Origin of the sequence: Variovorax sp. dw_308, assembly GCF_019207085.1 — a bacterium.
In the GTDB taxonomy this organism is placed as follows: Bacteria; Pseudomonadota; Gammaproteobacteria; order Burkholderiales; family Burkholderiaceae_C; genus Variovorax.
Genome location: NZ_JAATOM010000028.1, coordinates 1 through 57,671 on the forward strand (window position 1 = coordinate 1; position 57,671 = coordinate 57,671).

At 67.1% G+C, this 57,671-nt stretch carries 48 protein-coding genes (1 of these 48 running past the window's edge); 2 read left to right on the forward strand and 46 right to left on the reverse strand.

Annotated elements, in window-relative coordinates:
* The 26 genes from HCU76_RS31605 to tssK form a co-directional block, all read right to left on the reverse strand.
* Positions 1–1,025: FHA domain-containing protein (locus tag HCU76_RS31605; RefSeq protein ID WP_218511475.1), on the reverse strand; the 1,025-nt coding region annotated here is incomplete at its 3' end.
* Positions 1,026–1,227: 202 nt separating this feature from the next.
* The gene (locus tag HCU76_RS31610; protein ID WP_256354618.1) at positions 1,228–2,505 is read right to left on the reverse strand and encodes a TIGR02270 family protein; all 1,278 of its coding nucleotides are present in this window, start codon (positions 2,503–2,505) and stop codon (positions 1,228–1,230) included.
* Positions 2,502–3,398 carry a HEAT repeat domain-containing protein gene (locus tag HCU76_RS31615; protein ID WP_218511476.1) on the reverse strand — a complete coding sequence of 299 codons (897 nt, stop codon included), beginning with the start codon at positions 3,396–3,398 and terminating at the stop codon, positions 2,502–2,504. Before HCU76_RS31615 ends, HCU76_RS31610 begins: the two co-directional genes overlap by 4 nt.
* Positions 3,395–4,384, reverse strand: coding sequence for a DUF4150 domain-containing protein (locus tag HCU76_RS31620; RefSeq protein ID WP_218511477.1), 990 nt, complete (start codon positions 4,382–4,384; stop codon positions 3,395–3,397). The genes HCU76_RS31615 and HCU76_RS31620 overlap by 4 nt, the downstream gene beginning before the upstream one ends.
* A 28-nt stretch (positions 4,385–4,412) precedes the next feature.
* Positions 4,413–5,435 carry a hypothetical protein gene (locus tag HCU76_RS31625; RefSeq protein ID WP_218511478.1) on the reverse strand — a complete coding sequence of 341 codons (1,023 nt, stop codon included), beginning with the start codon at positions 5,433–5,435 and terminating at the stop codon, positions 4,413–4,415.
* Between the two features lie 11 nt (positions 5,436–5,446).
* Positions 5,447–6,613 carry a DUF2169 domain-containing protein gene (locus HCU76_RS31630; RefSeq protein ID WP_218511479.1) on the reverse strand — a complete coding sequence of 389 codons (1,167 nt, stop codon included), beginning with the start codon at positions 6,611–6,613 and terminating at the stop codon, positions 5,447–5,449.
* Positions 6,613–7,164: a DUF6484 domain-containing protein gene (locus HCU76_RS31635; RefSeq protein WP_256354620.1), complete on the reverse strand. Its 552-nt coding sequence runs from the start codon at positions 7,162–7,164 to the stop codon at positions 6,613–6,615. Before HCU76_RS31635 ends, HCU76_RS31630 begins: the two co-directional genes overlap by 1 nt.
* Before the next feature lie 35 nt (positions 7,165–7,199).
* The gene (locus tag HCU76_RS31640; RefSeq protein ID WP_256354621.1) at positions 7,200–9,608 is read right to left on the reverse strand and encodes a type VI secretion system Vgr family protein; all 2,409 of its coding nucleotides are present in this window, start codon (positions 9,606–9,608) and stop codon (positions 7,200–7,202) included.
* A 72-nt stretch (positions 9,609–9,680) separates the two neighbouring features.
* The gene (locus HCU76_RS31645) at positions 9,681–11,060 is read right to left on the reverse strand and encodes a tetratricopeptide repeat protein (protein ID WP_218511480.1); all 1,380 of its coding nucleotides are present in this window, start codon (positions 11,058–11,060) and stop codon (positions 9,681–9,683) included.
* Positions 11,061–11,074: 14 nt separating this feature from the next.
* Positions 11,075–12,004 carry a M35 family metallopeptidase gene (locus HCU76_RS31650; RefSeq protein ID WP_218511481.1) on the reverse strand — a complete coding sequence of 310 codons (930 nt, stop codon included), beginning with the start codon at positions 12,002–12,004 and terminating at the stop codon, positions 11,075–11,077.
* A 26-nt stretch (positions 12,005–12,030) separates the two neighbouring features.
* A complete protein-coding gene (locus HCU76_RS31655) occupies positions 12,031–12,981 on the reverse strand; it encodes a hypothetical protein (RefSeq protein WP_218511482.1) in 951 nt (316 codons plus the stop codon).
* A gap of 44 nt (positions 12,982–13,025) precedes the next feature.
* Entirely contained in the window at positions 13,026–15,812 is a 2,787-nt protein-coding gene (gene tssH, locus HCU76_RS31660; protein ID WP_218511483.1) for a type VI secretion system ATPase TssH, read from the reverse strand.
* A 40-nt stretch (positions 15,813–15,852) separates the two neighbouring features.
* Positions 15,853–16,908, reverse strand: coding sequence for a type VI secretion system baseplate subunit TssG (gene tssG / locus HCU76_RS31665; protein WP_256354622.1), 1,056 nt, complete (start codon positions 16,906–16,908; stop codon positions 15,853–15,855).
* A gap of 11 nt (positions 16,909–16,919) precedes the next feature.
* The gene (gene tssF, locus HCU76_RS31670; RefSeq protein ID WP_218511485.1) at positions 16,920–18,821 is read right to left on the reverse strand and encodes a type VI secretion system baseplate subunit TssF; all 1,902 of its coding nucleotides are present in this window, start codon (positions 18,819–18,821) and stop codon (positions 16,920–16,922) included.
* 17 nt (positions 18,822–18,838) lie between these two features.
* A complete protein-coding gene (gene tssE, locus HCU76_RS31675) occupies positions 18,839–19,354 on the reverse strand; it encodes a type VI secretion system baseplate subunit TssE (RefSeq protein WP_218511486.1) in 516 nt (171 codons plus the stop codon).
* Positions 19,344–20,198, reverse strand: a complete 855-nt coding sequence (locus HCU76_RS31680) for a type VI secretion system accessory protein TagJ (RefSeq protein ID WP_218511487.1) — start codon at positions 20,196–20,198, stop codon at positions 19,344–19,346. Before HCU76_RS31680 ends, tssE begins: the two co-directional genes overlap by 11 nt.
* Before the next feature lie 20 nt (positions 20,199–20,218).
* Positions 20,219–20,776 carry a type VI secretion system tube protein Hcp gene (locus tag HCU76_RS31685; RefSeq protein ID WP_213958124.1) on the reverse strand — a complete coding sequence of 186 codons (558 nt, stop codon included), beginning with the start codon at positions 20,774–20,776 and terminating at the stop codon, positions 20,219–20,221.
* A 27-nt stretch (positions 20,777–20,803) separates the two neighbouring features.
* Entirely contained in the window at positions 20,804–22,798 is a 1,995-nt protein-coding gene (locus HCU76_RS31690) for a caspase family protein (RefSeq protein ID WP_218511488.1), read from the reverse strand.
* Positions 22,798–23,940 carry a hypothetical protein gene (locus HCU76_RS31695; RefSeq protein WP_371319938.1) on the reverse strand — a complete coding sequence of 381 codons (1,143 nt, stop codon included), beginning with the start codon at positions 23,938–23,940 and terminating at the stop codon, positions 22,798–22,800. Before HCU76_RS31695 ends, HCU76_RS31690 begins: the two co-directional genes overlap by 1 nt.
* A gap of 28 nt (positions 23,941–23,968) precedes the next feature.
* Positions 23,969–24,754 (reverse strand): hypothetical protein, encoded by a 786-nt coding sequence (locus tag HCU76_RS31700; protein ID WP_218511490.1) that lies wholly within the window; start codon positions 24,752–24,754, stop codon positions 23,969–23,971.
* A gap of 26 nt (positions 24,755–24,780) precedes the next feature.
* The gene (locus HCU76_RS31705; RefSeq protein WP_256354623.1) at positions 24,781–26,454 is read right to left on the reverse strand and encodes a murein transglycosylase A; all 1,674 of its coding nucleotides are present in this window, start codon (positions 26,452–26,454) and stop codon (positions 24,781–24,783) included.
* A 72-nt stretch (positions 26,455–26,526) separates the two neighbouring features.
* Positions 26,527–28,452, reverse strand: coding sequence for a serine/threonine-protein kinase (locus tag HCU76_RS31710; RefSeq protein WP_218511491.1), 1,926 nt, complete (start codon positions 28,450–28,452; stop codon positions 26,527–26,529).
* 375 nt (positions 28,453–28,827) lie between these two features.
* Positions 28,828–29,445, reverse strand: coding sequence for a type VI secretion system-associated protein TagF (gene tagF, locus HCU76_RS31715; RefSeq protein WP_371319939.1), 618 nt, complete (start codon positions 29,443–29,445; stop codon positions 28,828–28,830).
* Positions 29,442–33,041 (reverse strand): type VI secretion system membrane subunit TssM, encoded by a 3,600-nt coding sequence (tssM, locus tag HCU76_RS31720; protein ID WP_218511493.1) that lies wholly within the window; start codon positions 33,039–33,041, stop codon positions 29,442–29,444. The genes tagF and tssM overlap by 4 nt, the downstream gene beginning before the upstream one ends.
* Positions 33,038–34,351 carry a DotU family type VI secretion system protein gene (locus HCU76_RS31725; RefSeq protein ID WP_218511494.1) on the reverse strand — a complete coding sequence of 438 codons (1,314 nt, stop codon included), beginning with the start codon at positions 34,349–34,351 and terminating at the stop codon, positions 33,038–33,040. The genes tssM and HCU76_RS31725 overlap by 4 nt, the downstream gene beginning before the upstream one ends.
* 14 nt (positions 34,352–34,365) lie before the next feature.
* Positions 34,366–35,697 (reverse strand): type VI secretion system baseplate subunit TssK, encoded by a 1,332-nt coding sequence (tssK, locus tag HCU76_RS31730; RefSeq protein WP_218511495.1) that lies wholly within the window; start codon positions 35,695–35,697, stop codon positions 34,366–34,368.
* 308 nt (positions 35,698–36,005) lie between these two features.
* Between tssK and HCU76_RS31735 the strand changes: the two genes are divergently transcribed.
* Complete coding sequence (locus HCU76_RS31735; RefSeq protein ID WP_218511496.1) at positions 36,006–36,641, forward strand: protocatechuate 3,4-dioxygenase; 636 nt, start codon at positions 36,006–36,008, stop codon at positions 36,639–36,641.
* Positions 36,642–36,877: 236 nt separating this feature from the next.
* Entirely contained in the window at positions 36,878–38,224 is a 1,347-nt protein-coding gene (locus HCU76_RS31740) for an adenylate/guanylate cyclase domain-containing protein (RefSeq protein WP_218511497.1), read from the forward strand.
* A gap of 21 nt (positions 38,225–38,245) precedes the next feature.
* Here HCU76_RS31740 and HCU76_RS31745 read toward each other — a convergent pair whose 3' ends face one another.
* The 20 genes from HCU76_RS31745 to HCU76_RS31840 all read right to left on the reverse strand — a co-directional run.
* Complete coding sequence (locus HCU76_RS31745; protein ID WP_218511498.1) at positions 38,246–38,413, reverse strand: hypothetical protein; 168 nt, start codon at positions 38,411–38,413, stop codon at positions 38,246–38,248.
* Positions 38,414–38,503: 90 nt separating this feature from the next.
* Positions 38,504–38,896, reverse strand: coding sequence for a hypothetical protein (locus HCU76_RS31750; RefSeq protein WP_218511499.1), 393 nt, complete (start codon positions 38,894–38,896; stop codon positions 38,504–38,506).
* The gene (locus HCU76_RS31755; RefSeq protein WP_218511500.1) at positions 38,893–39,186 is read right to left on the reverse strand and encodes a type II toxin-antitoxin system Phd/YefM family antitoxin; all 294 of its coding nucleotides are present in this window, start codon (positions 39,184–39,186) and stop codon (positions 38,893–38,895) included. The genes HCU76_RS31750 and HCU76_RS31755 overlap by 4 nt, the downstream gene beginning before the upstream one ends.
* 102 nt (positions 39,187–39,288) lie before the next feature.
* Positions 39,289–39,693 (reverse strand): hypothetical protein, encoded by a 405-nt coding sequence (locus HCU76_RS31760; RefSeq protein ID WP_218511501.1) that lies wholly within the window; start codon positions 39,691–39,693, stop codon positions 39,289–39,291.
* Between the two features lie 98 nt (positions 39,694–39,791).
* A complete protein-coding gene (locus HCU76_RS31765; RefSeq protein WP_218511502.1) occupies positions 39,792–40,058 on the reverse strand; it encodes a hypothetical protein in 267 nt (88 codons plus the stop codon).
* 189 nt (positions 40,059–40,247) lie between these two features.
* The gene (locus HCU76_RS31770) at positions 40,248–40,997 is read right to left on the reverse strand and encodes an AAA family ATPase (protein ID WP_218511503.1); all 750 of its coding nucleotides are present in this window, start codon (positions 40,995–40,997) and stop codon (positions 40,248–40,250) included.
* 128 nt (positions 40,998–41,125) lie between these two features.
* A complete protein-coding gene (locus HCU76_RS31775) occupies positions 41,126–44,320 on the reverse strand; it encodes a bifunctional cytochrome P450/NADPH--P450 reductase (protein WP_218511504.1) in 3,195 nt (1,064 codons plus the stop codon).
* 62 nt (positions 44,321–44,382) lie between these two features.
* Positions 44,383–45,675, reverse strand: coding sequence for an MFS transporter (locus HCU76_RS31780; protein WP_218511505.1), 1,293 nt, complete (start codon positions 45,673–45,675; stop codon positions 44,383–44,385).
* A gap of 23 nt (positions 45,676–45,698) precedes the next feature.
* Positions 45,699–46,820: a porin gene (locus HCU76_RS31785; RefSeq protein ID WP_218511506.1), complete on the reverse strand. Its 1,122-nt coding sequence runs from the start codon at positions 46,818–46,820 to the stop codon at positions 45,699–45,701.
* A gap of 34 nt (positions 46,821–46,854) precedes the next feature.
* Entirely contained in the window at positions 46,855–47,823 is a 969-nt protein-coding gene (locus HCU76_RS31790) for a PDR/VanB family oxidoreductase (protein WP_218511507.1), read from the reverse strand.
* Between the two features lie 35 nt (positions 47,824–47,858).
* Positions 47,859–48,896: an aromatic ring-hydroxylating dioxygenase subunit alpha gene (locus HCU76_RS31795; RefSeq protein ID WP_218511508.1), complete on the reverse strand. Its 1,038-nt coding sequence runs from the start codon at positions 48,894–48,896 to the stop codon at positions 47,859–47,861.
* A gap of 13 nt (positions 48,897–48,909) precedes the next feature.
* Entirely contained in the window at positions 48,910–49,128 is a 219-nt protein-coding gene (locus HCU76_RS31800; RefSeq protein ID WP_213958146.1) for a recombinase-like helix-turn-helix domain-containing protein, read from the reverse strand.
* 60 nt (positions 49,129–49,188) lie between these two features.
* Entirely contained in the window at positions 49,189–50,178 is a 990-nt protein-coding gene (locus tag HCU76_RS31805; RefSeq protein WP_218511509.1) for a tripartite tricarboxylate transporter substrate binding protein, read from the reverse strand.
* 11 nt (positions 50,179–50,189) lie between these two features.
* Positions 50,190–51,161, reverse strand: a complete 972-nt coding sequence (locus tag HCU76_RS31810) for a VOC family protein (RefSeq protein ID WP_218511510.1) — start codon at positions 51,159–51,161, stop codon at positions 50,190–50,192.
* A gap of 1 nt (position 51,162) precedes the next feature.
* Positions 51,163–52,662: an aldehyde dehydrogenase gene (locus HCU76_RS31815; RefSeq protein WP_218511511.1), complete on the reverse strand. Its 1,500-nt coding sequence runs from the start codon at positions 52,660–52,662 to the stop codon at positions 51,163–51,165.
* 16 nt (positions 52,663–52,678) lie between these two features.
* On the reverse strand, positions 52,679–53,479 hold the full coding sequence (locus HCU76_RS31820) for an aspartate dehydrogenase (RefSeq protein ID WP_218511512.1): 801 nt from the start codon (positions 53,477–53,479) through the stop codon (positions 52,679–52,681).
* Positions 53,480–53,489: 10 nt separating this feature from the next.
* Positions 53,490–55,199: a thiamine pyrophosphate-binding protein gene (locus HCU76_RS31825; RefSeq protein WP_218511513.1), complete on the reverse strand. Its 1,710-nt coding sequence runs from the start codon at positions 55,197–55,199 to the stop codon at positions 53,490–53,492.
* A complete protein-coding gene (locus HCU76_RS31830) occupies positions 55,192–56,031 on the reverse strand; it encodes an SDR family oxidoreductase (RefSeq protein ID WP_218511514.1) in 840 nt (279 codons plus the stop codon). Before HCU76_RS31830 ends, HCU76_RS31825 begins: the two co-directional genes overlap by 8 nt.
* A gap of 22 nt (positions 56,032–56,053) precedes the next feature.
* Positions 56,054–56,893, reverse strand: a complete 840-nt coding sequence (locus tag HCU76_RS31835) for an IclR family transcriptional regulator (protein WP_218511515.1) — start codon at positions 56,891–56,893, stop codon at positions 56,054–56,056.
* Positions 56,894–56,918: 25 nt separating this feature from the next.
* Positions 56,919–57,671, reverse strand: the 3' portion of a protein-coding gene (locus tag HCU76_RS31840) for an alpha/beta fold hydrolase (RefSeq protein ID WP_218511516.1). 120 nt of this gene lie beyond the right edge of the window; 753 of the gene's 873 nt are visible here — the last part of the coding sequence; its start codon lies off the right edge, out of view — the gene reads right to left on this strand; the stop codon is at positions 56,919–56,921.

The following is a 57,671-nucleotide window of genomic DNA, read 5'->3' on the forward strand; positions in this document are numbered from 1 at the left end:
AGGTTGGCGAAGGGATCGTCGTCGGTGTCAGCCTGGAGCTTGCGGCCCGATGGGCTCGTGGCGGGTTCATCTATCAAGTCGCCGAACAAGGGTGTGGGCACGGTGGGATTTGCGCCCAGATCGTCCATCAGGGAGCCGCCGCCGCTGGCCCCGCCGGGAGGCACGACACCCTTGGGCGGCGCGTAGCCGAACTGGCCGATGGGCACATGGTCGCTGCGCGGCGCGGCGACTGGCTTGGGCATGGCTTGCAAGGCGGCGAGCGGGTCGGCATTCGAAGACGTGCCTGGCTGCAGCAACGGCGCGCCGAGCGGGCTCTCGCCGAACGGGTCGCTGCCGGGGCCGTTGCCGCCAAGGCCGCCGAACAGGTCATCGATGTTGCTGGCGGGGCCGGGCATAAGGCCCAGGCCGGAGAGGTCCTGGTTCGCGCTGCCGGCGGGGGGTGGCGGAGCGCCTGAACCGAGCAGGTCGGCAAAGGGATCGTCGATCGATGAGGATGCGGCGGCCTTGCCGGCAGGGTGCGCCATCGGGTCCGGGAACTGGAACGGGTCGGCCGGTGCGCGTGGGGACGCACCCGCGGCCCTGGGAGCGGGCGCGGCAACCGGCGGCGGCGTGGGGGAGCCGAGGCCGGCGAGCAGGTCCGCGAAAGGGTCGTCGTCGGAGAACTGTGGGCTGCCGGCGGCTGCGGGGACGGGCGTGGGCGCTGCCGCACCACTCCCCACGCCTTGCACCGAGAGTTCGAAGCCGCCCACGACCAGCCGGTCGCCTGCCGCCAGCGCCGCCTCGCGCCCGGCGCCGAGCGGTTGCCCGTTGTGCTGCAGCGGGTTGCTGCCGCGGTCCAGGATGAAGAACTGGCCGCCGCGGCACTCCACCTGCGCATGCACGCGCGACACCGTGCGGTCGGGGTCGTCGAGCACCAGCGTGTTGGTGGGCGCGCGCCCGATGGTGCCGCCGGCAGGCCCGAACTGCGCCGACATGGGCTGCCCCGCCGGCGCACCGCGATGACTGACGACCACCACATTGATCACGGCTCAATCCTCCAGTTCATGCACCCGCCGCCCCGTTCATCCAGAGCCAACTCGACACCATACCGAAAATGACCGCGACAACGAGCCAAGTGCGGCTCCCCGGAGTTAGTTTGAAGCCCTCGCGCGCCAAGCGCGAGAGGGCTGCGAGCATGAACACGCCAGCTAGAACCGTGAGGATGTGTTTGGCTACCATGGGGGTGGCTCAGGCACTCATGGCGTTCAGCCAGCGCTCCTGGCGCCACGCAGGAGCTGCGGTATTGAAGAGCGGGGTGCCGGGGTTCAACAGGCAGAGGTAAACGGCGGCCGAGTTGCGCTGGCGTTGGAAGCCTGTTTTCAGTACATCCACGCAATGGGCAAACGACGGTGGCTCGCCCATAAAGTACCGCTTGCTGGGCGTGAAGCGATGGCCGTTGGCTTGCCACCAAGCGTCAATTATTACTGGGTCGGGCCAAGGCAGGCCGTCGTCTTCGTCCATTGCGACGTCTTCGTCATTGGGGTCATAGGTGGGCACAAGGTCGGCGTCCTCGGGGAGGTTACGATCGAGATTCAAATCCGCCAGATCGAGACCGGTAATAAAGCTGAACGACTCACCAGCAAGACGCGCGAATTGCAAGTCTTGCATCTGGCGGATGAGCCATGGCACATAGCGCGGGTCGCCGGCAAATCCGATGCCCTTTATGACCAACCGCATGTTCGATGGGTACTTCAGAAGCGACTTGAGCACTTCGTGAGTCGCTAGCGGGGTATGCACCTTTAGCGTCAGGCCCAAGGCCTCCTCCTGCCAAGGACCGGGCGCTGCCGCAATGGAGTCGAGCGCTTCGATGGATTGGTGACGATCACCGAGCAACACACACGCCCGGACTGCTGCCCCCACACAGGAGAAGTCCCCGTCGGCGAGCGCATTGAGACACTTGGGCAAGTGAACGACCTGACCGCGATCGGCAACAACGCGTAACGCACGGGCTCGCAGCGCCGGTTCAGCGTCTTCCAGCGCGATTTCTATAGCAGCACCGGGATCGACCTGGTGCATCGCACAAGCTGCGAGGCCTATCACGCGTCGTAATCTATTCGGTGATTGAAGTAGCACCGTCGTGATACCACGCAGGCTGCCCGCAGATACCCAGCCGAAGGCCGAGATCACACCCGCGCGACAGGCTGGCAAGGCCTCGGAAAGCGCGAGCAGCTTGTCAAGTTCGACGGCATCACGGCTCTCTATCGCCCGAACTACCGCTGTGAACGCTTCTCCCCGACCAGGTCGATCAAGCGCGGCCGCGGCAAGCTCGGCGCCGTACGTAGCAGCTACTCCGAGGCCGTCAAGATGCGCGTCGAGTCGCTCGTCCAGCATGCGGAGATGCCGCAGCTTGACGTGCGCCGCTTGCACAACGCGCGAACGGATATTCCGAAGTACGGTCGCTTCTTCAACGTGTTGTTCGACGACTGCAGCGACGGGCATGAAATCCATCATTTGTAGTTGATTCAAGCGGAAATAGGGTGACCGAAGAAATAGCGAACCCCGACCTCTTCGTCGTGAGCGTCTCGTTCCAGAAATTTCTCAAGCGTTGCGGCAGCGCTGAGCGGTTGGAGAACACCCTTACGGAAACAAGCAGCACCATCAAACCCCGAGGCGGCTTCGAGCTTATGCCGCATCCAAATGAATAGTCCATGGAATGGACCCGCGTTGGGGTCACGTAGCAATGACTGCATCTCTTGAGCCAGACCCGTCGCGTGAAAGGCGTGCCCCTGCCATATAACCTTGCCATCACCGTGCTGAGCTTTGACCTCATCCAGACGTGCCACAACCAGCGCTTCGAACTCTGTTCTCGACGCATTCCTGTCGGGGTTAGTCGAGGCACCGCCTGTGCGGTACGAGCCCGCGTTGGCGGTGATTGCACCACCGGGCGACTCAAGCAGCGTCGAGATGGCATCGCCGACCATGTCGTGATGATCGCGGCTCATGACACGTGTCCACGCATCAAGCATTGACGGAACCAGCGATATCCGCCCCGCCATCGACGCCGCCTGCGCGGCATAGACCCGGAATTCGTCAGGGCCATTCGCCATCAGTTCCTGCAGCAATGCCAAGTCGCTATCTCGACCCGCATCACCGATCAATTGAATCGCGGCCGGCGGAACACCGGACTCATCGGCGGGGTGCAGACAATCCATCAAGCGTGGAATGTGGCGATGGTCGCCGCGCTTTGCGTGCTCAAGTATTGCGGCTACCCTGAGCCACGGATCCCGAGAAGACAAGGTCTCCGGTGCGAGTAGATTGGACGGGGGAGGCTCGGCAAAGGCATACCCTTGAACGGACCACGCGAAAGTTCCCCTGAGAAAATTTGGCTGAGGATTCGCGGTCATCTTTGTTGCATTCAAAGCTTGTCTCGAGCGATTGTCACCATCTCGTTCTGTAGCGTCCCCAGTTTTCCGTCAAGGTCAGCGCAAGGTTGATTTCTAACGCCGTGGGTGTTGCCCTCCCCGACGGGGCAGCCACCGCCAGAACGCGGGACCTTGTGGGCGACCATAATCGCGCCCTTCCAGTCATCCGGCTTAAAGGGATTGTTCTTATCGCTGGCCGCCGCAAAAAGTTTGTCGGCATCCTGTTTCTCCTTGGCGGTCACGCGGTAGTACAGGTCACAAGGGCCTTGAGGCGGGTTATTCGGGACCTGTTCCGGACACTGCTTTCGCATTTTCGCCAGTTGTGTCTGAGCCTCTGCTGCCATGTCCAGCTGCTTGGGCGTCAGCGGTTGGTGATCATAAATCGGGACGTTTCCACGCCCCGATCTTTTGCGCAGGCCCGTTTGCGGGGGCTTGTGAAACTCTTCTTCAGAGATAGATTCCCCTCGTGCCTGCGCTGCCGAATGGGGCGGGTGTTTTTTGCAACACTGACATAACTCCTCATCTGACTTTTCTTCGGCCGATGCAGAGTCACCGATATTGGTCGCCACTACTTCATCATTGGCGGTTGGGCTCGCATGATTGGACGTAGTCATGTCCGTGTGCCTATCGACGTTCTGCCCTTCGAATTTCACATCCATTGACCACGCTACAAAATAGGTCTTGCCCGTGATTCCATGGGTCACAACACCGGCGCCCTGCCCGTTCGTTGCGGCTTCGTCGCCGAGCGGCGATGTCTTGTAGAACGACGAGTCTTTGAGCATCACCTCCCCACCCTTGATCTGTACAGTCTTGCTTCCTTCCTTCATGTCCTTAGAAAATGACGTGTTGGGATATGGCACTGGAAGAGGACCGGCCGGAGGGGGGGGCGGGGTCAGACAAACATCCGGGAAAGCCGCGATCACTTTGCCGTCACCCGATTTGCAGGCTATCTCGTCCCCGTTGGCATAAACCTTACAGCTCATCTCCGTAAATTCCTTTCCTCGAATTGCATCAGGCTCGAATATCGTGAACGATGGTTGCGGCCCGTCCTCCCATTACTGAACTCGTTAAGCAGAGAGCTCGTTCGCCGTCCAGGTAACCCTTGCGGAACGCTTGGTCAGCGAGCACCAGTTGCGCGATTCCCGCAGCGGCACCCGTATCGCCAATCGCCTCTGCCCAATGCCAAACAGGCTGTGCTTTCTTTCGGACTGTGCGCATGAGCCGACCTTCCATGAGTGGAAGTTCCTTGAATCCGTAAAGCTCCCCAGTGACATCCGACAACCGGAGATCGATTTCGTGCAGCCCTACCCTTGCTTCGGCGAGGGCGGCACGAACCGCAGCAGTGAGTCCTTTCCCGAGCAGTGGCCCGTCAGAAAGGACAGGCGCATCTTCTTGCCCGAAACCAAGTCCCGTCACCTTCATCACTGTGTCTGGAGCCGGCGCAGCGCCGATCAATAACGCAGCCGCAGCCTCTCCCGGAACAACACCATCCCTATTGCCCGGAGTCTTTAACCGATACGTCTGATCTAGCCAGAGAAGCGTGGTTGCGTTGATCAATGAGTCCACCCCGCACACCACGCAGGCGGGAGCTTGACCTCGCTCGATTAGATGGCGGGCTTGGAGCAGTGCTTGCATTCCTCCAACATGTCCTGCAACGAACACGCGGGAGTTTTCCGAATGAAATCGAATCCCCAAAACGGTCTCTATCTTGTCGACAATCCGAGAAGCCAAGTCCGAGCCGCCTCCGGGCGTTTGCGGCTCCGCGAGACAAACGAGCAAAGGCACGAGTGACCAATTCAAGTTGGTCTGCCCGCGAAGTAGATCAGCCATCCCTTTCGCGAGCATCCGTACCAACCGCTCTGCGCGTGGAAGCGACAGGGCCAAGCCCGGCACGCTGGCGCCGACGACCGGCTCGCCAGCGTCGTCGGAAAAGGGCAGATTCGCAAAGGCCGAAATCCCTGCGCGCTTGGCGGCACACGCACTTACGGCATTGAGCCCCACGGGACAAACCATCGCGGTTGCTGTAATGAACATGTTCCCCCTCACTAGTCAACTTCATCGTGAGCTTCATGCATCCGCCGCTGCGCTTGAGACCACGCCACCAGTTCAGTCAGAGAATTGAAACGACGCTTGCCATGCATCCGCTCGGCTCTCGTCCGTTCGTGCTCCAACTGATACGCAGTCTTCCCAACGATCACTTCTCTGACCTCCCGAATATTGCGGCGTAGCGGCATCGAAACGCGCCACGCCAGTGCGAAGCGCGCCTTGTCTGGCTCAATACAAATCGTGTCGACCACTCCGGATACTTCTGCCACGCTACCAGTGCGAGAAACGAACAGAAACGGAAGGCCCAAGGTGGGCGGTAGCCTGAAACTGGTCCTGCCTGACGCGGTCAAGTGCATTAGCACCACGTCTTCCCCGCCGCTTGGAAAGTCGATCTGCTGATCCTCCGGCGCACACTGGAAATATTGCGTGTCGAAATCCTGTGGGAGAAAAGGGAACTGCTCGTCCAACCACTTGTCATCAAACGTTCCCGCCCATTTCAGTCGAGGTTGCCAACTGCGCCCCAGCGGACCGAACGCCATCGGCCTGTAATCGCCATCAGGCCTTGTGACCGGTTTGTCGAACTCTTCGGTGTTTGGCAGCGAGCGACCGTCTACCTCGCTAGCTGAAGCACCGGGGTGATAGCCTTTCCCTGCAGGATTCTGCAGATACCATTGATGCTTCGACTGATTAGCATTTGTCGTGTCGACACCGCCAAAGGCATTGTCATAGCCAATAGGCAAGACGGTAAACGGGCGAGGCTCCCCTGGCTCACAGGACAAAGGCCCACGCTCGAAAATCCTGTGCCCGACTACATTGAAAGTCTTAGTGATAGACCCAACCCGCACTCCAACCGGCACGCGGGTGGCCGGCACTCCGCCGGGGGCATAGCAGCTGCCATTGATCAGTACATCGCAACGCCGCTTGACCGGTGCAAAATCGTTCTCGTAGCGGGGTGCCGAAAGTCCTGGCTCGCCGGTAAATATATCAGTCATCACAAGGGGCTCCTGCTCTTCCGTCAGTCGCGGCGCTTGATCAGCAGACGTTGGAAATGCATAGGTGCCCTTTGCCACAACGACGAGCGACTCCCGACCCATCTTGTCGGTGGATGTCGTATAGCCGACAGCCAGTTTTGTCGAATTGACAATATTCACGAATGTGTGGCCCATTAGTTGACTTGAACCGAAGCTCCTTTGACGCGGTTAACTCCGGAAGAACGACTTAACACATAGCTTCCCTGAATCAGCACCTTTCCCGCTTTCGTCAAGGTGATGCTGGCCTTGCCGCAGCGCATCACAAGTTGCTCTTTTGCGCTGACGATCATGCGCTCGCCATTCACGTCGACCTCGACCTGCGCGGGTGCTTCGGCGAGCGGCCAGCCTTCTGATTGGCGCAGCACGCCCATGACGATGGGCCGGCTCGCATCGCCGCCTTCGAACATCAGCACCACGGGCTGCCCGATGTGCGCGCCATGCAGGTCCACCACCGTCCGAGCGCGCACGGCAGCGGTGCCAGGCTGGCCCGCGAAGAGGACCATCGGCGTGCGGCCCTCGTCGGCAATGGCGATCAGTTCGCCGGTCACGACCGCCGGCAGGCTCTCGCTGCCGCGTTGCAACGCCGAGCGCCCGGCCAGCAGTTGCTGCAGTTCCGGCTCCGGCGGCGCCAGCAGCGCCTCGGTGTCCGCAGCCAGCATCGCGTCGATCGACTGTCGTTTGCTCATGGTGTTCCTCGTCGTGTTCCTGATCGCATGGCAGTTCAGTTCTGCAAGATCTTCGAGCCCTTCATCACGATGTCGCTGCTCGCCTTGACGTTGATCTTTCCAGACCCGTCGATCGTGATGTCCTTGCCCTTGATGGTGATGGTGCCGTCCTTCTTCATCGTGATGCTGGCATCACCGGTGGTGATGGAGATGGAGTCGGCGGCGGTGATGGTCAGGTTCTTGCCGACCGACAGCGCATCGTCCTTGCCGATGCTGGTGGTGCGGCCGCCGGCGACGCTGCGCGACTCGTCCTTGGCCACCGTGGTCGACATGGCGCCGCCGATGCTGCTGCTCTGGTCGGCCCCTACGTTGACCGTCTGCGCGGCGCCGATGGTCAAGGCCTGCGCCGCACCGATGGTGATCTCCTGCGCGGCGCCCACGCTGATGGTCTCGTTCACCCCCACCGTGTGCGTGCGCTGCAGCGCCACTGTCGCCGTCTCGCTCGCGCCCACGGTGATGCTGCGGTTGGCGCCGATCGTGATCGTCTCGTTCGCCCCCACGTTCTCCGTGCGGTTCACGCCGATCGTGATGTCCTCGTTCAGGTCCACCTGCTCCTTGCGGTTCTGGTGGATCGTGATCGTCTCGTTCTTGTCCACCGTCTCCGTGCGCATGCCGTGCACCGTGATGGTCTCGTTGTTGTCCACCGTCTCGGTGCGGTCGTGCTTGATGTGCGAGGTCTCGTCGTGGTCGATGGTCTTGGTGCGGTCGTGGCCGACCCAGTGCGTCTCGTCGTTCTCGACCTCGATGTCCTGGTTCTTCTCGGCATGCAGGTAGACCTGCTCGCTGCCCTTCTTGTCATCGAAGCGGAACTCGTTGCAGTTGGCCGCGCTGCCCTTGGGGGTGGAGCGGGTTCTGAAGCCGCTCTGAGTGTGGGAATCGAAGGGCTTGGGCTGGTCGTCGTTGTAGACGCGGCCGATGATGATGGGGCGATCCGGGTCGCCGTTCAGGAAGTCGACGATCACCTCCTGCCCGATGCGCGGGATGAAGTAGCCACCCCAGCCCTTGCCGGCCCAGGGCTGCGACACGCGCACCCAGCAGGTGGATTTCTCGTTGCTCTCGTCGTAGCGGTCCCAGTGGAAGTGCACTTTCACGCGGCCGAAGTCGTCGGCATGGATCTCGTCGCCGGTGGGGCCGACCACGATGGCACTTTGCGGGCCGGGCATCACCACGCGCGGCGTGAGGCGCGGCGGGCGAAACGGCGTGTCGGCCGGCAGCGCGGTGAGCAGGAAGGCGCTGTTGCCGCGCATCGGCGCGATCAGGTCGGGGTGGCCTCGAATCAGGTCGTGCAGCGCTTCCTCCCACCTGGCATTGATGGGGTCGTCGTCCAGCAGTTCGAGCACCACGTGGCCCAGGCGTTGCACGTTGCCGTCGTTCTCGCGCAGGCCTTCGTAGCCCGGATGCGTGACGACGAAGGTGCAGGCGGCGCACAGGTAGTCGGTGTCCGGGTCGCCCATCGGGTGGCCGTGGAAGGTGAAGTTCATGCCGGCGGCGATGTCGGGCCAGCGCGTGAAGGCCCAGTTCACGCGGCGGCGCGCGGCCAGCTCTTCCATGCGCACCTTGCCGGCATCGTCGGTGTCGTCGTTGCGGAAGAAGCCGCCCGGGAATTCGAAGGCTTCGAGGTCGGCCAGCTCGTGCGTGTCGGGGTCGCCCTTGGTGGCCTTGAGCTGTTTCTTGACGGCCTTGAAGTCGCTGTCGCGCGCGTCGTACTTGCCGGTGTCGAGCCGGCGTGAATCGACCCAGTGGCTGACCTCGTTGAAGCGCACCTCGCTGGCGCCGAAGGGGATGTAGTTGAGCGTGTCGATCACCGGCAGCTTCTTGTGCGCGACGTCGCTGGCGTCGGCCAGGTACATGGTGCCGGGCGCATCGTGCGCGTCGAACCAGTAATAGATGCCTTCGTCCTCCAGCAGGCGCGACAGGTAGTCGTAGTCGCTCTCCTGGTGCTGCACGCTGTAGCGCAGCGGATTGTGCGTGCCGATGACCTTGTCGGACTTGACCTTCTTGAAGCGCTTGATGGGGCTGTCCTCGAAGGTCGCGTCGAGGATGTCCAGCACCGCCTTGTCCTGGATGATGCGCGAATTGAGGCGCTTGGTCAGCAGCCAGAACCAGGAGCGCAGCGTGAAGCGGTATTCGAAGTAGCGGCCCACGCTGCCCTTGCGCATGAAGCGCACCGCATGGCCCTGGCAATGCCGCTCGTGCTTGCCGCCGTCCTTGTCGAGGAACTCGATCACCACGTCGAAGGCATGGCCCAGGATGTCCTTGGCGTCGATCTTCTCGTTGGTCGACAGCACGGTGAGTTCGTAGTGCGAGGGCCGCGACAGCGACTCCTGGCCGACGATGGTCCAGAACATCAGGTCGGCGTTGGCCGGCGAATCGCTCTTGATGAGGAACTGGAGGTCAGTCGCCATGGCGTTGCTTTCCATGCTGGAGTGCCATCAAGACGAATGAGCCGGCGCGGTTTCGCATGATGTGTGTGCTGCTCAGTTGGGGGCGGCTGCGGGCGCCTTGCGCGCCGAGACCACGAAGCCCTCGACGGGCTGGTCCGCCTCGATGCGCAGGTGCGCCGGCTCCACACCGCCGACGACGAGTCCGGCTGCGGTCAGCACCTCGTGCAGGTAGCCGGCACGATGGCTGTAGCGGCCGTGCGGGTTGAGGCGGAAGTCCTGTGCTTCCGCTGCGGGGATCGATTCGACCGTGAAGACCAGCCAGCCGTCCGGCCGCAGCGCACGCGCGGCAGCACGCGTCACGGCGCCCAGGTCACCGAAGTAGCAGAGCGTGTCGGCGGACGCGATGAGGTCCAGGGACCCGGCGGCCTCGGCCTCGATGAAGGCGGTGAGTTCGGCCTTGTGAAGCGCGTCGTAGACCTGTCGCGGCTCGGCCCGTGCCAGCATGCGGGCCGAGAGGTCGACGCCGACCAGGCGCCGCGCATAGGGCGCGAGCAGCGGACCGCACAGGCCGGTGCCGCAACCGGCATCGAGCACGTCCAGCGCGCCCCGGGGCTCGCCGAGCAAGGGCGGCAGGGCCTGCGCGATGAGTTGCGGCGCGCGATAGCTGAGCTTGGCCAGCTTGGCGTCGAAGCTGTCGGCGAAGCCGTCGAACACGAGTTCCACATACGAATCGGTGGCGCGCTCCGGCACGGCCTGGCCGGAGCAGCCTGCCAGGTGATGAACGGCCTCCGGGTTGCCGGGCTCGTCCTTGAGCCAGTCGCGGTACACCTGCGCCGCATCGTCGAATCTGCCGAGCATGTAGTAGGCCATTCCAAGCGCCTGCCGCGTCCTGCCGTAGAGCGGCTTCATCTCCAGCGCCTTGCTCAGCGCTTGCAGCGCCTCCTGGCTGCGCAGCAGGTTCTGCAGCAGGACGCCCAGGTTGGTGTGCGCGTCGATGTACTTCGGGTCGAGTTCGATGGCGCGCCGGTAGGCGGCCTCGGAGTCTTCCACTCGGCCCTGCGCGCGCCGCAGCACGCCGAGGTTGTTGTGGATGTCGGCACGGTCCGGGCCGAGCCGCACGGCCTCCTCGTAGGCTGCCGCCGCCTCGTCGAGGTGGCCGGTCTCGAGAAGTACGTTGCCGAGGTTGTTGTGCCAGTCGGGCACGCCTGCGTTCAACGCGAGCGAGCGGCGGATCAAGGCCAGCGCCTGGTCGCTGCGGCCGCGCTGGTGCCGCAGCACGCCCATGAAGTGCAATGCGTCCGCATGGTCCGGCGCCACCGCGAGGATGCGGCCATAGACCTTCTCGGCATCGTCGAGCCCGTTGGCGCAGTGCATGGCGACGGCCAGCTTCAGGGCATCGTCCAGGCTCACCTGCTTCGCGGGCTGGTAGCCCGGTGGCGGCTTCAAGTGGCCGTGCTTCTTCTTTGTCTTCATGGCGCGCGATCCGGTCAGGAGCACTGTTCCCAATCCGTAGGCTCGTCAGCGGGGGTGCCCATCTTCAACTCGCCGCAATAGAGCGATACGGCCGCCCACGCGTAGCTGTCGGCGTTGTTCAGCATCTGCGAGAGGCTCTTGCTCGGATACGTGTCGTCGTGTGCGTAGGCCACGTCGTCCGTGCAGAGGTACTTGTGGGTTGCCTCGTGAATGATGACGCGCGCATAGCTCAGCGTGGAGTAGGTCTCCAGGTCCTCGAGGGAGACGTGGATCTCGCCCTTGCGGAATCCGCTGATCGAGTTGCTGACCTTCTTCCAGTTGGTCGCCCGCCATGTCTGCGCGTCGTACTTGGTCTTGGTATTGGCGACATAGGCCTCCGTGCCGTCATCGTCGTCAGGGTCATAGACGTGGGCTGCCCCGGCCTGGATATCGCGCCGCTTCGCGTCGATGTCGATCAGGTACACGCCGGTGTTGAGGTGGAAGCTCAGGCTCAGCATCTTTTGCCGGATCTTTTCCAGCACCCAGCGCCTGTCCTTCTCGACGATGCCCTTCAGCGAGAGAGGCTTGTCCACCACGTTGCTCTTGAGATTCTTGTCGGTCACCTCGCCGGCGCGCAGATGAAAATGCGCGGCCAGCACCTCCTGCATCAGGGCGGACTCCTTGCGGCGCAGCATCAGGATCCCGGCGAATTCGTCGTTCACCTTGCGGACGACTCGCGCCGCCAGTGCCGTGGCCGCGACCGCGGCCGCCTTCATGCCAGCGTTCGGATAGTCCTGCACCGCAGGATATTTCTTGTAGCCGATCATCAACTGCGACGACAGCACTTCCATGTGGTCGGTGAACCCGCGGCGCGGGTCGGCCGGTACGGGCGCGCCGACGAGCTTGCGCACGCCGACTTCGGCGTTGCGCAGCAGGGTGGTGGGCTTGGTGAATCCAGCAGTCATTGCGAATTCCTTTCTTTCAAGTCTGGTCAAGCCAGCAAGGCGGGATCGACGAACACGGCGGCCCCAGTTGGACCGGCCCGCACGTTGCCTGTCCACTTGCCTGTCTTCACGCTGGGCCCTCCGCGCAGCGGGGACGGAAATTCCGGGCAATGGACGCAATAGGCCGTGTGCAGGCGCCAGTCGCCCGGGCCAAAGCGGCGCAGGACCACGTTGACGTGCTTCATCCACACGGCCGTCACCGACAGGTACGCGAGCAGGTCGGACATGGTCGGAAAACGCAGCTTGTAGTCCTGGCGGTAACTGCTGCGCGTGTAGGGCGCGGCATGGTCCGACTCTTCCATGATCTCGAGGATGCGCTTCTTGTCACCCCATGTATCGGTGCTGCCGGGCGGGCCCACGCGCCGCTGGCCGATGAAGTCCTCGATCGCTTGCACCGCATCGGCCTGAACCAGCGGCACCGCGTTCTTGGCGCGGTTGAAACTGACGCCGGTCAGCTTGTGCGGGCCTGCAACGACCATGTCGATGTAGTCGTAAGGGGTCCACGTCAGCCCGCTCTTGGAGCTGGTCTCGGCTTGCGTATAGGCCAGCAGCGGCGCAGCCTTGGCACGCGCCAGGCTGATGGCTGCGTGCTCGACCTCGGGCGACAGGAACGCACCCACCGAATCGGCCGGCGCATAGGTGATCTTGCCCTGCTCCTTTTTCGGCAACGCCTCCTTGGTGCGAAACTTCTGCACCGCGTCGCGCACGCCGTCTTCGTCGTCGGGCTGGTCGGGCGTGCGCCCCGTGACCAGTCGCATCAACTGGCTCTCCCAGCCTGTCTGGTAGCCGTGCCGGGTGATCGAATGGGTGGGATTGCCCTTCGCTGTCTCCTGCTGCACCTGTGCCTTGTGGTGCGGCAGGGCCGCCGCCTTGTCTCGAAACAGATTGCTGATCACGAGACGCTCGGATGCGGACAAGCGGTCGAGTACGTCACCCATGATCGATCACCTCGTGTTTCATTTGAGGACCCTTGTCGCGAATTTCAGCCGAAGGCATAGCTGAAATTGCCGTCGGCCACGCCCACGTGCACCCGCTCGATGGCCTTGCCTTCCATCATCCGGTTCAGGAACTCGCGGCTGATGTCGGGCAGCATGGTGTTGGTGAGGATGGCGTCGATCATCCGGCCGCCCGATTCGCTTTCGGTGCAGCGGCTCACCACCAGCTTCACCACGTCGTCGCCGTATTCGAAGGGGATCTGGTAGCGCGCTTCCACGCGCTTCTTGATGCGCTTGAGCTGCAGCTCGACGATCTTGCCGAGCATCTCGTCGCTGAGCGGGTAGTAGGGGATGGTCACCAGTCGGCCCAGCAGCGCGGGCGGGAAGATCTTCAGCAGCGGGTCGCGCAGCGCCTTGGCCATGCCCTCGGGGTCGGGCATCAGCTCGGGGTCCTTGCACATGCTGGCGATGAGGTCGGTGCCGGCGTTGGTGGTGAGGATGATGAGCGTGTTCTTGAAGTCGATGCTGCGGCCCTCGCCGTCCTCCATGAAGCCCTTGTCGAAGACCTGGAAGAACAGTTCGTGCACGTCGGAGTGCGCCTTCTCCACTTCGTCGAGCAGGACCACGCTGTAGGGGCGTCGGCGCACGGCCTCGGTCAGCACGCCGCCTTCGCCGTAGCCCACGTAGCCGGGTGGCGCGCCCTTCAGCGAACTGACGGTGTGCGCCTCCTGGTACTCGCTCATGTTGATGACGATCATGTTCTGCTCGCCGCCGTAGAGCGACTCGGCCAGCGCGATCGCGGTCTCGGTCTTGCCGACGCCGGAGGTGCCCGCGAGCATGAACACGCCGATTGGCTTGCTGGGGTTGTCGAGGCCGGCACGCGAGGTCTGGATGCGCTTGGAGATCATCTCCATCGCATGGTCCTGGCCGATCACGCGCTGGGCCAGCAACTGGGGCAGCTTGAGCACGGTCTCGAGTTCGTTGCGCTGCATGCGGCCGACGGGGATGCCGGTCCAGTCGGCCACCACGGATGACACGGCCTGCGCGTCGACAGAGGGCAGGATCAGCGGCGTCTCGCCCTGCACCGCCGCGATCTTTCCCTGCAGCTCGTGCAGTTCCTTCAACAGCGCTTCGCGGTCTTCACTCCCTCTCCCGCTCGCGGGAGAGGGTTGGGGTGAGGGTGCGGCGGTGGATGGCGTGCTGGCAGTCGATGCGCCGCCGCCCTCACCCCCGCGCTCTCCCGCCTGCGGGAGAGGGAGTGAAGAGGAAGAATCCACCGGCTTGTTGCCGGCGCGCAGCTTGCCGCGCAGGTCGAGCAGCTTGTCGACCAGGCCCTTCTCTTCCTTCCAGCGCGCGTTGAGCTTTTCCAGTTCGCCCTTGGCTTCGGCCAGCAGGCTTTGCGCCGTCGCCGAGCGCTTGGTCACGTCGATGCCGATGGCTTCCTCACGCGAAATGATCTCGCTCTCCACCGTCAGCGCCTCGATGCGCCGCGTGCAGTCTTCCACCTCGGGCGGCATCGCATGCTGGCTCACCGCCACGCGCGCGCAGGCCGTGTCCAGCAGGCTCACCGCCTTGTCCGGCAACTGCCGCGCGGGAATGTAGCGATGCGACAGCTTCACCGCCGCCTCGATGGCCTCGTCGAGCAGTTGCACGCGATGGTGCTTCTCAAGGACACTGGCCACGCCGCGCAGCATCAGGATGGCCTTGATCTCGTCCGGCTCCGGCACCTGCACCACCTGGAAGCGCCGCGTCAGCGCCGGGTCCTTCTCGATGTATTTCTTGTACTCGGCCCAGGTGGTCGCGCCGATGGTGCGCAGGTTGCCGCGCGCGAGCGCCGGCTTCAGCAGGTTGGCCGCATCGCCCGTGCCTGCCGCACCGCCCGCGCCGACGAGCGTGTGGATCTCGTCGATGAACAGGATGATCGGCGTCGGCGATGCCTGCACCTCGTCGATCACCTGGCGCAGGCGTTGCTCGAACTCGCCCTTCATGCTGGCCCCGGCCTGCAGCAGGCCGATGTCCAGCGTCAGCAGCTTCACGTCCTTCAATTGCGGCGGCACGTCGCCGCGGGCCAGCCGCTGCGCGAAGCCTTCCACCACCGCCGTCTTGCCGACGCCCGCCTCACCCGTCAGCAGCGGGTTGTTCTGGCGGCGTCGCATCAGGATGTCGACGATCTGGCGGATTTCCTCGTCCCGCCCGGTCACCGGATCCATCTCTCCCTTCTTCGCCTTCTCCGTGAGGTCGACAGCAAACTTCTTCAGCGCATCGCCCTTGCCCATCGCGGCCGGGGCCATCGCGCCGGAATCTTCACCGGGGGCGCCGCTGCCCATGCCGGTGCCGTCCTGCGCGCGCATCTTGGATTCGGGCGAGGGATCGCAGATCTTGACGAAGTTGTCGGCCAGGTCCTCGACCTTGACCTTCTCGAACTGCTTCGACAAGCCGAACAAGGGGTTGCGCAGGCTCTGCGTCTTGAGCATGCCGACCAGCAGGTAGCCGGTGCGCACCTGCGCCTCGCCGAACTGCAAGGTGGCATAGGTCCAGGCGCGCTCGATGGCGTTCTCGATGTGCGGCGAGAAGTCGCTGATGGCGGTGGCGCCGCGCGGCAAACGGTCGAGTGCGGCTGTCATGTCCTTGGAGATGGCCGAGATGTCCAGCGCGTAATGCTGTATCACGCGGTGCAGGTCGGAGTCCTGCGCCTGCAGCAGTTGCGCGAACCAATGCTCCAGCTCGACGTACGGATTCCCGCGCATCTTGCAGAACACCGTCGCGCCCTCGATGGCTTTGTAGCAAAGCGTGTTGAGCTTGCCGAACAAGGCGGTGCGGCTGATTTCACTCATGGTGTGCTCCGTATCGAGTCATGACGAATGGCGCCATGGGTTATTGAAGAACGACCGCGCGGGCCGTCTGTGCATCGCCGTCGATTCGCACGTCCGCCGCATCGCGCTCGCGCGGCAAGCGGCCGAGCCAGGAGACCCAGCCCAGCCGCGGTGCATTGCCCTTGTGCCGCCCGAGTCGCGTGGCGGGCACCTCTTCCTTGCGCAGGATCAACTGCGCGTCCCAGTAAAGCTCGTTGCCCAGCAACTGTTGCATCCAGCGCAGCAACTCGGGCCGCGCCGCCCCACCTGGCAGGAAGCCGAGATAGCGGTCCAGCGACAGCGGCCCCACATGCAGGCGCACGCGGTGCTGCCGGTCCCACGCGCGCTGGCCGAGCATCGCGCCCATGCCCATCGTGCGCGAGGCGCCGCCACGGCCGAGCCGCGTCAGTTCCTCCGTGGGCAGGCGCATCCAGTGGCCCACCCACGGCTCCAGCCGGATCGGCACGCCGAAGTAGCTGCACAACACGCGCTCCACGCCCTCGGCGCTGTGCACCTTGCGCGTGAGCCAGCCCGAGAAATGCAGGCGCGCGTCGTCATTGATCTCGTCGCGTTGCTGCCGCGCGGCGGTGCCGATGCCGACCAGCGCGCCCACGCGCTGGCGAAACTTGTCCTCGCCCGGCCGGTCCAGCCAGACCGCCGGGCGGGACTCCGCCCAGGCCCGGTAGAAGTACAGCGAGAAGCGATGCAGGAAGGTGTCGAGGAAGGCCAGCCAGGTCGGGTCGGCATGGTTGTTGGTGCGTTCGCGGATGAAGTCGCTCAGGTGCACCGGCAACGGCCCGTTGGGGCCGAGGTAGCCGAAGAACTGCTGGCGCACGCGCGGGGGGTAATGCGCCGTGGCGGGCTCGAAGCGGCTCAGGCTGGCAGGCGCGAAGGACAGCGAGGGCTCCTGCCCGACACGCACCGCTTCGGCACTGGGCAGCAACGCATGGCCCCAGCGCGGCTTGGGTGCGGCCAGTGCCTCCAGCCGCCTCATCACCGCGAAGAAGTCGTAGGCCCACGGCTGGCCCGACATCGCATGCAGCCGCTCGCCGACGGTCTCGCGATGCGTCGATGCCAATGGCAGCGCGGCTAGAGGATCTGGCGTGTCCCGCACATCGGCCTCCATCGCATGGTCTCGCCGCGCCCCTGCACGCTCAACACCGTCTCGACGAAATGATTGACCTCCACATGCCGCGCGAGGAAGTGCGACAGCACCGCGCCGAACAGGAAGGCGCTGTGGCCGTGAAAGGCCGTGCGGTCCACTTCGAGCGTGACCTCCAGCCCGCGTCCGAAGGCGATAGGCCCCGCCAGCGGCAGGCGTCGCGCCACCGGTTTGGAGCGCACGGACAACAGCCCGCGCACCTGGCCCTGCCGCACGTCGTCGGCATGCACCGCGTAGAGCATCAGCATCTCGCGCAGGGCTGCTGCGCCTTGCTGCGGCGTGCTGTCGGACAGCGACAGGTAGTTGAGCGCGAGGTGGTCGACCACGCGCCAGCCCAGTCCCTGGCTCACCACCGGCGACACCGGCCGCGACGGCCCGCGCACGATGCGCACGCGCTGCACCGGGAACGAGTCGATGCAGTCGAAGTCGTTGTCGCGGCCAAGCGGCATCAAGAGCGGCAGGTCGCGGTTGGTGACCAGCGCCGTCACCGCCAGTTGCCGCATCGTGCCGGCGAACGGCGCCTGCTGCGGGTCGACGATCTGCATGTAGACCTCGGAGCCGATGTGGCTGCTGCGATGGCCCTCGGTGCGTTGGCGCACCGACTGCATGCGTGGCTCGCGCGTCGTCGTGTAGTAGGCCGGATGCGCCTGGCGCGCGCCATGGAAGGCGGCGTAGAAGGGCTTGAAGGGCTGCTCCGGCGCCTCGTCCGCGCCGGGCGTGCCGTGGCCGACCACATCGGTCACGGTGTGCACCTCGAAGTCCTGCGGCCGCGTGCGATCGGGCAGCAGGTGGAACTGGCTCACGCCCTCGTTCACCGCCACGCGGTCGAGCCGCTTGCTGAACAGGTTGACCACGGGCACGCAGTTCAGTTGCACGTTGTCCGCGCTCACCAGGCGTTCCAGCGCCGCATCGCCGCGCGTGAACAGCACCACGATCTCCACGTCGGGCACCGTGATCGTCGCCAGCGCCTCGCGCAGGCCGGTGAAGCGCACGAACTGGAAGCGCTGTGGAAACGCAAAGTACTCCTGCACCAGCCGATGGCCGGAGAAGCCGGTGGCGGTGACCGGCAGCAGCGCCTCGTCGTCACCGAAGCCGACCGGCTCCACCACGCTGCCCGGCAGCCTGCGGATGGCGCTGGCCGCCGCGCCGGTGGGCAGGCCGTTGGCACCCAGTGGCTGCACCAGCACGCCCGCCGGCTTGCCGAGCAGGCACTCGTGCAGTTGCCAGGCCACGTCATCGGCGCCGCCCAGGTGGATCAGCAGTTCGTCGAGCGGAATCTGGTTGAAGTTGAGGCTGGCCGTCGCATGCAGCGCGATGCGCAGGCCGCCGCGGATGTCGCGCGCTTGCGGATGCTGGGCCAGCGGCAGGTCGGGCGCATAGGTGAAGTACTGGGCGCGCTTTACCTCGACGGGCCACACGCGCAACGCGCGTGCAGTGCGGAATTCGCAATGCGTGTTCTGCCCTGTCGCCTGCCGTGCGCGCAGGCCGCTGCCGCGCGGCAAGGTGGGGCCGACGGCCAGGGCCGCGTCGTCCGGGTCGACCGCCATCTGCACCACCGCCATCGAGGGCGTCGGCGCCATGAACTGCGGATACACGATGTCGAGCAGATGCCCGGTGAAGCGGGGGTACTCGGCATCGAGCTTGAGGCCCACGCGGGCGGAAAGAAAGGCAGTGGCCTCGATGAGCCGCTCGACGTAGGGGTCGGCCACTTCCTGCCCGTCGAAGCCGAGCCGGCGCGCGATCTTGGGAAAGGCCTGTGCGAACTCGGCGGAGCTTTCGCGGAAGTACCGAAGCTCCTGCTCGTACAAGCTCAACAGCCGCGGGTCCATTGCTTACCGCCTGAACGTCATGGTGCCGAGATGTCCTCGATCTCGAAGCGCCCTTCTTCCAGGTCGATCCGGCTTCGCATCAGGAACTCCAGCGGCACGGGCTGCGCCCAGAGCATGCCCCTGATCTTGAGGCCGATGCGGTTGTGGGATTCAAGGACCGAGCCTTCCATGACGAGTTCCACTTCGAGTGTGCGGGGCAGGATGCGCGGCTCGAATTGCAGGATCGCGTTCTTCAAAGCCTGTTCCATGCTGACACGCTGCACAGAGGACGTGAACTGGCCGGACAGCATAGGCAATCCGTAATTCAGCACCGAGCGTGCCGCGTTGGGATAGCGCTTGTCGTCGTATGCGAGGCCGAGCGCAGTGGCATTGAACAGCCACGACAGGTCGCGCAGCACCGCTTGGCGCAATGCCTGCCGCGTGAGGGTGCGCTTGTCGTCGCTCTCGCGCTTCTCGGTGGGTGCGTCGTCGATGAGGCGGTCGAGCAGCGAGGGCTGCAGGCGCTCCTGCGCGATCTGCTGCTCAGTCGCCATCGCCGGCCCCCGGGCCTTGCGCGGCTTCGGTGCCGGATGCGATCGTCGCAGACGCCTCGCCGAAGACGATCTCGCGCACGTCCATCAACGCATGGTCACCCGCATCGCTGCTCAGCATGCGCTGCCCGAGCCCGGCCCACACCTCGGGCTGCAGTTCGCTCCACTCGGTCTTGCGCGCGAGCAGCAGTTCGCCATCGGTGCTTTTCTCGGTGCCCTGGTAGCGCGTGGGAATCAGCGCGAGCGATTCGCCGCCGTTCTCGAACAGCAGGTTGGCCGGCAGCCAGACGCAATCGCGCAGGTCCACCGGCTCCTCGATACGCACCGCGGCGAGCCGCGCGAAGGGCACCCAGTAGTACTTGCCGTTCACGAAGGCTTCGAGCACCGGGCCGATGCGCATGTCCGCATCGGCCAGCCATTCGAAGGGCGCGCCGTCGATGGTTCCGCCGACCGCGGGCGCGGCATCGAAGGCCCGCTCGCGCAACTGTCCGGCGAGTTCCATCTCGCCGGCGCCTCGCCGCAACAGCGACTCGATCAGCAGCGCCAGCCACTCGTCCGGCTGGCCGAACACCATCGGCGTCTTCGTGCCGGCAAAGACGTTGGCGCGCAGGCCTTCGCATCGGATGGCGTCGCCATAGACCTGCTTCATCGGTATTGCAAGGGCGTCGAGTTCGGCGGCCACGGTGAGCTGGTTCAACGCACGCTCCCACTTGCCGAGCACGCACAGCAACTGGGCCATGAACACACGCAGCTTGCTGTCGGCCGGCTTGGCCTTGATCTCGTCGGTGAGGGCCTTGAGCGCACCGGCCGGGTCGTTGGCCAGGAGGAGTTCCGCGGAGCGAGTCATGTCTTTCCTTTCGATGGAATTCAGGAGTTGGTGAGCACGCAGGTGCGGACTGCGCCGCGCAGGCCGGTCTTGGTCTGCGATGCGGAGCGGATCTCCAGCTTGCGGTAGTTGAAGTAGATGATTTCTCTGGGCAGCCGGGGGCTGCCGCCGGTGACGAAGGCCTGGGTGTCGATGCGCGCCTCGCTGAGCACGAACTCCAGCATCGGCTGCAGTTCCACCGAGCCGTCGCCGCTGGCCTTGAACACCGAGATGGTCGCGGTGATGTCGGTGGCCTGGTTCTTCAGCAGGCTGGCGATGGAGGCCGTGGCCGCATCGCAGTCGCGCGCCACGATGAACATGCTGGCGCGCACCTGGCCCTTGCTCGAACCCGGCGGCGTGACGACGTGGGCATACGAGTAATAGCCGCCGATGGGCAGTCGATTCTTGCCGTCCTCGAACTTGCGCAGGCCGTCGCCCTCGATCACGGCGCCCTTGCTTTCGAGCAGCATGTGGTAGTCGATGGTGGTGTCGCCGGCCATGGTGTCGAGCAGCCGCAGCGCCTCGTCGGGGTCGAGTTTTCCGTCCATGTTGAAGCTCATCGGGTTCTCCTCGTGTCGTGTGTCGTGTTACCTGGACGCCGGGGCTTCGCCTGGCCATCGAACCATCGCGGCATACACCTGCCGCTCCTTGAGTGATTGCGGCAGGCCGCGCACGCGCACTTCGGGCAGCGCGGCTTCTGCCTGCTGGCCGCGCAGGCCGAACATGCGCGGCGCGCTCCATGGCGCGGCGGGGCTGGCCAGCACCAGCAGGCGCGCGCCGCCGTCGAGCGGCGGCAGGTCGAAGCGCTTGGCGGCCGGGGCCTGCGGGGTGCCGCGTTCGAAGCGGTTGGTCTCGCTGCTTTCCTCGGGGAAGACGGCTTGCGTGGCGCCGCGACCATCGAGCGCCACGATCACCAGGTCGAGCGACTGGCCGCTGGTGTTGCGCACGGCCAGCGACGCGCGCTCGGCGCCGGCCGGGGGCGGCAGCCTGGCCTCGGCCTCGCGTGCAGGGGCGCTGCGTACGAGGCGTTCGCCATCGCGGATCTCGACCAGCGCATCGAAGCCATCGAGTTGTCCGTCGCCGGCCAGCGCGTTCAGTTGCAGCAGCCACTTGAGCTGCGCCAGGCCTTGCAGGCGTTGCCGCAGCGCAGCCGCATCGGGCAGCGTGGCATCGGGCATGGTGGCGGTCGTGGCGAGCGCGGGCGACAGCAACTCCAGGCGATGGCCTCCTGCGCCGAGGTCGGTCCAGCGCACGTCGGCATCGCCATCGCGCACGGTGCGCAACGCGGTCGGCCATTGCAGGCTCATGCCGGCCGGTAGGGGCTTGTCGGCACGCACGCGCAAGGCGACGGACTCGGGCGCGTCCACCGGCGTGACGGCCCAGAAGGTTGCGCCGGCCAATCCGGCCAGCACGGGCGGCACGTCGAGGCGGGCACTGCCCAAGGCGATCTCCGAGAGTTCCGATGGCGCGACGCGCACGGTGCCGTCCGCCAGCGTGGCCAGCACGCGCACCGGCTGGCGGGGGTCAAGGCCGTCGAGGCGGCCGACCGCCAGCGTCAGCTTGTCGCCCACGCGCTGCGCGTTCCACACCGGCCGCGTCGACAAGGGCTGCAGGCTGTTGGCGAACAGGGGCAGGTCGAGGTTGCCCTCGGCCACGGGGGACGGCAGTTCGCGCTCCGGAAAGCGCGCCTCCAGTTCCTCGATGACGGGCGGATAAAGGGCCAGCACGCCGTTGTAGAGCTCGCGCCAGGTCGCGGGCTTGCGCTGCAAGGCCTCCGCCACGGCCCAGGTCAGCAGGCCCTGCGGACGACCATTGCGGTCCTTGCGCGGCAGCCGGAGTTCCGGCGTGACCTGGTGGCTTTCCGAGGCGAAGAACGCGACGTAGCGGGCGCGGGCGACGTGGTTCACGGGCGGAGCGCCGGACGGGGCTGCAGCACTTGCCGCATCGCCACGGACCAGCCGGTCGACCTGGATGCCACGGAAGCGCACCTGGTCGTCGGCCGGTTGCGCTGCGTCCGGCACCGTCTTCGCGCTGCGCGTGAGCGAGGCCGCCGAGCAGGTGTCGAACACCGACCACACGAACACGTTGCGCGCGAGGAAGGCGCCGATCCAGGCGTCGAACTCCACGTCCCGCACGCCCCCGGGCAAGGCCCTGTCGACGCCGACCTGGCCCCGTACGTCGCGTGCAAGGAAGTTCTCGGCCAGGCCGTCGGGCTCCTGGTAGGCCTTGGTCGCATCGCGCAGGCGCGTGCCGTGGCCGGAGAAGTAGAGCAGCACGAAATCGCCGCTCCTGGAGCGCTCCAGCAGGCGGCCCAGCGCCTCATGGATGCGCTGCGCATCGGGCAGGCCCGCGCCGTCGACGCCATCGGCCAGCACCGTGATGTCTGGCGCGGCGAAGCCTTGCTTCAGCAGCACCTCGCGCATCAGCGTCACGTCATTGCGCGGCGCCTGCAGCCACAAGGCCTGCGGCTGGTTGACCAGTTCCGACACGCCCACCAGCAAGGCTCGTTGCGCACTCCACGCCGGCATGGCCGCCGCGACCAGCAGCGCGCTCAGGAACCAGCGTGACAGGCGCGACGTCATCAGCGCACCTCCTGCCCTTCGGCCACGCGCACGGACTGCACCAGCGGAGAGCCCTGCAAGGCGGCGAGTGCGCCGAGCGGGTCTGCCGCATGCAACTGCCATGCGCCCGTCACGTCCGGCCCGCCCACCGCCTCGACCGCGGCGGCGCGCATCGCCCGCCCGGCCTCGTCCAGCGTGACGCCGGCCTTCCACAGCACGACCAGGTTGGCCGCGGCAGGCGCCGTCGCCACCGAGCGGAAGCGCACCTCCTCGTCTGCCACCGGCGGGTTGAACAGGCCCATGTTCTGCACCACGAAGGCCAGCGCGAGCAAGGCAAAGGCCGGGCGCACCCAGCGGTCGGCGCCGAACCACTGGCGCAGCCGCGCGCCCCATCCGGTGCCGTCGGCCTGCGGCGTCGAGGGCGGCGCCGGTCGGGCGGGCGTAGCCAGGGCCTGCGCCGGGTTGTCCTGCCCGGTCGCGCCCAGCTTCCCGGCCGCATCGCGGTAAAGCGCCTGGTAGTCGGCGCGCGGATCGTCGTCGCCGAGCGGCGTGCCCGAGAGCACAGAGAACACGCCTGCCACGGTGCGCAAGGCGATGCGGCCGGGCGCGGCGTCGATGGCCGGCGCCTGCTGTGTGGCCCATTCGTCATGCACTGCGCGGATCGCGGCCAGCCGCGTGGCCGACAACTCGCCTTGCACGCGGGCGCAGAGTTGCGGCGCCGAAGTGAGCATGACCGGGTTCCAGGCCTGCACCATGCCGAACAGCGGCTCGAAGGGCTCGTCCCCGGGCTCCAGCAACACGTCGAAGGCAGACGCCCAGTCGGCCTCGCCGGCCGCCATCCAGCCCTGCCAGCGATCGCCGCCGACGCACTTGTCGAGCAGCACGCCGAGCAGCCGCCCTTCGTGCACGATGCTGAGCAGGCGTCCCGGCGCCCAGCGCGCCGGGAAGGCGCGTTGGGCCACGGCTTCGCGACGGCGCGCCAGTTCGGTGAGGGGCAGCAGCAGGTCTTCGGCGAGACGTGGCGGCGGCGCGGGTGGCGTGGCCGCCTTGGCACCGTTCGGCGGCGCGATGGCCTGCGCATCGGCGGTGCCGGCGTGCGGCAGCTCGCGCTCGAAGGCGCCGCGAATGAGGCTGAGCGGGGGCCAGAGTTCGGTGTGCGTCACGGGGAGGTGTCCTGAATTGGGTATGTCTTCAGGCATAAGACGCTTCAGCACCGAGGATTTCGAAGACCTTGAGGATCACGCCCATGTTGTCCGGCTCGATGGCGATGCCCAGGGTCTGCGTGAGCCACTGGCCCAGCGTGGTCTTCGCATAGTCGGCCGGCAGCGCCTCGCGCTTGTGCACCAGCCCCAGCCGCCCCGCGCGGTAGTGGTAGGAGGCGATCGAATGGCGCGACGCCACGCCAGACAGTGGGTTCTCGCGGCCGAAGCCCTCGCACAGCAGGATGCGCTCCGGCGCCGGCAGCGAAGCGATGAAGGCGCGCGCCGCCGCCTGCACGGCCGGGCCACTCAGCCCGTGCTCGGCGAGCACGTCGAAGCCGCTCGCATCGCTGCTGCTGCTGCCGAGCTGGTCTTCGAGCTGTGCCTCCGACACCTGGTCGCCGATCGACAGCCTGCGCCGGAAGCTGCTCGCGCGCGTGCAGTCGATGAGGTAGCGGCGGAAGTAGGCGCACAGCGCGAACGCGCTCGACGGGGCGCTGTGGTTGTCATCGCCGCTGCGGCCACTGCGGCCGCTCTCGCCGGTCTCCTCGGCCTCGTCCGGGTCGGCATCGAGCCGCAGCACCTTCACGTAGATGAACTGCGCCACCAGTTCCTGCCGACCTTCGCCGAGCACATGCAGCTCCGGCGGATTGCAGCCCGCCAGCGCCCCGCCGACGATGCCGTACATGCATGCCATCTCCTGCGGCCCGAGCGCATGCCGGCGACGCCACAGGCGCACCAGTTCGACGCTTTGCTCGGAGGAGAGGGTTTCCTGCATGAGGAGGCGGTCAACGACACGTGACTTCAGTCATCGACGCACTGGCCTTCGACGGGAACCAGGCATTGCGGCAGGTCCGCACCGGCAGCACCGCCGCGCGTGCGGATCGTCGAACTCGAAGCTGCCGCCACGGCCTGGCCGCGCGGCAGCAGGATCCAGAGCTGGCCGCGCTCCTTCATGCGGCGCGCGTTCGTTGCGGCCTGCGTGCCGTTGCCGAAGAAATAGTCGGCCCGTACCGCGCCGCGGATCGCGCCGCCGGTGTCCTGCGCGATCGTCAGCCGCTGCATCGGCTCGCCGGTGCCGGGCGTGCGCGTCGACACGAACACCGGGTAGCCCAGCGGCGTGCTGCGCGGATCGACCGCGATGGACCGGCCGGCTTGCAAGGGCACGCCGAAGGCCCCCACCGGGCCGCTCGCGCCGCCGGCCGATTCCTTGAAGAACACGTAGCTCGGGTCCTTGATGCCGGAGCCGATGACCGGCCCCGACGCAGTGCGCCCCGGCACGATGACCGCGCCGCTCTGCTCCGGCCGCGCCAGCGTGAAGCCGCGCACGCGGATGCCGGCGGTGTTGTCGCCGACGTCGTCATCGTCGTTGTCGAGTTCCAGCTCGACCGCGCCGCCGCGCGTGCGCACCTTGCTCGCGGGCTGGCCGTTCTTGTTCTGCGCCAGCGTGGGGCGGAAGGGCTGGCCGTTCTGCTCCGCATAGGCCACGCGGACGATCTCGCCGTTGGGCAGGCGGATGCGGCCGGAGCCCTGGATCTGCATCTCGTACAAGGCGGTGGCGCTGCTGACGAAGGCCAGCACCTTGGCGTTGGGCGCGCCGCGCGTCTCGATCTCCTCGCGCGTGAAGTACGGCAGCAGGGCCCTACCCTGCGCGCGCAGGCGCACCTTGCGGTCGAGCGTGTCGCGGGTGATCGTCGACAGGTCGAGCGAATAGAGGCCCGGCGAGCCAAGGTCGCGCGTGTTGAATGCGCCCGTCTGGATCGTCACGTCGCGGCCCTGCACCCGCGCCGCGACGGTGGCGTTGCCGGGCGGCAGCTTGCGCGCATCGAGGAACAGCATGTCCTCCGGCGTGCCGTACACCGGGTAGATGTTGGGCGGCGAATAGTTGCGGCTGCCGGTGATCTCGGGCTCGAAGTAGCCGGTCACCACGCCGTCAGGGCGGCGGTCGTCGTCGCGGATCTGGTAGACGGTGAACTCGCGCTCGTAGAAACCGCGGATGGCCGCACTGTTCTTCGGGTCGATGGAGCGGGTGCGATCGCAGATGTCCTTCCACTGCGCGCCGCGACCGGTCAGAACCTTGCAGCTGCCCAGGAAGGCCGGCCAGCCCTCGGAGAAATCGTCGCGGCCCCAGCCCGGCAGCGCGTCGTAGCCGACCGCGGTGTAGGTGGCGAGCTGGGTGGAGAAGGTGCGCGCCTGCCCAGCCACGCTCGCGCCCGAGGCGGCGCCGGAAATGGTCGGCCGCGTGCCCGCGTCGGTCGCACCGGCGGTGGTCGGTGCAGGACCGATGTTGAAGGTGCTGCCTGTGGCCGGCGTGGTGCTGGCCGGTGCGGCGGGCGCGGGGGCAGTCGATGCCGCGCCGGTGCCGGTCGCTGGCGGCGGGGAGGCGCAACCCGCGAGCCAGGTCACAGCGAAGGCAACGGCGCCGAAGGCCATGCGGCGCAGGACGATGGGCCGGGTCGGCGGTGACAGGTTTTTCATTGGAACCTCCTTGCTGCAGATGGAGCGGCGGCCCGGGCTTCGGTGCTGCGCGGGCCGACGCTCTGCAGACGATTACTTCTCGGTGATTTGGAAAAGCCCGACGCCATAGACGTCGTTGCAGGTGGTGTTCGGCGGCGGACAGATCGGATGGCCGAGCAAGGGTGGCGGTCCATTGCCGCGCGCCGCTTCCAGCGCGGCGAGCACCGTCAGCGGGAACTTGGGAAAAACACCGTCGTTCTGGATGCCGGTGCCGCTGAAGTCGCGCTCGTGCTGGCTCACCAGCACCGCGAAATGATCGATGCCGGCCGGCCCGCCCGCATCCATGGGCCACGACGCACGCGGCAGCGTGATGGGACTGCCGGCCGAGACCTTGTTGTACTTGTCGAGCAGGTTCGGGAACAGCTGGTACATGCCGCCGTCGGTCGACAGCAGGAAGACGTAGGCGTAGCCGTCGCGCCTGCTGCGCACGTCGAAGGACAGCTTGTCCTTGCCGATGAGGACATCGGCCTTCTTCGGCGTGGCCGTCACCTCGAAGCCGGGCGCGGCACCGCCGGCCAGCGATTGCAGGGACTCCAGCGGCGTGGTCGGTGGAGGTGGCGGGGGCGGTGGTGGCGGTGGGGGCGGCGGGGGTTCCGGCGTCACGGTCGCAGTGCCGCCCGGCGGGGGTGCGGCGGCGATCTTGCCGGCCTCGCCGGCGTTGTCGCCCGCACCTTGCTGCGACCACCACCAACCGCCCGCGCCGAGCGCCGCCAACCCGATCACCGATGCGGCGGCGATCGCCTTGCCCCTGCCGCTCGAAGGCGCGGCCGTTGCAGACGCGGGCATCGGCGCGGGCGTGGTGCCCAGCGGCACCGGCCGGCTCACGGGCGCCGGCGGCGTCGACGGCGCCCCCGACTGCCAGCCCGCCGACGGCATGACCGTCTGCGCGCCGTCCAGTCCCAGCATCGCGCGCAACTCGGCCATCGACTGCGGCCGGTGTTCCGGCCGAACGGCCAGTCCGGCGTCGATGCTCGACAGCAACTGCACGCTGTAGCGCTGGCGCAGCGTCTCGTTGTTGACCAGCGGCACATAGCTGTCGGACAGCAGTCGAGCCACTGAGGGCGGCGGCGCGCGGCCGGTCACCGCGACGTGCATCACGCCGGCCAGCGCGTACACGTCGGTCCATGCGCCCTGCGTCATGTCGGGCACCTCGGCGTACTGCTCGATCGGTGCATAGCCGGGCTTCAGGATCACGGTGATGGCATGCGTCATGTCGGAGATGACGCGGCGCGCGGCGCCGAAGTCCAGCACCACCGGCTGGCCCGTGCCTTCGAGCAGCATGATGTTGTCGGGCGCGATGTCGCGGTGGAAGCAGTGGGCGTTGTGCATCACGGCCAGCGCCTGCGTCACGCCGTCGAGGATGCGCAGCAGCCAGGCCTCGTCCACGCCACCCGGCGTGTCGCGCAGCGCCTGTCGCAGCGTGTCGCCGCGATAGAGCGGCATCACCATGTAGGCGGTGCCGCGGTCGCGCAGGTAGTCGATGACCTTGAGCAGCGACGGATGGTCGAACTTGGCCAGCAGCCGGGCTTCTTCCAGGAACTTGCTCATGCCTTCGTCGAAGGTCTCGCGCTGCCGCTCCGACTGCGGCGCGACGCTGCCGTCGAGCTGTCGCGTGGACAGTTGCATCGGCAGGTATTCCTTGATCGCAGCCACGCGTTCGAGCTTGTGGTCCCACACCTCGTAGACCGCGCCGAAGCCGCCCTGGCCGATGAGGCGCTTGATCTCGAAGTCGGCGATGCGCGCGCCGGCCGGGAGCACGCCGGCGTCTTGCGCAGCGGGTGGGGCGTGTGCGCGATCGACAGGAGGAACGGTGGTCACGTTCTTGTCGATCGGCGGCGCCACGGCGGGCGGCACGACGACGGTCACATCCTGCGGGGTGCTGGTGCTCAACTGCGGGCCGGTCACGACCTGCGTGCGGTCGTCCGCATCGTCGTTGGGGCGCAGCGTCTCGTCGCTCATGGCGCTTGTTCCGTTGCGCAGCGCGCTACGCGTGTGACATGCGGCGCGGAACGGGGTGCATGCAGTGCGGACTCGGGTGCATGTGGGGGCGCGGGCCGAGGCCACCGGGTATCTCCCTCCGCGAATGTCCCCCGGCCTGCGGCCTCCTCCTTTATTTCACTGCGGGAGACACCCGATGCCCTCGGCCCAGGACACGCCACTTCGTGCCGGCCGAACAACCAAGGCGCGCCTGGATCACGTCGATGGTGTGCTCTGCGCAGCGAAATAAAGGAGGAGCCGGCAGCCGCAGGCTGACGGCGGGGGACATTCGCGGAGCAGAGTACGCCGTCGGCGTGATCTCGCCGCAGGCCAAGAAAGCAGATGCACCGGCTCATGTCAGGCTGCCTCCGCTTCAAACCCGAACAGCGCATCGAAGCGCTCCCCCACCGGCAACTCGGCCACGACCATCGGAAGCACCTCATGCGCATCCGGGTCGCTGCACCAGCTCGACTGCCCCGAGCGCGGCACGCGCACCGGTTGCATCGATTCCGACACGGGGGCTTCGGCGGCGAACAGGCGCGTCAGCGCGGCATCGAAGCCGGCCGCATCGAGGTCCTTTTCAAGACCCTCGAGCGCAGCCTGCGCCGCCAGGGTCCACCACTTGCGCATGCGCGCGCTGGCCTCGTCCTCGGAGAGGCCGGCCAGGGCGTCGAGTTCCGCCGCGATCGTGAAGGGGAAGTACCGGCCGACGCTGTCCACGGACGGCATCAGCACCCCTATCCACGCGCGCTCGCTGGCGATGTCCTGGCCCAGCAGGAAGAACCACAGCGGCCCTTCGAGATAGCGCTCGACCCAATCGTCCTCATGCCGTTCGCGCAGCTTCATCAGGCCTTGCTGCAGCCAGTCGTCCCAGCGCGCGCGAAAGGCATCGGGCCAGCGCCGATGCGCGAAGTCGCCGATGCCCGGCAGCTTGCCGAACCAGCCGGGCACGGCGACATCGGCAACGTCGGTCACAGGCCCTCCGGGCATTGGAACTCGCGCAGCTCCTTCAGGCGGATCGGATGCTGCACGCTGTTGGTTGTCACCTCGAAGCGCGCGGTGCGCGCGCCGATCTGGAAGGTGATGAAGAATTTCTCCGGCGCATCGCCCGCCGAGAGCTGGCCGTCATCGAGCGCGCGGAACAGCGCCCACGGTCCGTCGACCGCCATGCCGGAGGGGCCGCTTGCCGAAGGCGGGCTGACCTCGATGCGCACCGTGTTGCTGCCCTTCGGCCCCGGCCACTGGATCGCCATCGGCACCACCGGGCCATGCGCGTACTTGACCAGCTGGCCGTCCACGTCGAGCGTGAACTGCGTGATGCTGGCGTCCATTTCGACCGGCTTGAAGTCCAGCCGCATCGACGGTCCCTTGCCGCCGGCGCGGAAGAAGATGTCGCGGATGCGCGCCGCCCGCTCGAACTGCGCCAGCGACGCCGCGCTCACCGCCGGACGCTCGGCCACCGGCTTGTAGCGCCAGGGCTTGGTGCTGGTGTCGACGATGGCCAGGAGCCGCTTCTGGAAGAAGTCGTCCATCAGCCCGCCGGGCCCGAAGAAGGTGCCGAAGTCATCGGGCAGAACGTCGCGCTTGCTGGCCTGCACGAAGGGGTAGCGCCCCGCGATGGCGCGCACGCAGAAGTCGGTGACAGGCTTGAGGTCCTGCGCGAGGTTGCCGATCTCGGCGGCGCGCGCCTGCACCGCGCCCGACTGGCTCAGGTTCTCGACCATCGATCGCACCGGCTCCGGCAGGCGCGCGGCCGGCGCCTTGATGGCAGCCACGGCATCGCCGGGCGGCGGCGCGGTGCGGTTCTTGACCGCCGCGTCCACGCTGGTGAGGTAGGTGTAGACGTCGCCGAACATCTTCACCGCGTCGTCGATGGGCGCCGGGCCGCCGGGGGTCGCCGGCAGCACGAACTTGCGCAGCGTGTCGAAGTGGTCATCGACGATGCTCTCGATGCGCTTGCCCGGCGCCACCTGCTGCTGCTTGGGATCGCCGCCGAACAGGTCTTCCAGGCCCTTGCGCGTGTTGCGCACGGTCTCGGTGGCCTTGCTCACCACGTCCTTGCCGGCGTCGGGCGGGATCAGCGTGGTTTCCTTCACCACCGCGCCCAGGAACAGCGCCAGCGGCGAGGGCTTGTTCGACAGGATGCGCGCCGTCTCGATGTTCTTGTCGAGACCGCTGCCGCGCACCACGCGCACGTCGGCCAGCAGCGCGTCCCACACCTTGTTGTATTCCTCCAGGTAGAGGCGGCGCACGCGGTCGGTCAGGGCGCCGAGCCCGGCCACGTCGCGCGCCAGGTCCGCGCTGCTGCGGTCCAGGCCCAGCACCCAGGGGTCTTCCTTCGCGAGCAGCGCGGTCTGTACCGTCACCTCCTGCTGGAAGCGCTTGTGATAGCCGTCGTAGGTGAACATGCCCGGCACGCCTTCGGTCAGCGGCTTGCCGCTGATGCGCTCCAGCACCAGTGGACCCGAGGGGCCGGCGGCGTTGGCCGGGCTGAAATCCGGGATGTCCTTGCTGATGCGCTGGCGCTTGAGCCGGCTGAACACGCGCTGCTCCAGCGGATAGCTCGCGAGCAGGGCGCGTACGTTGCGCACCAGGTTGTCGTCCATCTTCAGCGGCGAGCGCGGCGGGCCTTGCGCGATGAGCACGTCGAGCTGGTCCTCCAGGAGCTTGCGCTGGTCCTCGGGCACGCCGCGGTCGATGTTGCGGCTCCAGTCGAGCGTGATCCAGGCCTTGAGCGCATCGGGATCGAAGCGATCGGCCTGGTGCAGCATCAGGTAGGTCTTGAGCGCCTCGTAGGTGTATTCGAGGTTGTCCTTCTGCGCGGTGCGAAGCTGGTCCTCGATGCGCTTGGCCAGTTGCGGCAGGAACACCTCGTTGAGCGCGCGCTGGTGCGCCAGCATGGCCGCCGCATCGAGCTTGTCGCCCTGGTAGAGGCCCAGGCCCATCGACAGCGGCGCATTGCCATTGCCGTTGTCCGGCGTCTCCCAGATGTTGCGCAGGCCCTGCAGTACGGGCGCCACCTCGATCAGGTTCTGCACGCGCGAGGGCACGGCGGCCAGCGTCTTCTTCGCAGGGTCGATGCGCGCGTCGACCGACTTCAGGTACTCCAGGTTGCGCCAGCTGCTGTAGCCCCATGCCGCCAGCAGCGCCAGCGTGACCAGCGTCATGGCCGACACGGCCGCCAGCCGGACCGTGTTGCGGCGGCGCTCCAGCTTCACGTCGGCGCCGGCCAGGCGCTGCTCGGGGAACACGACCTGCTTCAGCAGCGCGGTGAGGAAGTAGCTGCGGCCGCTGCTCTTCTGCGGCGGCAGCATCGCGCGCTCGATCCCGAAGCTGCGGGCCAGGCTGCCCATCACGCGGTCGATCGGGCTGCCCTCCTGCGTGCCGCTGGTGAAGTACACGCCACGCACCCAGGGCGGCTGCGCAAAGCGCGAGCCGGTGAAGACCTGGTCCAGCAAATCCTGCAGCAGCGGGCCGACCGATGCGAACTGCGCCGGGAAGCCGAAGATCGCGGCGCGCTTGGTGCCGTCGGTCTCCTGCTGCATGCGGTCGATGAGGCCGTTGTTGACGCGGTCGTGCAGCAGGCCGAACTCGCGCTGGAAATACGCGCCGACGCCGTGCTCGGCCAACTGCGCCCCTTCGTCCGGCGGCAGCGTGAAACCGAACACCTGCGCGCGCTGCTCCTTGCCCAGGTCGGCGAAATATTCGGTGAAGCCGTACAGCAGGTCGCTCTTGGTCACCAGCACATACACCGGCAGCCGCGTGGTGAGCTTGCCGTCGAGCTCCAGCAGGCGCGCACGGATCGATGCAGCCAGCGTGCTGCGGGCCTCGGTGTCCTGGCTCAGCAGGTCCTGCACGCTCACCGTGAGGAACACGCCGTTCAGCGGCCGGCGCGGACGCACCTTCTTCAGCAGGCCGAGGAAGCCTTCCCAGGCGCTCTTGTCCTCGGTCTGGTGGCTGTCCTGCGTGGTGTAGCGCCCGGCCGTGTCGATGAGCACGGCCTCATCGGTGAACCACCAGTCGCAATTGCGCGTGCCGCCCACGCCCTTGATCGCGCCCGGCCCGAACTTGTCGGCCAGCGGAAACGACAGCCCCGAGTTGACCAGCGCCGTCGTCTTGCCCGCGCCCGGCGCGCCGATGAACACGTACCAGGGCAGGTCGTAGAGATAGCTGCCGCCCGAGAGCGAGAGCCAGTCGCGCAGGCCCGGCTTCCTGCCCGCCGCATGCAGGCGCATCTGCTTGAGCGTGGCCACCGCATCGCTGAAGCGGGTGTCGAGGATCTTCTGCTCGGCGCTGCCGGGCGCGGCCGTGGCGGCGACGGGCGCCTGCATCAGGCCTTCGGTGAGCACCTTGCTCGCACTGCGCGCGCGCCAGCGCCGCAGCAGCGCGCGCAGCAGCACGATGAACACGACGACGCCGATGGTCACCCAGCGCCACAGCTCGCTCTCCAGCGGCGCCAGCGCACCGATGCGCACCAGCGGACCCACCCACCAGATCAGCACCCCGACGATGACCAGCGCCAGGACCGTGAGCAGCAAAGGATGAAAGATCCAGCCGAAGATCTTCTTCATGGCTTCACCTCCGCCTTCACCGCACTCGGGTTGGGGGTGAGCAGCACGATCTCCACGCGCCGGTTGCGGGCGCGATTGGCGGGCGAGTCATTGGGTGCGACGGGTTCCGCATCGGCCTTGCCGTCGGAGCGCATGCGGGCCGGATCGACCTGCGCCTCCAGTGCGGCCTTGACCGCATCGGCACGCGCGGCCGACAGGTGCCAGTTGCTCGGAAAGCGCAGCGAGCGGATCGGCTGGTTGTCGGAGTGGCCGGTGATGAGCACGTCGCCCTTGACCTCCGCCAGCGCATCGCCGATGCGCTTCAGCACCGGCAGCGACTGCGGCATCGGATCGGCGCTGCCGGAGCCGAAGAAGGAATCGCCGCGCAGGCGCACGGTGCTGCGGTCGGCCTCGTCGGTCACGGTGACCAGCCCCTGCTTGACCTCCGGCTCCAGGAACTTCGCCAGCCGCGGCGCCTTCGCCATGATGGCCGGCGGCGCGATCTGCACGTTGGGCACGCGCAGCGAGGACACGGCCGCATAGGTGCTGTCCGAGCGGTTGTTCAGCGAGATGCGCAGGCCGAACCACACCAGCGCCAGCAGCAGCGCGAACGCCGCCCCGAACACCCACAGCGGCAATGCATGGCGCAGCTTGGTCGTGCCCGCGCCCTGCCCGCGCCAGTGCGGCGACAGGTCCGCTTCCAGCGGCGGCCGGTCTTTCCGGATGAGTTCCGCGAGGCGCTGCCGCACCGTGTCGAGTTGCGCACGCCCGTTCTCGATGACGCGGTAGCGGCCCTCGAAGCCGAGGCCCAGCGTGCAGTAGATGAGTTCCAGCAACTGGCGATGCTTGGGCACGTCCTGTGCGAGCTTGGCCAGCAGCTGGAACACCTTCTCGCCGCCGACCGCCTCGTTGTGGAACTGGATCAGCAGGCCCTGCTTGTTCCACCCGGCCTGCGCGCCCCACGGCGTGTTGGCCACGGCTTCGTCGAGCGACGTGCACAGGACGTAGCGCGCGGCCAGCACCGCTTCGTTGGACACGCCCGCGCGCCGCGCCGTCGCGTCGAACTGGTTGACCGCCTCGGCCGTCGAGGCCCGCAGCGCCGGCACGTTGGGCGCATGCACCAGCGTGCGCAGCCGCGCCATCAGCGCCAGCAGCTTGCCGGCCGCGGAGACCAGCGGATTGAGCAGCGCGAGTTCGCCGATGTCGACCGCCGGCGCATCCCCGCCCCCGCCGCCCGGCGGTGGTGGCGGCGACTGCCCCGGCATGCGCGGCTTCGGCTTGATGACCGTGCGCTCGGACTCAAACGCGGCAAACGGATCCGGGGTGCTCATGGAATGGTCTCCCGCTAGCTGCGTATCGCCCAGAACGCCATGTCGAGACCGGGAAAGTCGCCGGCGATATGCATCGCGACACCTCCGGACTTTTCCAGCTGCCGCCACAGGTCGCTGTTGCGCGTTTCCAGCTCGAAATAGTTGGCGCCCGTGTGGAACGGAATCTGCCGCGGCGCCACCGGCATCGGCATGATCCCCACGCCGGGCAGCGCCAGCGTGACCAAGTCGCGGATACGCTCGACCGGGCCGATCTTCACCTGCAGCGGGAAGCGCGCGCGCAGGGCCTCGCTCGGCATGTTCGACAGCACCGCGAGCACGAAGGTCGCGTTGCGCTGCAGTTCCACGTCCGGGATCATCGCCACCTGCACGCCGCGCCCGCGGTCGTGCAGGTCGATGCGGATGGCCGACTGCTCCAGCACCATCGACAGGCTGCGCCGCAGGTCGTCCATTACCGGCCGAAAGCTCACTGCCAGGTCGTCATGGATGTACGGCCCGAAGCGCGCCACGCGGCGCGAGTCCCTGAACGTGGCCAGGTCGCCGGCCAGCGCCAGCGCCTGCTCGAAGAAGTGCTGCGGATGCAGCATCGCGCTGCGCGCCAGGTGCGCGAACAGCGGCTCGTTGCGATTCACGGTCTGCAGCAGCAGGAAGTCCGCGATCTCCGACACGCCGCCGGAGCCGCCCTGCGTCATGCGGCCGGCCAGCGCCTCGCCGCGCTGGCGCAGCAGGCCCAGCAACTCGTCGAGCCACGAGCGCACCACCGCATGACCGGCCACGTCGAGCAGCGGCGGGACCAGCGCGCGGTCGAGCTGGACCTGGTTGTCGACACGGCGCTCGACCACGCGCGCGACGTTGATCGTGGTCCAGGCATCGGTGGTGTCGCTCGCGCGCATGAGGCGCGTGTGCAGCGCGCCGAGCTGCACGGTGGCCGTGCGGTCGCCGGAGGTGTTGGAGTCGGGCACGTCGACCTCCAGCACGCGATGCCGCACCAGGTCCTCGTAGCCTTCCGCATCGGCCTCGCGCGCGCCCGAGCGGCGCAATGGCAAGGCCAGCACCACCGCCTCCTCGCGCATCGTCGGCGGGATGTCGATGGGTTCGGGCAGCGGGTCGATGGCCGGCATGTCGAACACGGTGCCGTCGCCGAAGACGCCCACCGCGCGCACGAGCGCGAGCTTGCCGAGCGTGAGCGCGGCCGCATCGATCTCGAGTTCTGCGAACCCCCAGGCGTAGGGCGTGGTGGTGCGCAGCAGCAGGTGCCGGGCATGGTCTGCGTGGCGCTCGCTCTGCTGAAGGTGCTGGGGCTGCAACAGCATCCCCTCGCTCCAAACCACTTTTGTTCGCCAGCTCATCCGCGCTCCGTCACCGGCAGGGGTTGCCAGAAGTTGGCAGTGTCGGATGCTTGGGCGGGGCGGAAAATCTGGCTAACGGCTTAGCGGGTCGGGGTCGGTCTAGTGCGAAGGCACTAGCGGGAAAGCCCGCTTTTCGCGGGCGCGGACGGCGGGCTCGGGCCTTGGTGTGCGGGTCGACCGGCGCGAACGCGCAAACAGAAAGGGCCTTGCGCGAATGGGGCGAAGAGAACGGGCTTGCCATCGCAGGCGACCAAGGCAAGGATGTGGGCTGACCAGGAACGCAGCGCACGGCATCGACTCTCATCACGATGAACGCCACACATCACCCCAGAGGCCTGCCACGGCGCGCCCTGTCCGCCGCGATCGTCGCCCTGCCCGCCCTGTGGCTCGGCGCCCGCGCGCAGGCGCCGGCCGCCCGGCGCGCGACGCCCGCGCAGACCGAAGGCCCGTTCTACCCGGTGGCCCTGCCGGCCGATTCGGACAACGACCTGCTGCACAACGGCACGCTGACCTATGCCGCCGCCGAACCGACCTGGGTCGATGGCAGCGTTACCGACCTCGACGGCCGGCCGCTTGCAGGCGCGCTGGTGGAGATCTGGCAGTGCGACGAACACGGCCACTACCACCATCCCGGCGACGGCGACCGCGCCGACCGTGCGTTCCAGGGCTTCGGCAAGGTCGCCGTCGATGCACAGGGCCGCTATCGCTTCCGCACGATCCGCCCGGTGGCCTATTCCGGCCGCACGCCGCACATCCATGTGAAGGTCAAGCTCGGCGCGCGCGAGTTGCTGACCACGCAGCTCTACGTCGCGGGCGCGCCGGGCAACGCGCGGGACTTCCTGTGGAGCCGCTTGTCAGAAGACGCTCGCGCGACAGTTACCGTGCCTTTCGAGCGTGCGGCCGATGGCTGGAAGGCGAGCTTTCCGATCTACGTCGCGGCCTGATACGCCTTCGCAATCAAACGCATAACTGCGTTGGACCGCCTTGCCGTGCTACGGCACTGTCTGCGGCGCTCCGCCTTGTTCTGCGCTTGATTGCAAAGCCGTATGACGTCGCCTGCCCGCACCAAGTCGTTTGCATCGCCGCGAGCAACAGGGTCGACGCCGCCGAGTGCGGTTGTACCTTGCGCGCGGCGGTTGAATGGCGCACGCTCCCGCCATGAAACGATGCTTGGGCCCTCATGGATGAGACGCCGGAAACCCGCTACGCCAAGAGCGGGGACTTTCACATCGCCTACCAGGTCGTCGGCAACGGCCCGTTCGACCTGGTCTTCATCCCGGGCTTCATCTCCAGCGTCGAATACTGCTGGGAAGACCCGCGCATCGCGCACTTCTACCGCCGGCTCGCTTCGTTCGCGCGCCTCATCCTGTTCGACAAGCGCGGCACGGGCATGTCGGACCCGGTGCCCGTCGAGCAGTTGCCTTCCCTGGAGCAACGCATGGACGACGTGCGGGCCGTGATGGACGCCGCCGGGTCGAAGCGCGCCGCACTGGTCGGCGTGTCGGAGGGCGGGCCGCTGAGCCTGCTGTTCGGCGCCACCCACCCCGACCGCGTGTCCGCCATGGTCATCATCGGCACCTTCGCGCGCGTGGCCTGGGCGCCCGACTACCCCTTCGGCGTGCAGGCCGATCTATGGCACGGCCTGCTCAAGCGGATGGCGGAAGGATGGGGCAAGGGCGTCCTGCTGTCCGCCTTCGCACCCTCGCTCAAGAACGATGCCGGGGCGCGCCACTCATGGGCACGCCTGCAGCGCAGGGCCTCCAGCCCCGGTGCGGCGGTGGCGGTGATGCGCATGGCCTACGAAATCGACACCCGTTCGATCCTGTCCGCGGTGCGCTTGCCGACATTGATCCTGCATCGGCGCGAGGACCTGCTGGTGTCGGTCGAGCATGCACGCTACCTTGCGCGCGAGATACCGGGCGCCAAGTACGTGGAGCTCCCCGGCACCGATCATTTCTTCTGGACCGGCGACGCCGATGCCTACCTCGACGAGGTCGAGGAGTTCCTCACCGGCGAGCGGCATGCCGCGGAGACCGACCGCGTGCTCGCGACCATCCTCTTCGCCGACATCGTCGGCTCGACCGAGCGCGCCGCCGAACTGGGAGACGCGCGCTGGCACGCATTGCTCGACAGCTACTACAGCGTGGCCCGCCGACAACTGGTGCGCTTCCGGGGTCGCGAGATCGACACCGCGGGCGATGGCCTGTTCGCCGCGTTCGACGGACCGGCGCGTGCCATTCGCTGCGCGGCGGCCATCGGCAGCGGCGCGCGGCTGCTGGGGCTCGACATTCGCGTGGGCGCCCACACGGGCGAATGCGAAGTGATGGGCGACAAGATCGGCGGCATTGCGGTGCACATCGGCGCGCGCGTGGCCGCGCAGGCGGGGCCGGGCGAAGTGATGGTATCGAGCACGGTGAAGGACCTGGTGGCCGGCTCCGGCATGGCATTCCAGGACCGCGGCAGCCACGCGTTGAAGGGCGTGCCGGGGGAGTGGCACCTTTACTGCTTCATGCCGACGCAGGCGTAGCTGCTACGCCGTGCAGGCGCGTCATCCGCTACGGACAAAGGCCATCAGGCGGGTGAGGTCGCCCGCATCGGCCGTTCGCAAGGCGTTCAGGTAGGCGTGACGGACCTCTCCGTCGGCCACGAGGTTGGCGCCATGGCTCCAGGAAAAGCGATGACCGCCTGCTTCGCTCAACAGGCTGTCTGTCGTCAACGCTAGCCCATAGGGTTACAACAATCCAAATATTGTTAGCCTGAATAGAAACGGTCTCGCCTCAATTGATCCCTCATGGGCGAACACGGCTTAGAAAGAAGGCCCAGGCAACCGATAGCCCAACTGCCGCTCGTGCCGCAACGAAAGCAGCACGACATCCTGATCGGAGTGGGCATAGAGCATCAGGTGGCGATCCAGCACCAATTCGCGCAGACTTGGCATGCCCAGTTCGCGGGCAAGTTGCCTTGCCTGCCCGGCTTGAAACTGCCCCCAGCCCGATCGGGCGTCGAGGAATCGGGCCGGCCGCCCACTGGCGGGGGCGAATGAAATCAGGCTGCGCGCCTTCACGATCCCCGCTTGCAACTTGCGAAAACGCGCCGGCGCCGAATCGACATCCTGCTGCTCCATGAAGTCCTTGGCGACGCGCAGGCATTCCACGAAGTTCGGGACTGCCCGAACCCTTGCGTTGACGGGAATGCTCACGGGGTGGGGCGAATACCGAGCGCCTGGTCCAGTTCCGCGTCGGGAACGAACTCCCCGGCCAGCGCCTGTCGCAATCCAGCGACGGCATCCTCGGCCAATACGAGACTGGCGTGCTCCGCTTCGAGGGCGTGGTAGTAGTCCAGTCGGCGCGCATCGATCAGGGCGACGTAGCTCGCCCCGTTCTTGGTCAGCACCTTCTCCGAGCCTCCGCCCACCACGTCTTCGGCCAACTCGGTGAGACGGGCCCGGGCCTCGCTGATGGGGACAATGTCCGACGCTCGCAAAGTCATTTGCCAGAACTCATTAAGGTTTAGGTTAATAAAGTCTAGCAACTGCGTCCGTCGCACGCAATCGCGATCCAACGCAGCGATGCGTTTGCAGGCGAGGTCGTATCAGCCGCCGGCGCGATGAACGTAGTCCTGGTACGCCGGCAGCGCGATCGCCGCGAGGATGCCGATGCCCGCGGCGCCAAGGACCAGCACCACGCCCCAGAAGGACCAGCGCTTCTGCACGCGATTGAAATGTTCGAGGCTGTCCCAGCGCTTGTTTCGCCACGCCATCTCCCGGCCCTTGAAGCCCAGATAGAAGCCCATGATGAAACCGACGTACGGCACCAGCGCCAGCACGCCGATCCACGTCTTGTTGGAGATCGCCCAGATCCAGTTGAGCAGGAATGCGCCCCAGCTCCAGCCCTTCACGCCTTCCGGCACCACGATCTGGCTGCCGCCGCCCGAGTTGTTCTCGAAGTCCGGCGCGAGGTCCAGATCTGCGCGTGGCGCTGCGTAGGGGTTGTCCATGGGTCACCTTGTCATGACGGATCTGAAATTGTCATGTGAAAGTATCCGGAAAACCGTGACAAGCCTCACTTCGGGAAGGCTCCCGCGTTGCGCAACCGCTACGTGGAGGCCAACCAGAGCATGCCGACGCCCAGGCCGATGAAGCACGCCGACACCAGCAGGAACCACCACCAGAGCAAGGTGGGCCGGGCCACGGTGGCCGGCCTGGTTCTCTCGCGAACCACCGCCAGCGCGCCGAGCAACAGTGCGACGAGCACGCCCAGCAGGAAGGCCCAGGGGAGCCATTCCTGCGGCATCAACCGTGCGGCGAGAACGCCGAGCATGACGCATCCGGCGAATGCGAAGCCTCGGTAACGGTTGGCCATCACTTCGAGTCTCCAGGGACGAGCGATACCGCGATTGACACTGCCGACTTTCCTTCCTGCGCCTTGATGGGGGGTGAGCCCAGCAATGTACCCGCCGCGAACGGGCTCGACCCAGCCCGCGGCGCGGAACTTTCCACGATCGGTGTGCCCGTGATGGCATAAGGACTAGAAGGCGGCGTCGACCCCGGCTCAACGCTCCATCAAGACCTGCAACATGCGCTGCGGGTTGGACAGGAAGTCGCGCGTCACCTGGAAGTGCTCCGTGTCTTCGTACGCGATCCTTGATATCCCTTCATTGCTGCATTGGTAGATGCACGCGTCCGGATAGGCCATCAGGATCGGCGAGTGGGTGGCGATGATGAACTGGGAGTTGTCCAGGACCAGGTCATGCATGCGGGACAGCACGGCCAGTTGCCTTTGCGGCGACAACGCTGCTTCGGGCTCGTCGAGGATGTACAGGCCCTGGCCGCCAAATCGTTGCGTCATGAGCGCCAGGAAGGATTCGCCATGCGACTGTTCGTGCAATGAACGGCCTCCATAGGAATCGACGATGGGCGGACCGGCCATGGGGTCTTCGTCGAGCCTCTCGATCTCCGTGGCCACGTTGAAAAAGCTCTCCGCGCGCAGGAAGTAGCCGTCCCGCGGCCGACGAATCCCCTTGGCGATCCGCAGGTATTCATGCAGCACCGAATGCGACCGGCGCGTGCCGAAGTTGAAGTTGCGCGTGCCGCCTTCGGCATTGAAGCCCAGCGAGACCGCGATCGCCTCCAGCAGCGTCGACTTCCCGGAACCGTTCTCACCGATGAAGTACGTCATCCGCGGATGCAGGTCGATCTGCTCCAGCGAGCGTATGGCCGGCAGCGAGAACGGATAGCGGTCGAACGAATCGACCTTGTCCCGCCTGAGCGTGATACGGCCGACGTACTGGGAGGAAATCAAGTCAGTCTTCAACCAGGCTTGCAGGCGCCGTCGAATGCCAGGGATACCGCGGAACCGGCTTTGCCGGGCCGCTGGTATCGCCCCCTTGAGGGGGTAGCGCCGCAGGCGCTTCGGGGATGGGCCTTTCTTTACGCAAACACATCCGACACATACCGCCCATGCTCGTGCTCCATGCGATCGGCCCAGGCGTTGGCCGTGGCGTCGTCGCACTTGGTCGCGCGCTGGTACATTTTCAGGAAGGTCTCCCGCACCGCCGGCGCCATGCGCTTGCCGTCGCCGCACACGTAGAACTGCGCGCCTTCGGTGAACAGGTTGCCGATCTCGATGCGGTCTTGCCACACGCGGTGCTGCACGAACATCACCTCGCCTTCGGGCTTGGCGGAGAACGCCGGCCGCATCTCCACCACGCCCGCAGCCTCCCACTTGGCGAACTGGTCGCGGTAGAGATAGTCGACATCCGGATCGTCGACGCCGAAGAACAGCAGCGCCCGGCCCACCTCGCGGCCGGCGGCCTTCTGCGCGGCGCGCTCCTGCAGGAAGCCGCGGAATGGCGCGACGCCGGTGCCGGCGCAGACCATCACGACGGGGGTGCGCGGGTCCGTCGGCGGATGGAAGCCCGACTGCGATGGCCGCACCGCCACCGACAGCCGGTCGCCCGCCTGCAGCCGCGCAAGGTATGAAGAAGCGACGCCTTCGAAGCGGCCATGCCCCGACATCGCCGGCACGTCCAGCACGGCGATGGTCAGGCTGGCCTCCGCCTCGTTGGCCAGCGGCGACGAGGAGATCGAATACTGGCGCGGCCGCAGCGTCGGCAGCATGCCCAGGAAGCGCGCAAAGCCGATGTCGCAGGACTGGGCGCGTTCGAGCAGTTCCAGCAGGCTCACGCGCTTGGCCAGCACTTCGGCTTCATAGACGTCCTCGGCCGCGAGGCGTTCCAGTTCCTTGCGCTCGGGCGGGCATGGCGTGGCTTCCGCCAGTTGCGCGACCTGCGCGCGGGTGACCGGCTGGGCCAGTTCCACGTAGCCCGACAGCACCTCGTAAGCAGCCACCGGGTAGTCGCCCGGCAGCGAGGCGGCTGCGCCCGCCTGCCGGTGGATGACGATCTGCGTGTCGCTGGCCAGGCCGAAGCGCTTGAGCGCGCGCGCGACGATGGCCTCGGGGTTGCGCGGCAGCACGGACAGGTAGTCGCCGGCCTTGTAGCGCATGCCCTCGGGCAGCGCGATCTGCAGGTGGCGCTTGGAGCGCGCGCCCGCGTGGGCGATGTTCACCAGTTCGCGGTTCTCGACGATCACGCCCTGCTCGAGTTCGTGCAGTTGCAGCGCGCGCTCGCGTCCGGACGTAAGCACCTCCACGTCGAAGGTGGGCGTCGAGGCCTTCTCGGCGACGGCGCGGCCCAGGGCCTTGCCGACGTCGGCCCAGAGGGTCTCGTACCAGCTGTCGAAGGCGCCGAAGAAGTCGCCGCCCGCATCGGTCTCGCCGCGCGGACGCAGTTCCTTGCCGCCGGCCGCGGCAAAGGCTGCGTCGAGGCGCTTGGGGATGGCTTGATAGGTGCGCGCCCACTGGCGGTTTCCGCAGCCGAACACCGCGAAGCGCAGGCCAGCAAGCTCGCCCGCGCCGCGCGCCTCCAGCCAGGAGAGAAACTGCTTCGCGTTGTCCGGCGCCTGGCCCTCGTAGGAGGCGGAGACGACGATGACGGTCATGCCCGCGGCCAGCGTGTCCGCGTAGTCGTCCATCGGGGCCACGGTCGCGGCATAGCCTTGGCGCGGCGCGTCGGTGGCAATGCGCCGCGCGAACATCTCGCAGGATCCGGTGTTGCTGCCGTAGAGCACGACCAGGCGCGGCGCGTCGTCCTGCAACTGGACTTCCTCGGCCTGCTCGTTGACCAGGGCCTGCTTGACGCTCGGGATGGCGCTGCGCACCGCGAAGCCACCGGTGCCGCGGCGGCGCGCACGCATCAGCAGGTTGTGCGGCTTGATGGTGAGCGTCTCGGAGACTACGAGCTGGTACGAAGGGTCGTCGAGCACGATGTCGAAGCGCTGCAGCATCATCGAGACGACCATCTGCGCCTCCTGCATCGCGAAGGCCCTGCCGATGCAGGCGCGCACACCGTTGCCAAAGGGCTTCCAGGCGTTCGGCGGCAGCTTCTCGGCCTCGCTGGGCTCGAAGCGCTCGGGCCGGAACTCCTCGGCGTCGTCGCCCCAGACCGCCGGATCGCGGTGCAGCGACGGCGCCAGCACCAGCGCCGTGTCCTGGGCGCTGAGCGGGTACTTGCCGCCGATCATGGTGTCCTGGATCGGCTTGACCGAGAACGCGGGCGCGGTGGGCCACAGGCGCAGCGACTCCATGAGGATCTGCTCGATGTAGCGCAGCTTCGCCAGGTCCTCGACGCGCGGCAGGTTGTCGCCGAGCACCTCGTCGACGATGGCCTGCGCCTTCAGCATCACGCGCGGGTTGGTCATCAGCAACTGGCAGGTGAAGGACAGCAGCCCGCTGGTGGTCTCGTGGCCGGCGATCAGGAAGGTGACCAGCTGGAAGCGGATGTTCTCGTCGGACAGCTTCTCGCCCGTGACCGGATCGACGCCGTTCATCATGACGTTGAGCAGGTCCTTCTTCTCCAGGCCCTTGGGGTCGGCGCGCCGCTCGATGATGAGCTGGCCGGCGATGCGGGCCAGCAGCTTCTGGTCCGCCTCGTAGCGGCGCCGCGTGCCGACCATCAGGTCGGAGACGACGCCGGGGCGCCGCCCGCGCTGTCCCGCCTCCTCGAGCGCGGAGCCCATCGCCGCGACGAAGGGATGCATCTCGTTCTGGTAGAAGCTGTTGAAGCGCACGTCGAACGCGCACAGCGCGATGGTGTCGAGCGCGAGGCGGGTCATGTTGTCCGTCACGTCGATGACGCCCGACGGCCCGAAGCGCTCCCACTTGACGAACATCTGGTCGGCGATGTCCACCATGCGGTCGAACATCGAGCGCACCCCGATCGGGCCGAAGGCCGGCATCAGCAACCGATGCGCCTTGGCCCAGTTGGGCTCGCTGTTGTAGGCGGTGAAGAGGCCGTCGCCGGCGAAGTCGCGGATGTGCTTGAGCGGCCCGCTGATGCGCTTCACGAAGCGGGACTCGTCGCAGAGCTCATCCACCAGTGCCTGCGAGCTGACGACATGCACGTCCTTGCCCGCCAGGGTGAGCTTGTAGATGCCGCCGTATTCCCGGGCCAGTCGCATCATGCTCTGGATGGGCGCCTTGGAGTCGAGTTCGCCGATGTTGCCCAGCAAGAGCTTCATCGGCGGTTGCGGAACGACGGATTGGCCAGGGCGCTTGCTCTTCATTGAAAGTCTCCGTGGATGTGAGCGGGGCCAAATCATGCACCAACGGGGACGTGCCGGGTGTCTCAGGCGGGCGTGACGCGCATGCCTGGAAGTTCCGCGTTGCTCCGCTCGCGCAGCCAGAGCACCAACCCGCACACGAACACCACGAGTTGCGTGCCGATCAGCAACGAGAAGCCCGCGAAGAAGCCGGAACCCGCCGTCGCGCCCGCGCCGCTGGACATCGCGCTGATCACGCCCCCCATGAGCGCCGGCATGAACCCGGCCACCAGGCTGCCGGTGCCGTTCACCACGCCGAAGGCGCTGGCCACATGCTCGGGCCGCGCGCAGTATTGCACCGTGCTGGGAATCGCCGGGCTCATCAGGCCCCAGCAGAAGTTGGCCGCGATCAGGCTGTAGGCTGCGGTGTAGGGGTCGTGCACGTTGATCGCGAGCAGCACCGACAGCGCCACGCCCGCGCTCGCCGCCATGAAGATGAACGGAACGTGCCGGCGCTCGATCCTGTCGATGACCACGCCGCCGAGCAGCACCGCGAGCACCGTCGCATATTGCGGCAGCGAGGCCAGCCAGCCCATCTCCTTGAGCGAGAAGCCGCGCGCCTCCTTCAGGTAGGTCGGCAGCCAGTTGCTGCTGCCCCAGAGGTAGGCCAGCGCCGCCGCCGTCAGCACGGTGATGAGGACCAGGTAGCGGGTGTGCAACGCGCCCTTCACGATCTCGCCGACTTGAGTGAGTGCCGCGCCAATCGACTCGGGCTTCTTCAGGGCCGCGTAGCTGGCCGGCATGTGCACGAACGCCAGCACCAGCGGAATGCCGACCGCAATGTTGATCAGGCCAAGCACATAGAAGGACGTCTCCCAGTGGTAGCTCGCGAGCAGGTAGCCGATGAACGGATAGCCGATCGCCAGGCCGAGCCCGGTGCCCATGTTGACCAAGGAATTCGGCTTGCCGTTCTCGCGGCTTTCGAAGTGGGCCTTGATGTACGACGAAGCCAGCGAGAACAGCGGGCCTTCGGACACGCCCAGCAGGATGCGCGAAGCCAGCACCAGCCCGTAGCCGTCGAACCATGGCGTCATGAAGGTGACGACGCCCCAGAGGACGAGCCCATACATCAGGCTCTTGCGCACGCCGAACAGCGCCGCGCAGAACGGCGTCAGCACGAAGGCCGACACGCCGTAGCCGGCCATGAAGGCGGTGGCCAGCAGGCCCTGCCTCACCCGGTCCGCCCGCTCGATGCCGATGTGCGCCAGGAAGCCTGGATCGGTGATCAGCACCGCGATGTTGATCCGGTCGATGTAGGAAATGGCGACGATCACGAACAGCGTGATGACGCCATACCAGCGGTATGTCTTGGCTTGCATGGACGTGGTCCTTTGAATGGAGACTAGAAGGCGACGCGCATCCCGGCTTCGCCGCCGGTCGACGCGTGGTTTGGCGAAGTCGAGGCACCGGCCAAAGCCTGGCTGGCGCCGTCGCTGTTGGTCAGCCGTGCCACGGTGGCGTAGACGGCGGTGCGCTTCGAGAAGTTGTAGGCGTAGCCGAGCGCGAGCTTGGATGAGGTCGGGTCCGGCACGTTGCCCACCGGCTTGCGCACGTAGCGCGCATAGGAGGCCTTGATCTCGCCCGGGCCCACCGGCAGGATGAAGCCGACCAGCGCGCCCTTGCCGTCGACGGCACCCAGCGACTCGACGTAGTACTCGCCCATGACGCGCAAGCCCAGCAGTTGCTCGAAGGTCCAGGAGGCGCCCAGGTTCGAGACGCGCAGGTCGCCCGTCGCGTAGGTCGTGAGGCCCGTGGCAATGGACACATGGAAAGGCCCGGACTGGTAGCCCAGCCGGACGCCGCCGTACCTGCCGTCGTTCTGGTTGGGCACCGGGATGGCGCCGGGCGTCGCGGGGGGCAGCGTCGAGTTCGAGATGTTCTCGCCCATCGCGTACATCACGCTGCCATAGAAGCCGCCGAGGTTCGGCGGGAGGAAATAGCCGACGCTGTTCGACGCGCGGGTGCCGGTGGGCGCCGTCAACCCACCCAGGCCCGAGAAGTAGAGCTGGTTCGCGCCGATGCCGCTGCCGGTGCCGAAGGGGTCGAAGATCGCGGTGTTCCAGAAGGTCGGCGTGTAGTCGCGGCCCAGCCGCAGTTCGCCCAGGGTGCTGCTGGTGAGGCTGACCGTCGAGCGGCGGTTGAAGGTCAGCGTGCCCAGGCCGGCGGTGCCGTTCAGCTGGTTGTTGGTGTTGCCCGGGAAGCCGGTGCCCGTATCGTTCTGCAGCCCTTCCTCCAGCCAGAAGCCTGCCGACAGCCCGCCGCCGAGGTCTTCGTTGCCGCGAAAACCCAGCCGGCTGAACGAGTTGGCACTGTTCGTCAGCTGCCACTTGCTCGTGGAAGCCGGGCCCGATCCGGTGGTGTAGGTGACAGCCGCATCGACCACGCCGAACAGCGTCACGCTCGATTGCGCGCAAACGACGGACGTGACAAGGCATGCGGCCGCAGCCACAGAAATTCTCTTCATGGGTTCTTTCAGTCTTCGGGAGTTCGCGCTGGCGTCAGATGTCGAGGACCAATGGCCCGCGCTGGCATCGCGACACGCAGATCATCATGGTCTTGTTGGCCGCGCGTTCGGCCTTGGTGAGGATGCCGTCGTGGTGGTCGACCTCGCCCGACAGCACCTTGGTCTCGCAGGCGCCGCACACGCCTTCCTTGCAGCTGTGGTCGGGGTTGAGGCCGGCGTCGATCAGGCTGTCGAGGATCGACTTGCCCGGCGGCACCTCGACGCTCTTCTTGCTCTTCGCGCACTCGACCACGTAGCTTTGCGTGGCGCTCGGCGTCTCCACGTGCACGGCGGCGAAGCGCTCGATGTGCGCGTTGGAATAGCCGAGCTTCTCGCAGGTCTTCTCGAAGTTGTCGAGCATCGGCGTGGGGCCGCAGCAGTAGAAGTGGCTGTCGGCGCCCTTGTCGGCCAGCAGCGCGGCGAGGTCGGGCGGCGCGCCCTTTTCCTCGTCGAAGTGCCAGGTCAGCTTGACGGACTTCTCCGCCGCGAGCGCCGCGATCGATTCGCAGAACGCCGCTTCCTTGCGGGCACGCGCGCAGTAGATCAGCTCCACAGGACGGCCGGTCGCGACCAGGCGTTGCAGCATGCACCAGATCGGCGTCACGCCGATGCCGCCGGACACGAGCACCGATCGCCCCGCATCCTCCTGCAGCTTGAAGTTGTTGCGCGGCACCGAGATCGGCAGCGTCGTGCCCACGCGCAGTTGCTGGTGCACGTAGCGCGAGCCGCCGCGGCTCTTGCGGTCGTTGAGCACGCCGACGACATAGCGCTGGCGGTCGGTCGACGGGTTGCACAGCGAATAGCTGCGTACCAGTCCGTTGGGCAGGTGCAGGTCGATGTGCGAGCCGGCCTCGAAGGCGGGGAAGTCCACATCCGGCGCAGCCGGGCGGAACTCGACACTGACGATGCCGTCTGCCTCGTAGCGCATCGTGTGCACCAGTGCGTTCAGCGTGGGGGATGACATGGCGGAAGACCTCTCTACGGTTCGCGTGCGTGACGTCAGGCGGTGGCCAGCGCCGGCTCCGTCGCTTGCAACTGTTGCGTGGCCAGGCCGCGCAGGTGGCGGCGCAGGCGCACCACGCCCAGGTCGTGCTGGTAGAGCTGCTCGTGCTGGTTGGCATCGGGCTCCATGTTCTCGATCAGCACGCGATCCTGCTCGAGCACATGCCAGTGGCGCGCCTCGAGGCGGTTCTTGTAGAGGAAGCGCCAGGTGTCGCGCTGCCAGCCGGCGGGCAGCTTGCGCACGCGCCAATGGAAGGCGCACGAGAGCGTCGGCGAGATCGGCGTGTAGCTGCCGACGATGATGAAGTTGCCGCCAGGCCCGCCGGTCTTCGGATACGGGATCTCCAGGCGCATCCAGTGCGTGCCGGTGTCGGCCCATTCGGTCCAGTCGAAGTTGACGTTGCGCTGGCCTTCCTTCTCGAACACGAAGCCGGTGTCGGTCGCGCGGATGCCGAACTTGGCCGTCGAATCGCCCTCGGCCATCGAGTGCGACTGCTTGTGCAGGAAGGTGCCGTGCATCGGGTCCATCACGTTGTCGAGCACGTAGCGGTAGTCGCCCTTCCACTCGGCATAGCAGAGGAAGCCGGAGTATTCGGCGTCGTCGGTGAGCTGCTCGGGCAGCACCAGCGGCGGCGGCGTGTCAACCGACTCCTTCGAGTTGTAGAGCCACACCGCGCCGGCCTTTTCCTCGACGTGGAAGAAGCGCGTGGCCTGCGCGCCTTCGAGCTTGCAGCCCGGGCTGCCGGGCACGCGCGTGACGACGCCGTCGCAGCGCACTTCGACGCCGTGGTACGGGCACGAGAGGCGGTCGCCGAGGATCACGCCTTGCGACAGCGGCGCACCGCGGTGCGGGCAGCGGTCTTCGAGCGCATGCAGCTTGCCGCTGTGGTCGCGCCAGAAGGCGAACTTGCGGCCGAGCCGGCGCAGCGAGACGGGCGACTCCTTGATGAAGCCCGACGGGCAGATGGGGTACCAGAGGTCTTTCAGGCCGATCTCGAGCAGCTGGTCGACCGGGTTGTCGTGGGGGGTGGTCATGGTCTGGTTCCTCTCAGGCGCCGAGCAGGGCGATTTCTTCGCGGTAGATGGCTTCGGTCCACTGCTTGCCGCTGGGGCTCGCGAGGCCGCTGTCGTTGAGTCGCTCGACCAGGCCGGGCAGGTCGTGCACACCTGCGGCAAAGGCACGCTCGATCGCGTCGCCCAGCAGGTCTTCGTAGGTGGTGGGGGCGCGGGTGCGCGCCTGGTGGGGATCGAGATAACGGTCAGTCATGGTTCGCTCCGTGGGGGTGTGAATTCGATGGACTTGCATGTCTTGTCTCCTGTGTGGGGGTTATTCGGCGACGATGTTTCGCGACTTGACGATCCCGGCCCATACGGCCGTTTCCTCGCGCATCGCCTTGGCGAACTCGGCCGGCTTCATGGTGGCTTCGGTCATGCCCTGGGCCTTCAGGCGCTCGGCCACGTCGGGCTGGGCAAGGATGTCGGCGGCGTCCTTTGCAAGTTGCTCGACCACGGCGGGCGGGGTGCCTGCCGGTGCGAGCAGTCCATACCAGGACGTCACGTTGACGCCCTGGATGCCCTGCTCGGCCAGCGTCGGGATCTCCGGCGCCACCGGGCTGCGCTTCGCCTCGGTCACGCCCAGCGCCACCAGCTTGCCGCTCTTGATGAAGGGCAGCGTGGCCGGCAGGTTGCTGAACATCAGCGGCACGACGCCGCCAAGCACGTCGTTGAGCGCGGGGGCCGTGCCTTTGTAGGGCACATGCAGCAAGTCGACGCCGGCCTGCTGCTTGAACAGTTCGCCCGCCAGGTGCAGGCCGCTGCCGACGCCGGGCGACGCGTACGACAAGGTGCCGGGCCTGGCCTTGGCCATCGCCACCAGTTCCTTCGCGCTCTTGATGCCGGACGCGGGCGATGCCACCAGCACGTTCGGAGCCTTGGCCAGCATGGTGATGGGGGCGAAATCCTTCTCGATGTTGAACGGGAAGTTCGGCATCAGCGTCGGGTTGATCGTGAGGTTGCCGGCCGGCACCACGAGCAGCGTGTGGCCGTCGGCCTTGGCGCGCTTGACCTTCTCGATGCCGATGTTGCCGGCAGCACCGGCGAGGTTTTCGACCACGACCGGCTGGCCATGGCGCTTGGCGAGGCCGTCGGACAGGATGCGGGCCAGCGTATCGACCGGGCCGCCGGGCGGGAACGGCGAGACGATGGTGAAGCGATCGGAGGCCAGCTGCTTCTGCGCTTCGGTCGTCTGCGCATGGACGGGAGCCACGACGGCGAAGGCGAACAGCGTGGTCGCGAGGACTTTGAAGGTGTGTTGCATGGTCGGGTCCCTCATTTCTTCTCGGTGAGGAACTTGCCTTGCGGGCCGTCGACGTTCTTCTGGCGGCGCGTGTTGCCGTCGAGGCCGCCGTCGACCGCCCATTCGGCGAACACGGTCGGGCCCGGCTCGAACTCGCGCGGCTGCCAGTCGGCCGTCAGCTGGTCCTCATCGGCGTAGTACTCGATGAGTCCGCCGGCCGGGTTCTTGAAGTACCAGAAGTAGGCCGAGGACACCGGATGGCGGCCCGGGCCGAGCTGCGTTTCCCAGCCGCGACGCGAGAAGTGCAGGCCGCCGCCGAACACCTCGTGGATGTCGCGCACGGTGAAGGCCACATGGTTCAGCCCGCGCTTGGCCGAAGGCAGCTGCAGCAGGAACAGGTCGTGGTGGCCGCCGTCCGGCGCGCAGCGCATGAAGGCGCCGCGGTTCGGGTAGCTGTCCGAGGAGACGAAGCCGAAGTTGTCGCGGTAGAAGGCGCTGGTCGCCAGCACGTCGGTCACGAAGAACACGACGTGGCCGACTTCGATCGGTGTGGCGCGTTCGTAGATCGGCGCGGGCTGGTTGATGCGGGCCTTGCGGTTCCAGGTGTTCATCTCGCCGCAGTCGACTTCCACCGCGTGCTTGCGCGTGACTTGCAGGCGAACGGCCAGGCCGTTGGGGTCGATGCAGCCGATGCGCCGCGCGCCGTCGACGGTGGCATCGAAGAAGCCGGGCTGCGTTGCGATGGCTGCGGCATAGCGATCAAGATCGGCATCGCTTTCGACGCCCCACACCACTTCACGCAAGGTCGGGCCTTCCTCCATCGCGGGCGGGAGGCCGGCCTTGTCCAACGCCGCGACGACAACCTTGCAACCATTCAGGCACTCGAAGCCGAGCTCATCGGCAGCTTCGGACGTGAGCGCGAGGCCCCAGTCGCCGAAGAAGCGCTTGCATGTCGGCAGGTCGTCCGACACGTAGGTGATCTGGTCGATTCCAAGAACGCTCATGTCAGTTGCTCCAGGCGCGGTGGGTGACGCCGGCCCATGGCAGCGGCTCGTCGTTGGTGCCCCAGTACATGCTCTTCTGTTCCATGTACTGGAAGATGCCTTCGCGGCCCTTCTCGCGGCCGAGGCCGCTGTCGCGCCAGCCGCCGAAGGGCGTCGATACCGAGAACTGCTTGTAGGTGTTGACCCAGACGGTGCCGGCCTGCACGGCACGGCCGATGCGCCAGGCGCGCTTGAAGTCGCGGCTCCACACGCCGGCGGCCAGCGCGTAGATGCTGTCGTTGGCCTGCTCGATCAACGCTTCCTCGCTGTCGAAGGGCATCGCGACGAGCACCGGGCCGAAGATCTCTTCCTGGGCCGTGCGTGCGCTGTTGGTCAGGCCTTCGAGGATGGTGGGCGTGTAGAAGTAGCCCTTGTCGCGGCCATCGCCGTGCGGGCGCACGCCACCCGTGCGGATGTGGGCGCCTTCGGAGACGCCGAGCGCCACGTAGCGCTCGATGCCTTCGCGATGCTTCGCGGTGATCAGCGGGCCCATCTGGGTCTGCTCCGACGCCGGGTCGCCGACGCGCAACGCGTTCGCGCCTTCGGCGAGCCGCGTGAGGAACTCGTCGTAGATCGAACGCGCGACGAAAAGGCGCGAGCCCGCGATGCACGATTCGCCCGAGGAGCTGAAGATCCCGTAGAGCACGCCGCTCACCGCATGGTCGAGGTCGGCGTCTTCCAGCACCATCGTCGCCGACTTGCCGCCGAGTTCCAGCGACACCGGCATCATCTTGTCGGCCGCGATGTGCGCGATGTGCTTGCCCGTCGTCGTGCCGCCAGTGAAGGACACGCGCTTGACCAGCGGATGCTTCGTGATGGCATCGCCGATCACCGAGCCCTTGCCCGGCAGCACGCTGACGATGCCCTTGGGCACGCCGGCTTCCTCGCAGATGCGTGCGAGTTCGAGCGCCATCAGCGGCGTGACTTCGGCCGGCTTGAGGACGACCGCGTTGCCGGCCGCGAGCGCGGGCGCCAGCTTCTGCGCCTCGCTGGCGATCGGCGAGTTCCACGGCGTGATCGCGGCGACCACGCCCATCGGCTCATGCACGCTCATCGTGACGAAGGGGCCGCGCGAAGGCGTGATGGTCTCTTCCAGCGTCTCCAGCGCGGCGGCGAAGAACTGGAAGGTGCCGGCCGCGCTCGCCACGAGGGCGCGCGTTTCGTTGATGGGCTTGCCGTTGTCCAGGCGCTGTTTCTGCGCCAGCGTCTCGCCTTGCTCGCGGATCAGTTGCGCCACGCGATGCAGCACCGCGGCGCGCTCGTGTGGAAGCTTTTGCGCCCAGCCGCTGGTGAGGAAGGCGTGGTGTGCGCGCGTGATGGCTTCGTCGACGTCGGCAAGGCTCACGGCGTTGAGGCGCGCGATCGGCTCGGCCGTGGCCGGATAGAGGCTCTCGTAGGCATCGCCGCCACCCAGGCGCCATTCGCCTGCGATGTTGACGGGAAGGAGTTCGGAAGAAAACATCGTGGTGTCCTGGTGTTCAGATCGCCATGTGCGCGACGCGGTTGCGCATCGCGCGCACTGCGCTGTAGACGGTGAGTGCGGAGGTCTTGGGGTTGGCCGCCAGCGCCTTGTTGCGCATGGTCAGTTCGAAGCTGCCGAAGGCGCCTTCGGCCTCGACGACGTGCACGTTCTCCGTGACGGCCGGGTCGGCGATGAGGCGCACGCGGGTGAGGTCCAGGCCCAGGCCGGCCAGCGACACGGTGGCCGCGACGTTGGCGTTCTTCGGATAGAGCGATGCGGCCTCGCGGGCGCTGCCTTCGAAGATGATCGTTTCCAGCGCCAGCGTGGCGAGGTTGCGGCCCTGCTCGGCCGGCGTGCCGGTCCAGGCGTGCGGCGGCTTGCGGCCGGTGTAGCGCACGGCATCGAGGCCGCCGGCGCGTGCCGCCGCCAGTGCGTCGATGGCGCCGATCGCGCCGGCGATCAGCTGCACTTGCGTATGGCCTTCGCAGGCTGCACGTTCCAGTTGTTCCGCCAAGCCGATGGCCGACAGCGCGCCCACCGATGCCACGATGCATGGCAGGCCGCGCTTCAGGGCCGGCAGCACATGCGCCTCGATGGCGGCATGACCCGCGGCCTCGACCACCAGGTCGATGCCGGCCGTGGGCACGCCCGTCACCACCTCGGCGTTCGACGCCAGGCTGGCGAGCGCGGCGCGGGCGGCGGTCACGCCGAACTCGGGCACGACGATGGCCACGACCTCCAGGGTCGCATCGCCCTTCAGCAGTTCGAGCATCGAGGTGCCGATGGCACCGCAGCCGATGAGTGCAACGCGCATCATGGCCGTGCGCTCACTTGCCCGCCACCGCAGCCGTGCCGAGGGCCGGAATCTGCGTGATGGTGTTGGTCGGCGGGCCCGCGAAGGTGGTCTTGAAGCCGCCGATGGAGAGCATGTCGATCTCCAGCAGGAAAGGACCCGGCTTGCCGACGGCCGCAGCCAGTTGGCCCGGCAGGTCGTCGAGGTTCTTCACGCGTGCATGCGGCAGCGCGAGCGACCTGCACAGCAGCTCATAGTCGGGCGTGTGCAGTTCGGCATAGCAGCGGCGCCCGCCGTATTGCGCGTCCTGGATGTTCTTGATGACGCCGTAGCTCTTGTCGTTCATGAGCACGATCACCATGTCCGCCTGCTCCTGCACCATGCAGGCGAGTTCGCCCAGGTTCAGGATGAAGCCGCCGTCGCCGGCCAGGCAGAAGGTCTTGCGGCCCGATGCCGTCTCGGTCGCGCCGATGGCCGCGCCGATGGCCATCGGCATGCCCTGGCCGATGCCGCCGCCCGTGGCATGGACGCCCGCGCTCGGCTCGAACACGCGCAACTCGCGGTTGCCCCAGGTGCTGTTGGACACGGTCACGTCGCGCACCCAGTTGAAGTTGCGGCCGGCGATGGCCTGGATCTGCTTGACCAGTTCGGCATACGGGCCGAGTCCGTCGCGCAGCGTGGCGACGGCCTGCGTGTGCGCAGTGCGAAGGTCCGTCAGCAGTGCGGGATCGGCCTTGTACTTCGCGGCTTCGAGGCGGTCGGCCAGGCCGTCCAGGGCCAGCGCGGAATCGCCGCAGACGAAGGCTTCGGTCGAATAGCCGCGGCCTTCGGCGGCAGCATCCGCATCGATGCGGTACAGCGGACGCGGCAGCTTCAGTTCGTACTTGAGCGTCTCGTTGCCGCGCAGGCGCGAGCCGACCACGAGCATCGCGTCGCAGGTCTGGTAGAGCGCCTCCACCGGCTTCTGGATGTTGTAGGCGCCCAGCGATCCCGCGTCGTCCTCGGGCACCGTGCCGCGGCCTTGCGTGGTCGTGACCACGCCGAAGCCCAGCTTCTGCAGGCGCTTGATCGCGGCGCCGGCATGGCGTGCACCGCCGCCGACCCACAGCATGGGACGCCTGGCATTCGCGAGGCTCGCGGCCAGCGCATCGAGCCCGGCAGCGGAGGGCACGGCCGCATCGATGGGCAGCGGCGACAGGTCGGCCGGCATCGTCGTGAGTGCCGACTGGATGTCGATCGGGATCTCCACGCTGACCGGGCCGGTCGGGGCGGTCAGCGCGACCTGCACTGCGCGCTTCAAGGTGCCGAGCACCGTCTCCACGCTGCGCACGCGGAAGGCGGCCTTCGACACCGCCTTGAGCATCGTGAGCTGGTCCGGCGCCTCGTGGATGTACGACATGCCCTTGTCGAGATAAGGCGTTTCGATCTGGCCGGTGATGTGCAGCAGCGGCGCGCCGGCGGTCAGTGCCTCGACCATGCTGCCGGCGATGTTGCCCGCCGCCGGGCCGGTGCTGGTGATGCACACGCCCAGGCTCGCGGTGGAGCGTGCATAGGCATCGGCCATGTTGCCCGCACCGGCCTCGCCCCGTGCCGAGATGAACCGGATCGCGCCACGCTGCGCGAACGCATCGAGGATCGGCATGTTGTGGATCGAGATCACGCCGAACGCAGCCTTGACGCCGCATTGTTCGAGGAAGGCGGCGACGACGGCGCCGACGGTGACGGGGTTGGTTGAATTACGCATGGCGAGAGTGGCCTCCAGAGATGTCAAGGTGGGCGCCGGTCGTATAGGAGGACAGCGGCGTTGCGAGGAAAAGAATCGCGCGGGCGGCTTCGGTCGGAAGCCCCAGGCGACCCAGCTGAATGTGTTTGTCGTGCGCGAGCTGTTGGCTCCATGCGGCCCAGTCGAGCGACTTGTCCTCGCGCGCATCGAAGCGGCGGCGCCATTGGCCGGACTCGATCAGCCCGATCAGGATCCCGTTGACGCGTACGCCTTTGGGCGCGAACTCGGTGGCCAGCGAGCGCACCAGGTTGAGCAGGCCGGCGCGTGCTGCGGAGGTGGCGACCATGTGCGGTTCCGGCTGGCGTGCAAGCAGCGAGTTGGCGCAGACGATGGCTGCATCGCCCAGCACCGCGGCTTGCGCCGCGAGTTGCGGCAGGAAGGCGCGCGTCGGGTTGATGACAGAGAAGAACTTCAGGTGCAGCTCCTCGGTCCAGGCCTTGTCGTCGGTGTCGGCAAAGGTGGAGACGCGGCCCTGGCCGGCGTTGTTGACGAGGATCGAGGCGGGGCCGAGTTCGGCTTCGCACTGGGCCGCGAAGCTGCGCACCGCATCGCCGTCGAGCACGTCGCAGGTGCGGGCAAACAGCCTGGCCTGCGGCCGCGCTGCGCGCAGGCCGGCCACGGCACTGTCGAGCCGTTCGGCATTGCGCCCGCACAGCGCGACCGCGGCGCCGCAGTCGAGCAGCAACTCGACCGTTGCAAGGCCAATGCCGGACGAGCCGCCCGTCACCACGGCCACGCGGCCGGCGAGCGCATGCGGCGAGAAGAAGCTGGAGGAGATGAGCGGCGAAGTCATGTTGCGAAGCTTCGGAATGGGTTCAGGCACGGTCGCCGCCGCGCAGCGGAACCACCTTGCTGGCGGACGCTGGCGAGTAGTTCAGCAAGCCGGAGATGTCGTCGGCGGTGCTGCGCACGCGCAGCACCATCTCGTCGATGCGGCTTTCGTCGATGTGGTCGGAGGTGATCGTTGCGCCCAATGCCGCGACGATGTGGCCGCTGTGGTCGCGAACGGGTGCGGCCACACTGGAGATGTTGGCCTCGAAGAAGCCTTCGCCCAGGACGTATCCGCGTTGGCGGTCCCCCTGCACCATGTCGAAGAGTTCGTTCACCGTCTTCGGCGTGTTCGGCGAGAAGACTTCGAGCTTGTCTTCCGGATACAGCGCGCGCAGTTGCGGCAGCGTGAGGTCTTCCAGCAGGATGCGGCCGAGCACCGTGGCATGCGCGGGCAGTCGCGTGCCCACCGAGACCTGGCTGAGGAAAGGCGAAGGCGGCGCCACCTTTGCCACGTAGACGATGAAGCGGCCGTCGCGCACCACCAGATTGCAGGGCGTGCGCAGGTCGTCCGACAGGCGTTGCAGCAAGGGCGTGCCGAGTTGCGTGAGCTCCAGCGAGGCCAGGTATTCGAAGCCCAGGCGCAGCACCGCCAGGCCGAGGCGATAGTCGCGCCCGCCATCGGCCTTCTCGACGAAGCCCATGTTCTCCAGCGTCGTGAGGAGGCGGAACACGGTGGAGCGCGGCAGGTCGAAGCGGCGCGAGAGTTCGGGCGCGGAGAGCGTGCGGTTCTCGCGGCTGAATTCGCAGAGCACGCGCAGGCCGCGTTCGAGCGCGGGCACGTTGTAGCGGTCCGAGCCTTCGTCCATCGTTTCGCTGGTGGTCATGTCGCTTCCTTCCTGTGGTTGTTGTTCATGCGGCGAGCACGTCGCGCAGCAGCGCGGCGACGGCTTGCGGTTGTTCGACATAGCTGGCGTGGCCGGCGCTGGCGATGAGTTCGAGCGGCACGCCGCATTGGTCGGCGACTTCGGCGCAGGACTGCGGTGTGGTGACGACATCGAGCGCACCGCAGGCCACGCGCACCGGCATCGCGGGCGGCAGGTCGGCCAGCAGGTCGCCGCCGCACAGCAGTTCGACGGCCTGGCTGTAGCCGGAAACGTTGAGGCGCGCCATGTTCCAGCGCACCCACTGGCGGGCCTGTTCGCTGGCGCCGCTGGACAGGAGCCGGGCTGCACTCTGCGCGGCCATGCCGGCGATGCCGACCTGGGCGAGCGTGTCGAGGCGCTGCGTGCGGACCCGCTGGCTTGCTTCAGCCCGCGAAGGTGCGCCGTAGCCGGTGGCCGGGCTGATCAGCACGAGGCGCCGGATGCGCGAGGCCAGTGGTGAACCAGGACGCGCAGCGCAGGCCGCGGTGAGCGCGCCGAGCGAATGGCCGACGAGCACGAAGGACTCCAGGCCGAGCGCATCGACGAGCGCGTGAAGCCGGTCCGCATAGTCGGCCGCCTGCGGCATCGTCGAGGCAACAGGCGTCGATTCACCGTAGCCCGGTGCGTCCCATGCAATCACGCGCGCTGCGCCTTCCAGCAGCAATGCAGTGTCGAGCCACGATGCCGAACCCGATCCGATGCCATGCAGGCAGACGACGGCCGCACCGCTGCCGCATTC

What these genes read in the sequence shown, in the direction of transcription:
- HCU76_RS31620 (WP_218511477.1), bottom strand. Translation starts at nt 4,384, where the DNA reads ATGAGCTGTAAGGTTTATGCCAACGGGGACGAGATAGCCTGCAAATCG.
- HCU76_RS31625 (WP_218511478.1), bottom strand. Translation starts at nt 5,435, where the DNA reads ATGTTCATTACAGCAACCGCGATGGTTTGTCCCGTGGGGCTCAATGCC.
- HCU76_RS31630 (WP_218511479.1), bottom strand. Translation starts at nt 6,613, where the DNA reads ATGGGCCACACATTCGTGAATATTGTCAATTCGACAAAACTGGCTGTC.
- HCU76_RS31635 (WP_256354620.1), bottom strand. Translation starts at nt 7,164, where the DNA reads ATGAGCAAACGACAGTCGATCGACGCGATGCTGGCTGCGGACACCGAG.
- HCU76_RS31640 (WP_256354621.1), bottom strand. Translation starts at nt 9,608, where the DNA reads ATGGCGACTGACCTCCAGTTCCTCATCAAGAGCGATTCGCCGGCCAAC.
- HCU76_RS31645 (WP_218511480.1), bottom strand. Translation starts at nt 11,060, where the DNA reads ATGAAGACAAAGAAGAAGCACGGCCACTTGAAGCCGCCACCGGGCTAC.
- HCU76_RS31650 (WP_218511481.1), bottom strand. Translation starts at nt 12,004, where the DNA reads ATGACTGCTGGATTCACCAAGCCCACCACCCTGCTGCGCAACGCCGAA.
- HCU76_RS31655 (WP_218511482.1), bottom strand. Translation starts at nt 12,981, where the DNA reads ATGGGTGACGTACTCGACCGCTTGTCCGCATCCGAGCGTCTCGTGATC.
- tssH (WP_218511483.1), bottom strand. Translation starts at nt 15,812, where the DNA reads ATGAGTGAAATCAGCCGCACCGCCTTGTTCGGCAAGCTCAACACGCTT.
- tssF (WP_218511485.1), bottom strand. Translation starts at nt 18,821, where the DNA reads ATGGACCCGCGGCTGTTGAGCTTGTACGAGCAGGAGCTTCGGTACTTC.
- tssE (WP_218511486.1), bottom strand. Translation starts at nt 19,354, where the DNA reads ATGGCGACTGAGCAGCAGATCGCGCAGGAGCGCCTGCAGCCCTCGCTG.
- HCU76_RS31680 (WP_218511487.1), bottom strand. Translation starts at nt 20,198, where the DNA reads ATGACTCGCTCCGCGGAACTCCTCCTGGCCAACGACCCGGCCGGTGCG.
- HCU76_RS31685 (WP_213958124.1), bottom strand. Translation starts at nt 20,776, where the DNA reads ATGAGCTTCAACATGGACGGAAAACTCGACCCCGACGAGGCGCTGCGG.
- HCU76_RS31690 (WP_218511488.1), bottom strand. Translation starts at nt 22,798, where the DNA reads ATGACGTCGCGCCTGTCACGCTGGTTCCTGAGCGCGCTGCTGGTCGCG.
- HCU76_RS31700 (WP_218511490.1), bottom strand. Translation starts at nt 24,754, where the DNA reads ATGCAGGAAACCCTCTCCTCCGAGCAAAGCGTCGAACTGGTGCGCCTG.
- HCU76_RS31705 (WP_256354623.1), bottom strand. Translation starts at nt 26,454, where the DNA reads ATGAAAAACCTGTCACCGCCGACCCGGCCCATCGTCCTGCGCCGCATG.
- HCU76_RS31710 (WP_218511491.1), bottom strand. Translation starts at nt 28,452, where the DNA reads ATGAGCGACGAGACGCTGCGCCCCAACGACGATGCGGACGACCGCACG.
- tssM (WP_218511493.1), bottom strand. Translation starts at nt 33,041, where the DNA reads ATGAAGAAGATCTTCGGCTGGATCTTTCATCCTTTGCTGCTCACGGTC.
- HCU76_RS31725 (WP_218511494.1), bottom strand. Translation starts at nt 34,351, where the DNA reads ATGAGCACCCCGGATCCGTTTGCCGCGTTTGAGTCCGAGCGCACGGTC.
- tssK (WP_218511495.1), bottom strand. Translation starts at nt 35,697, where the DNA reads ATGAGCTGGCGAACAAAAGTGGTTTGGAGCGAGGGGATGCTGTTGCAG.
- HCU76_RS31735 (WP_218511496.1), top strand. Translation starts at nt 36,006, where the DNA reads ATGAACGCCACACATCACCCCAGAGGCCTGCCACGGCGCGCCCTGTCC.
- HCU76_RS31740 (WP_218511497.1), top strand. Translation starts at nt 36,878, where the DNA reads ATGGATGAGACGCCGGAAACCCGCTACGCCAAGAGCGGGGACTTTCAC.
- HCU76_RS31755 (WP_218511500.1), bottom strand. Translation starts at nt 39,186, where the DNA reads ATGACTTTGCGAGCGTCGGACATTGTCCCCATCAGCGAGGCCCGGGCC.
- HCU76_RS31760 (WP_218511501.1), bottom strand. Translation starts at nt 39,693, where the DNA reads ATGGACAACCCCTACGCAGCGCCACGCGCAGATCTGGACCTCGCGCCG.
- HCU76_RS31765 (WP_218511502.1), bottom strand. Translation starts at nt 40,058, where the DNA reads ATGGCCAACCGTTACCGAGGCTTCGCATTCGCCGGATGCGTCATGCTC.
- HCU76_RS31775 (WP_218511504.1), bottom strand. Translation starts at nt 44,320, where the DNA reads ATGAAGAGCAAGCGCCCTGGCCAATCCGTCGTTCCGCAACCGCCGATG.
- HCU76_RS31780 (WP_218511505.1), bottom strand. Translation starts at nt 45,675, where the DNA reads ATGCAAGCCAAGACATACCGCTGGTATGGCGTCATCACGCTGTTCGTG.
- HCU76_RS31785 (WP_218511506.1), bottom strand. Translation starts at nt 46,820, where the DNA reads ATGAAGAGAATTTCTGTGGCTGCGGCCGCATGCCTTGTCACGTCCGTC.
- HCU76_RS31790 (WP_218511507.1), bottom strand. Translation starts at nt 47,823, where the DNA reads ATGTCATCCCCCACGCTGAACGCACTGGTGCACACGATGCGCTACGAG.
- HCU76_RS31795 (WP_218511508.1), bottom strand. Translation starts at nt 48,896, where the DNA reads ATGACCACCCCCCACGACAACCCGGTCGACCAGCTGCTCGAGATCGGC.
- HCU76_RS31800 (WP_213958146.1), bottom strand. Translation starts at nt 49,128, where the DNA reads ATGACTGACCGTTATCTCGATCCCCACCAGGCGCGCACCCGCGCCCCC.
- HCU76_RS31805 (WP_218511509.1), bottom strand. Translation starts at nt 50,178, where the DNA reads ATGCAACACACCTTCAAAGTCCTCGCGACCACGCTGTTCGCCTTCGCC.
- HCU76_RS31810 (WP_218511510.1), bottom strand. Translation starts at nt 51,161, where the DNA reads ATGAGCGTTCTTGGAATCGACCAGATCACCTACGTGTCGGACGACCTG.
- HCU76_RS31815 (WP_218511511.1), bottom strand. Translation starts at nt 52,662, where the DNA reads ATGTTTTCTTCCGAACTCCTTCCCGTCAACATCGCAGGCGAATGGCGC.
- HCU76_RS31820 (WP_218511512.1), bottom strand. Translation starts at nt 53,479, where the DNA reads ATGATGCGCGTTGCACTCATCGGCTGCGGTGCCATCGGCACCTCGATG.
- HCU76_RS31825 (WP_218511513.1), bottom strand. Translation starts at nt 55,199, where the DNA reads ATGCGTAATTCAACCAACCCCGTCACCGTCGGCGCCGTCGTCGCCGCC.
- HCU76_RS31830 (WP_218511514.1), bottom strand. Translation starts at nt 56,031, where the DNA reads ATGACTTCGCCGCTCATCTCCTCCAGCTTCTTCTCGCCGCATGCGCTC.
- HCU76_RS31835 (WP_218511515.1), bottom strand. Translation starts at nt 56,893, where the DNA reads ATGACCACCAGCGAAACGATGGACGAAGGCTCGGACCGCTACAACGTG.